At 68.2% G+C, this 56192-nt stretch carries 56 protein-coding genes and 1 pseudogene (1 of these 57 running past the window's edge); 20 read left to right on the plus strand and 37 right to left on the minus strand.

Annotated features, from left to right (window positions below):
- A partial coding sequence (locus AWB92_RS15415) for a hypothetical protein (RefSeq protein ID WP_142282116.1) occupies positions 1 to 801 on the plus strand: 801 nt, incomplete at its 5' end.
- On the opposite strand, the gene AWB92_RS15420 is transcribed toward AWB92_RS15415, so the two are convergent.
- The 5 genes from AWB92_RS15420 to glyA form a co-directional block, all read right to left on the minus strand.
- The gene (locus AWB92_RS15420) at positions 791 to 2263 is read right to left on the minus strand and encodes an adenylate/guanylate cyclase domain-containing protein (RefSeq protein WP_173817430.1); all 1473 of its coding nucleotides are present in this window, start codon (positions 2261 to 2263) and stop codon (positions 791 to 793) included. The two genes, AWB92_RS15415 and AWB92_RS15420, sit on opposite strands and share 11 nt — an antisense overlap.
- A gap of 95 nt (positions 2264 to 2358) precedes the next feature.
- Positions 2359 to 3234 (minus strand): polysaccharide deacetylase family protein, encoded by an 876-nt coding sequence (locus tag AWB92_RS15425; protein ID WP_085186808.1) that lies wholly within the window; start codon positions 3232 to 3234, stop codon positions 2359 to 2361.
- Between the two features lie 133 nt (positions 3235 to 3367).
- Positions 3368 to 4669, minus strand: coding sequence for a PhoH family protein (locus AWB92_RS15430; RefSeq protein ID WP_068101002.1), 1302 nt, complete (start codon positions 4667 to 4669; stop codon positions 3368 to 3370).
- Positions 4670 to 4930: 261 nt separating this feature from the next.
- Positions 4931 to 5758, minus strand: a complete 828-nt coding sequence (locus AWB92_RS15435; RefSeq protein WP_085186810.1) for an acyl-ACP desaturase — start codon at positions 5756 to 5758, stop codon at positions 4931 to 4933.
- Between the two features lie 85 nt (positions 5759 to 5843).
- Positions 5844 to 7124: a serine hydroxymethyltransferase gene (glyA, locus tag AWB92_RS15440; protein ID WP_085186812.1), complete on the minus strand. Its 1281-nt coding sequence runs from the start codon at positions 7122 to 7124 to the stop codon at positions 5844 to 5846.
- Between the two features lie 116 nt (positions 7125 to 7240).
- Between glyA and coaA the strand changes: the two genes are divergently transcribed.
- Positions 7241 to 8179, plus strand: a complete 939-nt coding sequence (coaA, locus tag AWB92_RS15445; protein ID WP_068127646.1) for a type I pantothenate kinase — start codon at positions 7241 to 7243, stop codon at positions 8177 to 8179.
- A gap of 29 nt (positions 8180 to 8208) precedes the next feature.
- On the opposite strand, the gene AWB92_RS15450 is transcribed toward coaA, so the two are convergent.
- The 5 genes and pseudogenes from AWB92_RS15450 to AWB92_RS15465 form a co-directional block, all read right to left on the minus strand.
- On the minus strand, positions 8209 to 8625 hold the full coding sequence (locus AWB92_RS15450; protein ID WP_085186814.1) for a hypothetical protein: 417 nt from the start codon (positions 8623 to 8625) through the stop codon (positions 8209 to 8211).
- A gap of 200 nt (positions 8626 to 8825) precedes the next feature.
- Complete coding sequence (locus AWB92_RS15455) at positions 8826 to 9917, minus strand: methyltransferase (protein WP_085186817.1); 1092 nt, start codon at positions 9915 to 9917, stop codon at positions 8826 to 8828.
- A gap of 47 nt (positions 9918 to 9964) precedes the next feature.
- Entirely contained in the window at positions 9965 to 11347 is a 1383-nt protein-coding gene (locus tag AWB92_RS15460; RefSeq protein WP_085186819.1) for a hypothetical protein, read from the minus strand.
- A gap of 7 nt (positions 11348 to 11354) precedes the next feature.
- Positions 11355 to 11444: pseudogene (locus AWB92_RS30575) on the minus strand (hypothetical protein); the annotation flags it as partial.
- Between the two features lie 2 nt (positions 11445 to 11446).
- Entirely contained in the window at positions 11447 to 12235 is a 789-nt protein-coding gene (locus tag AWB92_RS15465) for a (2Z,6E)-farnesyl diphosphate synthase (RefSeq protein WP_085186821.1), read from the minus strand.
- A 136-nt stretch (positions 12236 to 12371) separates the two neighbouring features.
- Here AWB92_RS15465 and AWB92_RS15470 point away from each other — a divergent pair, with 136 nt between their 5' ends.
- Positions 12372 to 13124: a hemolysin III family protein gene (locus AWB92_RS15470; protein ID WP_068180726.1), complete on the plus strand. Its 753-nt coding sequence runs from the start codon at positions 12372 to 12374 to the stop codon at positions 13122 to 13124.
- An 86-nt stretch (positions 13125 to 13210) separates the two neighbouring features.
- Here the strand turns inward: AWB92_RS15470 and AWB92_RS15475 are convergent, their stop codons facing one another.
- The 4 genes from AWB92_RS15475 to mca are packed head-to-tail and all read right to left on the minus strand — an operon-like array spanning position 13211 to position 16754.
- Entirely contained in the window at positions 13211 to 13594 is a 384-nt protein-coding gene (locus AWB92_RS15475) for a nuclear transport factor 2 family protein (protein ID WP_085186823.1), read from the minus strand.
- Between the two features lie 22 nt (positions 13595 to 13616).
- Positions 13617 to 15632: a thioredoxin domain-containing protein gene (locus AWB92_RS15480; RefSeq protein WP_085186825.1), complete on the minus strand. Its 2016-nt coding sequence runs from the start codon at positions 15630 to 15632 to the stop codon at positions 13617 to 13619.
- On the minus strand, positions 15619 to 15885 hold the full coding sequence (locus tag AWB92_RS15485) for a hypothetical protein (RefSeq protein ID WP_068105839.1): 267 nt from the start codon (positions 15883 to 15885) through the stop codon (positions 15619 to 15621). Before AWB92_RS15485 ends, AWB92_RS15480 begins: the two co-directional genes overlap by 14 nt.
- On the minus strand, positions 15882 to 16754 hold the full coding sequence (mca, locus tag AWB92_RS15490; RefSeq protein WP_085186828.1) for a mycothiol conjugate amidase Mca: 873 nt from the start codon (positions 16752 to 16754) through the stop codon (positions 15882 to 15884). The genes AWB92_RS15485 and mca overlap by 4 nt, the downstream gene beginning before the upstream one ends.
- Positions 16755 to 16891: 137 nt before the next feature.
- On the opposite strand from mca, the gene AWB92_RS15495 reads away from it, so the two are divergent.
- Complete coding sequence (locus tag AWB92_RS15495) at positions 16892 to 17326, plus strand: DUF4307 domain-containing protein (protein ID WP_085186830.1); 435 nt, start codon at positions 16892 to 16894, stop codon at positions 17324 to 17326.
- A 220-nt stretch (positions 17327 to 17546) separates the two neighbouring features.
- The gene (gene greA, locus AWB92_RS15500) at positions 17547 to 18041 is read left to right on the plus strand and encodes a transcription elongation factor GreA (RefSeq protein ID WP_066940885.1); all 495 of its coding nucleotides are present in this window, start codon (positions 17547 to 17549) and stop codon (positions 18039 to 18041) included.
- 72 nt (positions 18042 to 18113) lie between these two features.
- Here greA and AWB92_RS15505 read toward each other — a convergent pair whose 3' ends face one another.
- Complete coding sequence (locus AWB92_RS15505; protein WP_085186832.1) at positions 18114 to 19280, minus strand: cystathionine gamma-synthase; 1167 nt, start codon at positions 19278 to 19280, stop codon at positions 18114 to 18116.
- A gap of 98 nt (positions 19281 to 19378) precedes the next feature.
- On the opposite strand from AWB92_RS15505, the gene AWB92_RS15510 reads away from it, so the two are divergent.
- Positions 19379 to 19819: a low affinity iron permease family protein gene (locus AWB92_RS15510; protein ID WP_085186834.1), complete on the plus strand. Its 441-nt coding sequence runs from the start codon at positions 19379 to 19381 to the stop codon at positions 19817 to 19819.
- Here the strand turns inward: AWB92_RS15510 and AWB92_RS15515 are convergent.
- The 3 genes from AWB92_RS15515 to AWB92_RS15525 all read right to left on the minus strand — a co-directional run bounded on the left by AWB92_RS15515 (position 19782) and on the right by AWB92_RS15525 (position 23043).
- A complete protein-coding gene (locus AWB92_RS15515) occupies positions 19782 to 20435 on the minus strand; it encodes an RDD family protein (protein ID WP_068105824.1) in 654 nt (217 codons plus the stop codon). The genes AWB92_RS15510 and AWB92_RS15515 overlap by 38 nt on opposite strands.
- A gap of 81 nt (positions 20436 to 20516) precedes the next feature.
- Entirely contained in the window at positions 20517 to 21923 is a 1407-nt protein-coding gene (locus AWB92_RS15520) for a cystathionine beta-synthase (RefSeq protein WP_085186836.1), read from the minus strand.
- Between the two features lie 40 nt (positions 21924 to 21963).
- On the minus strand, positions 21964 to 23043 hold the full coding sequence (locus AWB92_RS15525) for an alpha/beta hydrolase (protein ID WP_085186838.1): 1080 nt from the start codon (positions 23041 to 23043) through the stop codon (positions 21964 to 21966).
- Positions 23044 to 23286: 243 nt separating this feature from the next.
- Here AWB92_RS15525 and AWB92_RS15530 point away from each other — a divergent pair, with 243 nt between their 5' ends.
- Positions 23287 to 24252 (plus strand): SGNH/GDSL hydrolase family protein, encoded by a 966-nt coding sequence (locus AWB92_RS15530; protein WP_142282123.1) that lies wholly within the window; start codon positions 23287 to 23289, stop codon positions 24250 to 24252.
- Between the two features lie 75 nt (positions 24253 to 24327).
- Positions 24328 to 25545, plus strand: a complete 1218-nt coding sequence (locus AWB92_RS15535; RefSeq protein ID WP_068133515.1) for an acetyl-CoA C-acetyltransferase — start codon at positions 24328 to 24330, stop codon at positions 25543 to 25545.
- 116 nt (positions 25546 to 25661) lie between these two features.
- Here the strand turns inward: AWB92_RS15535 and AWB92_RS15540 are convergent, their stop codons facing one another.
- The 3 genes from AWB92_RS15540 to AWB92_RS15550 form a co-directional block, all read right to left on the minus strand.
- Complete coding sequence (locus tag AWB92_RS15540; protein ID WP_142282117.1) at positions 25662 to 26555, minus strand: RNA polymerase sigma-70 factor; 894 nt, start codon at positions 26553 to 26555, stop codon at positions 25662 to 25664.
- Entirely contained in the window at positions 26552 to 27712 is a 1161-nt protein-coding gene (locus tag AWB92_RS15545; protein WP_085187022.1) for an FAD-dependent oxidoreductase, read from the minus strand. The genes AWB92_RS15540 and AWB92_RS15545 overlap by 4 nt, the downstream gene beginning before the upstream one ends.
- A gap of 133 nt (positions 27713 to 27845) precedes the next feature.
- A complete protein-coding gene (locus AWB92_RS15550; protein ID WP_085186844.1) occupies positions 27846 to 28682 on the minus strand; it encodes a Bax inhibitor-1/YccA family protein in 837 nt (278 codons plus the stop codon).
- A gap of 239 nt (positions 28683 to 28921) precedes the next feature.
- Here AWB92_RS15550 and AWB92_RS15555 point away from each other — a divergent pair, with 239 nt between their 5' ends.
- Genes AWB92_RS15555 through AWB92_RS15565 form a run of 3 tightly spaced genes read left to right on the plus strand, consistent with a single transcriptional unit; the run spans position 28922 to position 32501 of the window.
- A complete protein-coding gene (locus AWB92_RS15555; RefSeq protein WP_085187025.1) occupies positions 28922 to 29959 on the plus strand; it encodes an enoyl-CoA hydratase/isomerase family protein in 1038 nt (345 codons plus the stop codon).
- A gap of 13 nt (positions 29960 to 29972) precedes the next feature.
- A complete protein-coding gene (locus tag AWB92_RS15560) occupies positions 29973 to 30752 on the plus strand; it encodes an enoyl-CoA hydratase (protein ID WP_085186846.1) in 780 nt (259 codons plus the stop codon).
- Between the two features lie 9 nt (positions 30753 to 30761).
- A complete protein-coding gene (locus AWB92_RS15565; RefSeq protein ID WP_085186848.1) occupies positions 30762 to 32501 on the plus strand; it encodes an alpha/beta-hydrolase family protein in 1740 nt (579 codons plus the stop codon).
- 50 nt (positions 32502 to 32551) lie between these two features.
- On the opposite strand, the gene AWB92_RS15570 is transcribed toward AWB92_RS15565, so the two are convergent.
- Complete coding sequence (locus tag AWB92_RS15570) at positions 32552 to 32986, minus strand: rhodanese-like domain-containing protein (RefSeq protein ID WP_085186850.1); 435 nt, start codon at positions 32984 to 32986, stop codon at positions 32552 to 32554.
- The gene (locus AWB92_RS15575; protein WP_085186853.1) at positions 32986 to 33579 is read right to left on the minus strand and encodes a cysteine dioxygenase; all 594 of its coding nucleotides are present in this window, start codon (positions 33577 to 33579) and stop codon (positions 32986 to 32988) included. Before AWB92_RS15575 ends, AWB92_RS15570 begins: the two co-directional genes overlap by 1 nt.
- 112 nt (positions 33580 to 33691) lie before the next feature.
- On the opposite strand from AWB92_RS15575, the gene AWB92_RS15580 reads away from it, so the two are divergent.
- Positions 33692 to 34135: a lipoprotein LpqV gene (locus AWB92_RS15580; protein WP_241523468.1), complete on the plus strand. Its 444-nt coding sequence runs from the start codon at positions 33692 to 33694 to the stop codon at positions 34133 to 34135.
- Between the two features lie 89 nt (positions 34136 to 34224).
- A complete protein-coding gene (locus AWB92_RS15585; RefSeq protein ID WP_142282118.1) occupies positions 34225 to 35280 on the plus strand; it encodes a patatin-like phospholipase family protein in 1056 nt (351 codons plus the stop codon).
- Here AWB92_RS15585 and AWB92_RS15590 read toward each other — a convergent pair whose 3' ends face one another.
- The 6 genes from AWB92_RS15590 to AWB92_RS15615 form a co-directional block, all read right to left on the minus strand.
- Positions 35281 to 36150 (minus strand): patatin-like phospholipase family protein, encoded by an 870-nt coding sequence (locus tag AWB92_RS15590; protein ID WP_085186859.1) that lies wholly within the window; start codon positions 36148 to 36150, stop codon positions 35281 to 35283.
- A gap of 9 nt (positions 36151 to 36159) precedes the next feature.
- On the minus strand, positions 36160 to 37032 hold the full coding sequence (locus AWB92_RS15595; protein WP_085186861.1) for a class II glutamine amidotransferase: 873 nt from the start codon (positions 37030 to 37032) through the stop codon (positions 36160 to 36162).
- A 41-nt stretch (positions 37033 to 37073) separates the two neighbouring features.
- Positions 37074 to 37547, minus strand: a complete 474-nt coding sequence (locus AWB92_RS15600; RefSeq protein ID WP_142282119.1) for an SRPBCC family protein — start codon at positions 37545 to 37547, stop codon at positions 37074 to 37076.
- Between the two features lie 18 nt (positions 37548 to 37565).
- A complete protein-coding gene (locus AWB92_RS15605; protein ID WP_085186865.1) occupies positions 37566 to 38624 on the minus strand; it encodes a dihydrodipicolinate reductase in 1059 nt (352 codons plus the stop codon).
- Positions 38625 to 38637: 13 nt separating this feature from the next.
- Entirely contained in the window at positions 38638 to 40266 is a 1629-nt protein-coding gene (locus AWB92_RS15610; protein ID WP_085186867.1) for a long-chain fatty acid--CoA ligase, read from the minus strand.
- 118 nt (positions 40267 to 40384) lie between these two features.
- Positions 40385 to 41455 (minus strand): YncE family protein, encoded by a 1071-nt coding sequence (locus AWB92_RS15615; RefSeq protein ID WP_241523469.1) that lies wholly within the window; start codon positions 41453 to 41455, stop codon positions 40385 to 40387.
- Between the two features lie 554 nt (positions 41456 to 42009).
- On the opposite strand from AWB92_RS15615, the gene AWB92_RS15620 reads away from it, so the two are divergent.
- Positions 42010 to 43170 carry a methyltransferase gene (locus AWB92_RS15620; RefSeq protein WP_085186871.1) on the plus strand — a complete coding sequence of 387 codons (1161 nt, stop codon included), beginning with the start codon at positions 42010 to 42012 and terminating at the stop codon, positions 43168 to 43170.
- Between the two features lie 8 nt (positions 43171 to 43178).
- Here the strand turns inward: AWB92_RS15620 and AWB92_RS15625 are convergent, their stop codons facing one another.
- A complete protein-coding gene (locus AWB92_RS15625; protein WP_085186872.1) occupies positions 43179 to 43517 on the minus strand; it encodes a P-II family nitrogen regulator in 339 nt (112 codons plus the stop codon).
- Between the two features lie 16 nt (positions 43518 to 43533).
- Positions 43534 to 44940: an ammonium transporter gene (locus AWB92_RS15630; protein ID WP_085186873.1), complete on the minus strand. Its 1407-nt coding sequence runs from the start codon at positions 44938 to 44940 to the stop codon at positions 43534 to 43536.
- Between the two features lie 450 nt (positions 44941 to 45390).
- On the opposite strand from AWB92_RS15630, the gene AWB92_RS15635 reads away from it, so the two are divergent.
- Complete coding sequence (locus AWB92_RS15635) at positions 45391 to 46617, plus strand: NAD(P)/FAD-dependent oxidoreductase (protein ID WP_277622301.1); 1227 nt, start codon at positions 45391 to 45393, stop codon at positions 46615 to 46617.
- A gap of 33 nt (positions 46618 to 46650) precedes the next feature.
- Complete coding sequence (locus tag AWB92_RS15640) at positions 46651 to 48042, plus strand: cytochrome P450 (protein WP_085186876.1); 1392 nt, start codon at positions 46651 to 46653, stop codon at positions 48040 to 48042.
- Here AWB92_RS15640 and AWB92_RS15645 read toward each other — a convergent pair.
- Genes AWB92_RS15645 through AWB92_RS15655 form a run of 3 tightly spaced genes read right to left on the minus strand, consistent with a single transcriptional unit; the run spans position 47993 to position 49799 of the window.
- Positions 47993 to 48760, minus strand: a complete 768-nt coding sequence (locus tag AWB92_RS15645; RefSeq protein WP_085186878.1) for a DUF427 domain-containing protein — start codon at positions 48758 to 48760, stop codon at positions 47993 to 47995. The genes AWB92_RS15640 and AWB92_RS15645 overlap by 50 nt on opposite strands.
- Entirely contained in the window at positions 48757 to 49032 is a 276-nt protein-coding gene (locus AWB92_RS15650) for a DUF6295 family protein (protein WP_068104395.1), read from the minus strand. The genes AWB92_RS15645 and AWB92_RS15650 overlap by 4 nt, the downstream gene beginning before the upstream one ends.
- 11 nt (positions 49033 to 49043) lie before the next feature.
- Positions 49044 to 49799, minus strand: a complete 756-nt coding sequence (locus tag AWB92_RS15655) for a dienelactone hydrolase family protein (RefSeq protein WP_085186880.1) — start codon at positions 49797 to 49799, stop codon at positions 49044 to 49046.
- Between the two features lie 190 nt (positions 49800 to 49989).
- Between AWB92_RS15655 and AWB92_RS15660 the strand changes: the two genes are divergently transcribed.
- Positions 49990 to 50682 carry a response regulator transcription factor gene (locus AWB92_RS15660; protein WP_231985198.1) on the plus strand — a complete coding sequence of 231 codons (693 nt, stop codon included), beginning with the start codon at positions 49990 to 49992 and terminating at the stop codon, positions 50680 to 50682.
- Between the two features lie 2 nt (positions 50683 to 50684).
- Here the strand turns inward: AWB92_RS15660 and AWB92_RS15665 are convergent, their stop codons facing one another.
- The gene (locus AWB92_RS15665) at positions 50685 to 51293 is read right to left on the minus strand and encodes a sigma-70 family RNA polymerase sigma factor (protein ID WP_085186882.1); all 609 of its coding nucleotides are present in this window, start codon (positions 51291 to 51293) and stop codon (positions 50685 to 50687) included.
- Positions 51294 to 51542: 249 nt separating this feature from the next.
- On the opposite strand from AWB92_RS15665, the gene AWB92_RS15670 reads away from it, so the two are divergent.
- Complete coding sequence (locus AWB92_RS15670; RefSeq protein ID WP_142282120.1) at positions 51543 to 51923, plus strand: response regulator; 381 nt, start codon at positions 51543 to 51545, stop codon at positions 51921 to 51923.
- 157 nt (positions 51924 to 52080) lie between these two features.
- Entirely contained in the window at positions 52081 to 53262 is a 1182-nt protein-coding gene (locus tag AWB92_RS15675) for a trypsin-like peptidase domain-containing protein (RefSeq protein WP_085186887.1), read from the plus strand.
- Between the two features lie 38 nt (positions 53263 to 53300).
- Here the strand turns inward: AWB92_RS15675 and AWB92_RS15680 are convergent, their stop codons facing one another.
- Together AWB92_RS15680 and AWB92_RS15685 are read right to left on the minus strand one after the other, a co-directional pair.
- The gene (locus AWB92_RS15680) at positions 53301 to 54851 is read right to left on the minus strand and encodes a GAF domain-containing protein (RefSeq protein ID WP_085186889.1); all 1551 of its coding nucleotides are present in this window, start codon (positions 54849 to 54851) and stop codon (positions 53301 to 53303) included.
- Between the two features lie 293 nt (positions 54852 to 55144).
- Positions 55145 to 55738 (minus strand): carboxymuconolactone decarboxylase, encoded by a 594-nt coding sequence (locus tag AWB92_RS15685; protein WP_085186891.1) that lies wholly within the window; start codon positions 55736 to 55738, stop codon positions 55145 to 55147.
- Positions 55739 to 56070: 332 nt separating this feature from the next.
- Between AWB92_RS15685 and AWB92_RS15690 the strand changes: the two genes are divergently transcribed.
- Positions 56071 to 56192 carry the beginning of a PE family protein gene (locus AWB92_RS15690; RefSeq protein ID WP_085186893.1) on the plus strand. It continues 178 nt past the right edge of the window, so the window shows 122 of its 300 coding nt (coding positions 1-122); the start codon lies at positions 56071 to 56073; its stop codon lies off the right edge, out of view.

A 56192-nucleotide genomic window follows, 5' to 3' on the forward strand; every position in this document is an offset into this window, starting at 1 on the left:
CCCCAGCAGTTCCCCCCACCCGGCCAGCAGGTCCCGCCGGGCTGGCCCGGCGGGCCGTACCCACCCGGGCCGCCGCCCGGGCCACGCTCCAAGGCGCCGTGGCTGATCCTCGCCGGTGTCGCGGTGCTGGGCGTGATCATCATCGTGGTGCTCTTGGCGATCGGGCTCAACAGCGGAAGCAAGCCGAACAGGGCGGGCCCCTCGACCAACCCGTCGGTCCCCTCCTCGACGAGCGCGCCGTCGTCGCCCAACAGCGCCCAACAGACGGCGACCGGCTGCACGCCCAACGTGTCCGGCGGCGACAAGCCCTCGGGCGACACGATCAGCGCGGGCAAGCTGTCGTTCCCGGCCAACGCGGCACCGGGCTGGATGGGGTTCTCGGACGACCAGAGCCCGAACCTGATCGGCGCCGTCGGCGTCGGGCAGGAGGTGCCCGGCGCCAATCAGTGGATGATGCAGGCCGAGGTCGCCGTCACCAACTTCGTCAGCAGCATGGACGTCGCCGCGCAGGCGGCGAAGTTGATGGATTGTGTGGCCAACGGGCCGGGATACGCGAACGCGACGCCGACGCTCGGGCCGCTGAAGAAGTCGTCGATCACCGTCGACGGCGTCAAGGCCGCCCGGGTCGACGCGGACATCACGATCGCCGACCCCGCTCGCAACGTCAAGGGCGACTCGGTGGTCATCATCGCGGTGGACACCAAGCCGGTCACCGTCTTCATGGGCGCGACGCCGATCGGCGATGCGGGTTCGGCGGGCGTGATGAACGGGGTCATCGGAGCGCTGAAGGTCAAGAAGTAGCGGGGCCCGCCGGCGCGGACACGTGGGTGGCCTCCGAGCGGCCGCGTAGCACGGTGGAATAGCACTCGGCCCAGTGCGCGCACTCCGCGTCATCGGCTCGCTCGATGGCCGCCGCCGAACACAGGATTCGCCGTTCGGCGGTTTTGGCGAGGTCGGCCAGCCGCGCGGCCTCGTTGACCGCATCGCCGATTACCGTGTATTCGTAGCGGTTTTCGGCGCCGACGTTGCCGGCGAACACCCGGCCGGCCGAGATGCCGATGCCGAAGTCGACGACGGGCAGCCGGCGCAGCTGGGTGGCCAGCGCGCGCGCCGTCGCCAGCGCCGCCGACGCCGGTTGCGCCGTCCGCAACGGGGCACCGAAGACGGCCAACGCGGCGTCGCCGGCGAACTTGTTGATCAGCCCGTTGTGTTCGTCGACGGCGTCGACCACGATCCGGAAGAAGTCGTTGAGCACCGCGGCGACCTCTTGCGGGGGGCGGCTTTCCGCGAGTTGCGTCGAGCCGACCAGGTCTATGAAGAGGACCCCCGCCTCGACCACGTCGCCGGACAGCGAGGCGCCCTCTTGAATGGCGCGCTGCGCGACGTCGGTTCCGACGTGGCGCCCGAACAGGTCCCGCAGCCGGTCCCGCTCGGCGAGCCCGGCGACCATTCGGTTGAATCCCGTTTGCAGACGCCCGATTTGGGAACGTTCATAGGCGCCCACCTGAGTTCCGATGTGACCGTGTTCGACCTCGGCCATCGCGTCGACGACCTCGCCGACCGGATCGGAAATGGACCGCGACGTCAGGATCATCATCGGCAATCCGACCAGCAGCGCCGCGAGCGACACCACCAAGAGGGGCGCATCCAGCGACGCGGACCTTTCAATCAGCCAGCCGTGGGAGCGCAGCACGATCAGAGCCGCGATCACCCCGATGGGAATCGCGCTGCACAAAAACCACAGCATGACCAGCCGGGCGTACACCCCCGGCACCGCCAGCCGGGGCTCGCGACCCAGCGTGGCGGCGCCGATGATTGGGCGCAGGGTGCGTTGTGCGAGCAGCATCCCCATGCCGAAGGCGGCCGGCGCGCCAACGAGCACACCGAGCAGAATCGGCAGCAACAGCTGGGACCCGCCGGCGAGATTAAGCAGGGCGAAAATGGCCCCGGCCCCGCCCCAGCCGAGCAGCAGGATCGCCGACTGGCGGCCCGGCATCTTCATCGCCGCCTCGCGTTGCTCCTCGGTAGGTTCGTCCCCCGCGACATACCAGCGCAGGTTGGGCCCCAGGCTCAGGACTCCGGCTACCGCGACGCCGACGATGCCCAACACAACGATGCCCGCGACGACCGCCGTGTACTTCTGGACGAAATCCGCGTTCGTCGGGACCGACGTGTTCCCCCGAAGCGGGATCAGGATCGCGGCCGCGTCGACGACGGCCAGAAGGTAGGCCAGCGCGAGGGCGGCCGCATACTCAATCAACAACCTGCGGGCGGACTTTCGCTGCCCAGCCGCTGGAGCCCGAAGCCAGCTCGGCTTGATCACCCTATAAAGGTAGCCGCGGGTGCGCCCGAACCTTCCTAGGCGCCGTTGGTCGGCCCGCCCGAATTCTGGCCCGGGATGTCGGTGATCGGGAAGTTGGGCATCGGCTTGGGTGACGACGTGTTGGGCAAGGACGGGATCTCGCTGGGCGGAATGTCGTGCAGCTGGTTGGCCGGTGGCCCATTTTCGCGCCCGCCGTAGGTGCTGCCGGGTGCTCGCGGCCCCAGCAATTCGCTGACCGTCACCAAGCGGTAGCCGTTGGCCTTGAGCACCGGGACGAACTGGTACACCAGGTCGACGGTGCTCGAGTAGGTGTCATGGAACAGCACCACCGAGCCGGGCTTGATGTACGTCATCAACATGTACCGCGTCGCGGCCGTGTTGGAGTCGTTGATCCAGTCGAAAGGGATTACGTCCCAGAGGATTTCGGCTAGGCCGAACTTCCCCGCGGTTTGACGCACGACGTCGTTGGACAGCCCGCCCGCGGGACGCCACAGCGACGGGGCCCGGCCGGTCGCGGCGGTGATCGCGTCGTTGCTTCGGGAGAACTGGCCCGCGATGTCCTCCAGGGGGATCGTCGTCATGTTGGGGTGTTCCCAGGTGTGGTTGCCGAACTCCATGCCGGCGTCGGCGATGCGTTTGGCTCCCGCCGGATTGGCGGCGACCTTGTTGCCGATCAGGAAGAAAGTGGCCTTGGCGTCGGCGTCCTTCAGGATCTGCAGCAGCCGGTCGGTGTAAGGCCCCGGCCCGTCGTCGAAGGTGAACGCGACGCACTTGACGACCGAACAGCTGAGGTTGTCGGCCCGCGTCACGTGGCCGGTGAGGGCGCCGACCACCAGCACGGCGGCAGCCGCCACGACGCCCAACACGGTCCGCCAATAGCGCCAGGCCTGGCTGTCGGGTCGTTTCGGCACGTAGAAAGCCTACCGGGGGTTGGGTGTGCAGCAGCCGCGTTGACCGTGTAACCAGGGTTTTCAGTGTTGCATCAGGGCGACATTTACGCGGATTTCCCGCCCTGAAGTGACAGTGAAAGCCAGGGGTTCACGCTTACTGCGGCCCGGCGATCTCCTCGAGCATCTCGGTGACCAGCGCGGCGATCGGCGAGCGCTCGCTGCGCAGCAGCGTGATGTGGGCGAACAGCGGGTGGCCCTTGAGCTTCTCGATCACCGCCGCGACGCCGTCGTGGCGGCCGACGCGCAGGTTGTCGCGCTGGGCGATGTCGTGGGTCAGCACCACCCGCGATCCGGTGCCCAACCGCGAGAGCACGGTCAGCAGCACGTTGCGCTCCAGCGACTGCGCCTCGTCGACGATGACGAACGAGTCGTGCAGCGAGCGGCCCCGGATGTGAGTCAGCGGCAGCACCTCGAGCATGCCCCGGGACAGCACCTCCTCGAGCACCGCCGGGCTGGCAAGTCCCTCGAGCGTGTCGAACACGGCCTGCGCCCACGGGCCCATCTTTTCGCTCTCGCTGCCGGGCAGGTAGCCCAGTTCCTGGCCCCCGACCGCGTAGAGCGGACGGAAGACCACCACCTTGCGGTGGGTCCGCCGTTCGAGTACCGCCTCGAGGCCCGCGCACAGCGCCAGCGCCGACTTGCCGGTGCCGGCCTTGCCGCCCAGCGACACGATGCCCACCGACTCGTCCAGCAACAGGTCCAGCGCGACGCGCTGTTCGGCGGAACGGCCGCGCAGCCCGAACACCTCGCGGTCCCCGCGAACCAGTTGAACCCGTTTCGCCGCGGTGACCCGGCCCAGCGCATGCGAGCTTCCGCCCAGCAGCCGAATTCCGGTGTGGCAGGGCAGGTCTCGGGCCTCGACCAGGTCGATCTCGCCGTCGGCGAAAAGCGCGTCGATATCCTCGGTGGCGGTCTCGATCTCGTACATACCCGACCACCCGGACGCCACGACGTCCTGCGCGTGGTATTCATCGGCGGACAGGCCCACCGCCGCGGCCTTCACGCGCAGCGGAATGTCTTTGCTGACCAACGTAACTCGCTTGCCTTCGGCGGCGAGGTTGGCGGCGCAGCTCAGGATCCGGGAGTCGTTGCTGTCGGTGCGAAAGCCCGCCGGCAACACCGTGGGGTCGGTGTGATTCAGTTCGACGTGAAGTGTTCCGCCTTGTGTCCCAACGGGAATCGGCTGGTCCAGCCGTCCGTGCTCGAGCCGAAGATCATCGAACAGGCGCAGCGCCTGACGGGCGAACCAGCCCAGTTCGTGGTGGTGGCGTTTGGCCTCCAGCTCGCTGATCACCACCAGCGGCACCACCACCTCGTGTTCGGCGAACCGACTGCACGCCCACGGATCGGACAGCAGCACGGAGGTGTCGAGCACATAGGTCCGGAGATCGGTCACGAAGCGCTCCTCGAGCGGGTAAGCCCGCGCGGACCCGCACAGGCATGTCGGCGGGAGCCGCAGCACCAGGACCGGGGCCGGTCCTGCCTAGAACTACCGAAGTAGTGACGGAAGGTGCCGCCCTGGCAGCAGATCTTGTCGCTGGCCATCGGGAACGACGCTACTCTCGTGGCCGCTTCGGCGCCGGGCAGGCGCGCCGAGACCGACACGGAGACACCAAAAACCGGCCGCTGGCCGCGGCCGGTTCCGGTGAAGTGTGGCTTAACTAATGACGAATTGCGCCAGCGCGGGCTCGCCCGCCACACCCCATTCGGTGATGCGGTCGGAGATCGCCTGCCGCAAATCCTGCGGAGTGAAAATGCCGGCGTCGGCGACGGCCTGCACCTTGTCCGCGTAGGCGTCGATGTCGGCCCCCACCGTCTGCAGGTCCGCTGCCCGCGCGGCGATGGCGGCGATGGTCTCGTCGCGCGTGAACTCGAGGCAGTGCGCGACGAGGTTGGCGAACATCCCCTCGTGCCGCGTCTCGTCGCGGGCGATGCGGTCGATGAGGCCGGCGAGGACGGGCTCCTCGATGCGGGCCGCCAGGTTGCGGCAGAAGACCGCCTGCGTGCGCTCGGTGAGCGCCATGTAGACCAGCGTTTCGACCTGGGAGTAGGTGTCGGCGCGGTAGCCCTTCATCACGTACTCGACCCGGGCCTCCTCGTTGGCGGTCGGGTCGACCTCCCGCGTCACCACCAGGTACTCGCGCAGCGCGATGGCGTGCAGGTGCTCCTCGGCCGTCCACCGGCCCAACCAGCGGCCCCACCACTCCTCGAGGATGAAGTGCTCGACGAGCTCGCGGTGGTGCCCGGCGAGGTTGTCCTTGAGCAGCAGCAGGATCTCGCAGGCGTCGGTGATGTCCCTGGGCAGCGTGGTCTGCGACGGGTCCCAGTCGCGTCCGCCCAGGAAGGCGAAGTTCTCGCCCTGGTCGAAGGGCACGTAGTCGTGGGCGAACCACAGGTCCTCGGTGTTGAGGTGGTGGTCCATCAGCCGCTCGACCACGGGCTCGAGTTCGAGGGTCAGCGTGTTAGGAACAGGTTTCTGTGCCATGCGGTTACTGTAACTCGTAGGTACAGGTTCGGTGAAATTGTTGGGGCGTGTTGCCGCCGAATGGTGACTTTGGTCCCTAAAGCGCTCAGCGGTCGACGAGCGTCCAGTCCTCCAGGCCCTCGTAGAGCGGGAAGTCCCTGGCCAGCCGCGTCACCCGCTCCCGCAGCGCCGAGATATCGGCGGACGTACCGGCTGCCAGCGCGGTGGCGATGATGTCGGCGACCTCGGTGAATTCGGCGTCCCCGAAACCGCGGGTGGCCAGCGCAGGCGTGCCCACCCGCAGCCCGGACGTCACCATCGGCGGCCGGGGGTCGTTGGGGACCGCGTTGCGGTTGACGGTGATGCCGATCTCGTGCAGCAGGTCCTCGGCGGCCTTGCCGTCGAGCGGCGAGTCACGCAGGTCGACCAGCACCAGGTGCACGTCGGTGCCGCCGCTGACCACCGAGACGCCGGCCTTGGCGACGTCGGCCGCCAGCAAGCGGTCGGCGACGATGCGCGCCCCGGACAGCGTGCGCTGCTGGCGGTCGGCGAACTCGGGAGTGGTGGCGATCTTGAGCGCGACCGCCTTGCCCGCGATGACGTGCATCAGCGGCCCGCCCTGCTGGCCCGGGAACACCGCCGAGTTGATGGCCTTGGCGTATTCCTGCTTGCCCAGGATCATGCCGGAACGGGCGCCGCCGAGCGTCTTGTGCACGGTCGTGGACACCACGTCGGCGTGCGGCACCGGCGTCGGGTGCAGGCCCACCGCGACCAGGCCGGCGAAGTGCGCCATGTCCACCCACAGCTTGGCGTCGACCTCGTCGGCGATCGAGCGGAACGCGGCGAAGTCGAGGATGCGTGGGTAGGCCGACCAGCCGGCGATGATCACCTTGGGCCGGAACTCGAGCGCCCTGGCCCGCACGACGTCCATGTCGACCAGGTGCGTCTTCGGGTCGACGCCGTAGAAGCCGGCCTCGTACAGCTTTCCGGAGAAGTTGAGCTTCATCCCGTGGGTGAGGTGGCCGCCGTTGGCCAGGTCCAGGCCGAGCAGGTGCTCCCCCGGAGACATGAGGGCGTGCAGCACGGCGGCGTTGGCCTGCGCGCCGGAATGCGGCTGGACGTTGGCGAACTCGGCGCCGAACAACGCCTTGGCCCGGTCGCGGGCGATGTTCTCCACGACGTCGACGTGCTCGCATCCCCCGTAATAGCGCCGGCCGGGCAATCCCTCGGCGTACTTGTTGGTCAGCACGCTCCCCTGGGCCTGCAGCACCGCCCGGGGCACGAAGTTCTCGGAGGCGATCATTTCCAGCGTGTCGCGTTGCCGGTGCAGCTCCTTGTCCAGCAACTCGGCGATGTCGGGATCGACCTCGGCGAGCGAGGCCGACATCACGGTGGAGGAGGTACGGGCGTCGGGTGCGGCAGTCACGGGCGCCAGTCTATCCAGCGCGGTTTTCGCCAGCCCAGCCGTCGGGCGCGCGTCCGCCCCTGCCACACTTGTGCACTATGCCGCGGCCTAGCGAGCCGAGCCCTTATGTGGAGTTCGACCGAAAACAATGGCGTGCGCTTCGCATGTCCACGCCGCTGGCCCTCACCGAAGAGGAACTGGTCGGGTTGCGCGGTCTCGGCGAGCAGATCGACTTGCTGGAGGTCGAAGAGGTCTACCTGCCGCTGGCCCGATTGATCCACCTTCAGGTCGCCGCGCGCCAGCGGCTGTTCGCCGCGACGGCGGAATTCCTCGGGGAACCCCAGCAGAACCCGGACCGGCCGGTGCCCTTCATCATCGGCGTGGCAGGCAGCGTGGCCGTCGGCAAGTCGACGACGGCCCGCGTGCTGCAGGCGCTGCTGGCCCGCTGGGATCACCATCCCCGGGTGGACCTGGTGACCACCGACGGATTCCTGTACCCGAACGCCGAGCTGGACCGGCGAAACCTGATGCATCGCAAGGGTTTTCCGGAAAGCTACAACCGCCGGGCGCTGATGCGGTTCGTGACGTCGGTCAAATCCGGTTCCGACCACGCGTGCGCGCCGGTGTATTCGCACCTGAAGTACGACATCATCCCGGGGGCCAAGCACGTGGTCCGCCACCCCGACATCCTGATCCTGGAGGGCCTCAACGTCCTGCAGACCGGCCCCACCCTGATGGTGTCGGACCTGTTCGACTTCTCGCTATATGTGGACGCCCGAATCGAAGACATCGAGCAGTGGTACGTGTCGCGGTTCCTGTCGCTGCGCGGCACCGCGTTCGCCGATCCCGAGTCGCACTTTCACCACTATTCGGCGCTCAACGACACCAAGGCGGTCGCCGCCGCCCGCGAGATCTGGCGGTCGATCAACCGGCCCAACCTGGTCGAGAACATCCTGCCGACACGGCCCCGCGCCACCCTGGTGTTGCGCAAGGACGCCGACCATTCCATCAATCGGCTGCGGCTGCGCAAGCTGTAGCGCGGGACCGGGCCGGAGGCGCGGACAAGTTAGGTCGCGAGGCGACGCACTCCCAGATACTGCAGACCGGCGAACGCCGCGGTGTAGACGCCGGTGGCCAGCGTGGCGGCCACCCCGGTTGCGGTTAGCACGGGCACGGCTCCGGCGGCCACCACCGCCGCGAGCGTAAAGACGACGTTGGCCACGATGATGCCGATCCCGACGCGGCGCAGGTTCGGCGCCGCCGCGAGGCTGAACACGACGAGGCCGGCGAGCACGAAGAACGCGCCCATCGCGTATTCCTGGGCTGACGTGAGTCCCGTCATCGACGAGATCGGGTCGGCGAAAAATGCGACGGCCAAGCCGCACAGGCCCGTCAACGTGGCGTCGGCGCGCATGGCGAAACGCAGCAGCGAGTCGGTCGAGTCGTACAGGGGGCGGGTCGGAATCCCAGAAACGGCGGTCATGCGATTACTCCTAGCGGTGGCGAGGGGGTCGAACTGGTTTGAGCGTGCCGCTCAGTCACTGCCACATCGACCCATGGCGCTGCCAGTTGCTGCCATGCGCAGAATGACCAGGGATTTCGCCCGGCTATTCCCCACCGGACCAATTAATTCCACACGTGTCACAAATCGTGGGGTCGATGGCGCGATCGCTCGCCGGGAGACTAGACGGCGATCGCCTCCACGACGCTGAACGGCGAGACCGTTTCCACCACCCGATTCAACTGAAACCCGGAGCGCGCGAGTAGCCGACCGTATTCGTCCGCGGTGCGCTCCCGCGAGGTGGCACTGACGAACATTTCCAGGTCCAGCCACTTGCCCGCGAACTCACGCCGGTGCGCCGGAATCACGAGTTCGACCAGCAGCAGGTGCTTGCCGGCACCCGACGACGCGCGCACGTTGGACAGGATGCGCACGGCCTGCTCGTCGGGCCAATCGTGAATCACGTTCTTGAGCACATACGCATCGCCGCCCGCGGGTATGTCGTCGTCGAAGAACGATCCCTCGGCGATCCGAACCCGGTCCAACACCCGGTGTTTGCGAAGTTCGGCCGGCGCGTCGATCACGACATGGGGTTGGTCGAAGAGGACGCCACGCGCGCGCGGCGCGGCGGTCAGCATTGCGGCCAGCAACCGACCGCGGCCACCCCCGACGTCGACGATGGTGGCGTACGGAGTGAAGTCGTATGCCGCGACGAGCGGCGCGATCGAGATCTCGGAGACGCCGGTCATGGCCTGGTTGAAGACTTCCTGCAGTTCGGGCCGGCCGGCCAGGAATTCGAACAAAGATTGGCCCCGCGCCTGGCAGGCGACGCACTCGCCGAGACGAAGACTTTCGCTCAGGTGGCTCCAATGGTCACGGTTCTCGGGCGAACCCATCCACCTGGCCCACGCCGCCAGCGAAACGTCGGCGTCGCGACGAAGTGGCTGCGCCAGCCGAGTGAGCTCGTAGCGGCCGTCGCGGCGCTGGCGGAAGATCCCACGCGAGATCAGGGCCCGCAGCAGCCGGGCCAACGCGTCGGCGTCGGCGTCAACGGCGACCGCAAGCTCCTGGGCCGACAGCGGCCCGTCCGCCAAAGCGTCGGCGATGCCGAGGTCGGCCGCGGCCGTAATCGCCTGCGCGACCCAGGCGTTCATGACCATTTCCATCAGCACGGCTGGCGCGGGGAAGGTGCGGGCGTGGAGCCGACTCAGAAAATACCTGGCCGCCTCAATGACCCGGACAGCCTTTGCCGGCGGAATCCTGGATGAAGCCATGAACGCCCCTTGCGTCGCAATACCTTCCGCGAGGGTAACCTGCGGCGTTACGCCCGTCGCGCCAAGCTGACACGCTCACGCAGATCGGCCGCGATCAGCCGGGCGGCCGCGTTTTGCCAGTTGTGCAGCGAACGCTGGGGCACCTCGGTGACCAGCCACTGCCAGGCCTGCCGGGCGGTGGGGTCCAGGCCGGCCGCGGTGGCGTTCTGCGCGTACGCGCGCACCCCGACGACGTACGGGAAGTACAGCGAGTTGTAGTACCGCCACTCCTCGGTGGTTCCGAAGTCGCCCGCGTCGCGGGGTTTGAGCCGGGCGATGCCGTCGGCGAGAACGGCTTTCAGCTCGTTGGCCCGCTCCACCGGGTGATCGGGCGCGCCGCGCGCGGCCAGTCGCTCGTCGATCAGGGGCAACGCGGTCAGCGGGCTGGCGACGAGCTTGGTCAGGTCGGCGTAGTGACCCAGCGCGCGGCGGGTGAGCCGCGCGAAGGTGTCGTCGTCGATGCGCCGAAGATCCTTGCGGGGATCGGCCGAGCGCAGCGGCAGCGCCGCGCCGGTGTGCCGCAACGCGGCCCGGTCGGCGCGCAGCGTCGGCGACCTGGAGAACGCCAGCCGGTCCAGCACGCCGGCCAGCGGATCGGCCAGCACCTGCACCGCGATCGCGATCGCGAGCGTGCTGAACAGCAGCACCGTCAGCACGGTCTGCGCGGTGGGCTCGCGTCGGGTCACGGCCAGGCCGATGAGCGCCTGGCCGCCGAACAGCACAGCCACGACCATCGAACCGGCGAACGAGCGCAGCATGTCGGCGCGCAGCGCCTGGCCCTCGTCGAACGCGTCCCACAAAGCCACAGCCACGCCGAGCGTCAGGACGTCGCAACCCGTCGACGCCAGGGCCAGCCAGCTCGGCACGATGCCCAACGGGATGATCAGGATGGCGTTGGCCAGCGCGAAGAACAGGGTCGCGACGACGACCGTGCCGACGACCGGGGTCGGCTGGGCGCGCCGCCGAACGGCGACGACCATCGCCCCCAACGTGGACGTCGAGATCACCGCCATCATCAGCAGGTGACCCGGCCGCAGCGGTCCTTCGACGCTGCCGGCCAGCGCCGCGCCCAGCAGGATCAGCGCGCCGACACCGCCGATGAGCAGCAACTCACCGGTGCGCGCGCGCCAGCGGTCGCCCGGCCGGGACAGCTCGACGAGCACCGCGAACCACGCCACGCTGGGCACGGCGGCCAGATAGATCTCGAACCGGCTGAGCAGCGCGAGATGCGGGGCGCTCGCCGTGCGAATCGCGTCCAGCGCCACCACCAGCGCGAAGCCACACAGTCCGATCGCCGCGAGCGCGAGCACCGGCTTACGCGGATCGCGGGCCAGCAGATACAACCCCAGCCACCCGCTCAGCGTGAACGCCACCGCCGACAGCGCAGCCATGCATCCAGTTTGGCACGGGGTCTGATGCGTGCCGACCCGCTGCGCCCGGCTTCGCCGCGCTTGCGATCGGCACGGGGTCTGATGCGTGCCGACCCGCTGCTACTTCCCGTACCTCCGATGCCGCTGGCTGTAGTCACGCAGCGCGCGCAGGAAATCAACGCGGCGGAAGGCGGGCCAGTGCGCCTCGGTGAACCACATCTCCGAATAGGCGCTCTGCCACAGCAAAAACCCCGACAGCCGCTGTTCCCCCGACGTGCGGATCACCAGGTCGGGGTCGGGTTGCCCAGAGGTGTAAAGGTTTTCGGAGATGCCTTCCGTGGTCACCGCGTCGATCAGCTCCTCCGCGGTGGCACCGTTGGCGAGTTCCTTGTTCAGCAGCGCGCGCACCGCGTCGACGATCTCCCGGCGGCCGCCGTAGCCGACGGCGACGTTGACGTGGAACGGCGCGACGGCCGGCGTCGACTCCACCGCGTCGCGCAGCCGGCGGGCCTGGTCCTCGCCGATCAGCCCGAGGTCGCCGACCGTGCGCACGCTCCAGCGATTGGCCGGGGCGCAGATCTCCTCGACCACGTCGGTGATGATCTCGATCAGGCCGGCCAGCTCGTCGGGATCGCGTTGCAGGTTTTCGGTGGAGAGCAGGTACACCGTGGTCATCTCGATGCCGGCCTCTTGGCACCAGCGCAGCATCTCGGCGATCTTGGCGGCACCCATCCGGTAGCCGTAGCTGACGTCGTCGTAACCCGCGTTGCGCGCCCAGCGCCGGTTCCCGTCGCACAGCACCGCAATGTGCCGGGGAAGTTCGGACTTGGAGGCCGCCAGACCCTGCCTCAGCCGCAGCTCGTAGACGCGGTACAACGGCTCCTTGAGCCGCGGCGGGATGATCTCCACGAAGCTCTACCCTACTGTGAGCGACCACAAATTCCGTGGTGGATTTGCGCAAGCCCACCGCACGTCCAGCAGCGTGTCGTGATCATTCGCGGTTAGTGTTGGGTCTAATGGCCGCAATGCGAGGCAATAGGGAGACATGAGCAGCAAGACCAGCACGCCCACCAACCCGGAGCCCGAGGCGATCGCGCCGGGCAATCCCGTCGAACAGCTCGTCGACGGTGCCGCCGAGGCCATTTCCAAGCCCCGCATGCGTGGCTGGATCCACTTCTATTCGGCGTGGCTGGCGATCGTCTGCGGCGCCTGTCTGGTCTCGGTGTCGTGGGCGGTGGCATCCACCCGCGCCGGGCTGACGACGTTCGCCTACGCCCTGGCCACCGTGGCGATGTTCGCGGTCAGCGCCACCTACCACCGCGTCAACTGGAAATCCGACAAGAGCCGCAACCTGATGAAGCGGCTCGACCATTCGATGATCTTCCTGTTCATCGCCGGCAGCTACACGCCGTTCGCGATGCTGGCGATGCCGCCCGAGGACGGGCGAACCGTGCTGTGGATCGTGTGGGGCGGCGCGCTGGCCGGAGTCGTGCTGAAGGTGTGCTGGCCGACGGCGCCGCGCTGGGTGGGCGTCCCGCTGTACCTGCTGCTCGGTTGGGTGGCGGTCTGGTACGCGCCGACCATCATCCACGTCGCCGGGGTCGCCGCGATGGTGCTGCTCGCGGTCGGCGGCGCGTTCTACAGCATCGGTGGCCTGCTCTACGGGCTGCGCTGGCCGGACCCGTGGCCAAAGACGTTCGGCTATCACGAGTTCTTCCACGCCTTCACGGCGATCGCGGCGATCCTGCACTATATCGCGATGTGGTTCGCCGTTTTCTACGTCGGCAACCCGGCCTGACGGCCTTGATCGCCCGCGAGAGTGCAACTACCGACGCGGTTACTCGGGAAATGCGTCGCTAGTTGCACTCTCGCGATGATGCTGCGCTAGACCTGCGTGACGTCGGCCGCCGACCAGTAAGCCTTCATCGCGGTGACCTTGCCGCGGTCGTCGAAGACCATCACGTCGATCGGCTCGATCACCATGCGATGGTCCCCCGCGGTGACGGTCAGGCGGAACTGGAACGCCGCCTCGTTGCCGGCCACCCGCAGTGACACCAACTCGCATTCGCGCTGCACGTCGTTGACCGCGGAGTAGAAGCCGTGGATCGCCTGGCGACCGATGTGCACCTCGCCGCCGACCGGGTCCTCAACCGTCGCGTCGTCGGCGTACAAGTCCACCAGCTCGTCGGCGCTGCCCTTGGCGACCAGCTCGATGTAGCGGTTGACGGTGTCGGTGATCGCGTGGACCCGGTCCGGGGCGTTTGGCATGGAACGCAGGGTAGCCTCCCGGCTACTGTCCCGAAACATCCAGAGCCGCGGCCAGTTCGGCCGCTCCCGTCACCGGCAGGTCGCAAAGCCGGCCGCGGCACACGTAGGCGGCGTCGGCGCGGCCGACCCGGTCCCGCCCCGCCAGCAGCGCCGACGAATCCGGTGCGCCGCCCACGACGATCGCCCCGCCAGGCGCCAGCCGGCGCGCTTCGGCCAGGAGCGCGGACCGAGACGGGTCGCAGGCGACCGCGATCTGCAGCGGCCCGCGCACCGCGGCTTCGGCGACGGCCAGCCAATGCCCGGCCGACCGCGGCGCGCGCTCTAGCAACAGCGAGTGCGCCGCCAAGGCCTCACCCGCCGCTCGCAGGTACCGCTCCGCGCGTTCCTCGTCGACGAGGTGCGCCGCGGTGAGCAACGCTTCGGTGATGGACGACGTGCCCGACGGCGTGGCACCGTCCAGCGGGTCGGCGGGCCGCAGCACCAACTGCTCGGCGTCGTCGGCGGTGTCGAACCAGCGGCCGGGCCGCTCCGGGTCGGCGAAGTGGCGCAGCGCCGTGTCCAGCAAGCTGGTCGCCGACGTCAGCCACGACGCCTCGGCGGTCAGCTGGTACACCGCGAGCAGGCCGGTGGCCAGCATCGCGTAGTCCTCGAGGATGCCCGGACTGTCCCCGACCGTCCCGCCCAGGCTGGCGCGCCGCAACCGTCCGTCGACGACGTGCAGCCCCAGCAGCGAAAGGGCGCAACGCCTTGCCGCAGCGGCCAACTCGGTTTGGTCCAACGCCACGCTGGCCTCCGCCAGCGCGGTGATGGCCAGGCCGTTCCACGACGTGACGACCTTGTCGTCACGCCCGGGCTGCGCGCGGGTGAGCCGCGCGGCCAGCAGCGCGGCGCGGACCCGTTCGGCCCGTTGCGGGTCGTCGGGGTCGGCGGGCAATTGCAGCACCGAGCTGCCGTGTTCGAAGGTGCCAGACGGGGTGACCGTGAAAAGCTCTGCGGCCCAACGGCCGTCGTCGGCGCCGAGCACCTCGGTCAGCTGCGCCGGCGTCCAGACGTAGGTCGAACCCTCGCGGCCGTCGGCGTCGGCGTCCAGCGACGAGGTGAACATGTCGCCGTCGGCCAGCTCGTCCAGCAGGAACCTCGCGGTCTGGCTGGCGACCCGGCGGGCCAACGGATCTGCGGTGCGCCGCGCCCAATGGGCGTAGGCGCGCAGCAGCAACGCGTTGTCGTACAGCATCTTCTCGAAATGCGGTACCACCCAAGCGTTGTCGACGCTGTAGCGGGCGAAGCCGCCGGCGAGTTGGTCGTAGATGCCGCCGCGGGCCATCGCGTTGGCCGTGCGGGTGACCGCGTCCAGCGCCGCCACCGACCCGGTGCGCTCGTGGTTGCGCAGCAGTGCCTCCAGAATCGCCGAGGGCGGGAATTTGGGGGCGCCGCCGAACCCGCCGTGCGCGGTGTCCTGGTCGCCGAGCACGGAGGCGACGGCGTGGTCACACAGCTGCGGTGCCACGTCCGGCCCGCCGGCGGCCAGTCCACCCGCCATCCTGCGCAACTCACCGGCGATGTGGTCGGAGGCCTCCTCGACCTCGCCGCGGCGGTCCCGCCAGGTCGCAGACACGGCCGAAAGAAGCTGCAGGAATCCGTCTTTCGGGTAATACGTGCCGCAGAAGAACGGTCGGCCGTCGGGTGTCAGGAAACACGTCATCGGCCAGCCGCCGTGCCCGGTGAGCGCGACGGTCGCGTTCATGTACACCGCGTCGATGTCGGGCCGCTCCTCGCGGTCGACCTTGATGCAGACGAACCCCGCGTTCATCGCCGCGGCCACTTCGTCGTCCTCGAACGATTCGTGGGCCATGACGTGACACCAGTGACACGCGGCGTAGCCGATGGACAGCAGGATCGGCACGTCGCGCGCCGCCGCATCTGCCAGCGCTTGCGGCGTCCACTGCTGCCAATGCACCGGGTTATCGGCGTGCTGGCGCAGATACGGGCTGGTGGCCAGGCCGAGGGTGTTCGTTGCGCCCGATTCAGCCGGGCTCATCGCGGTGTCCCGGTTGGTCGGGGTTCTCGCCAACCGTGTCGGTGCCCTCGTCGGCGGCCTGATCGGGCTCGGGGTGCTCCGGATCGAACGTCTTGGGGACCTTTTTCAGCTGCCGGTTCATCGACCGCAACAGGAACAGAGTCGCGATCAGCAGCAGCACGACGACGAGCAGCCCGACCGGGCTCGCCTTGCCGAAGTCGGGCCCGTGGTTGTGCGGGGCGTCGGCAATCACCCGGAGGAGATGGTGCGTCACCCGTCGTCCTCGATCCCGGCGAACAGGTCGTCCTCGGGCAGCTTGACCGGGACGCGGGAGCGGGCCAGCTCGAATTCCTCGGTCGGCCAGAGCCGCTGCTGCCACTCGATGGGAGCGGCGAAGAATTCGGCGTTCGGGTCGATCTGGGTGGCGTGTGCCCGCAGGGCGTCGTCGCGCTGGCTGAAATACGCCGAGCACTCGACCCGCGTCGTCACCCGGGACTCGAACGGGTCATGCTCAGGATCCCAGTGCTTGAGCCACTTTTTGAATGGCCCCTCCTGGCCGCGCTTGACGAACTCGTCGTGCAGCAGCTGCATCCGCGCCCGCAGGAAGCCGTGGTTGTAGTACAACTTGGACACCGTCCACGGCTCGCCCCCGTCCGGGAAACGGGCGTAGTCGCCGGCGGCCTCGAACGCGCCGACGGAAACCTGGTGGCAGCGAATGTGGTCGGGGTGGGGGTAGCCGCCGTTCTCGTCATAGGTGGTCATCACGTGCGGCCGGAACTCGCGGACCACGCGCACCAGCGCCTCGACGGATTCCTCCAGCGGCACCAGCGCGAAGCAGCCCTCGGGCAGCGGCGGCGGCGGATCGCCCTGGGGCAGGCCGGAGTCGACGAAGCCGAGCCAGGTGTGCTCCACACCGAGGATCTCCGCCGCCTTCGCCATCTCGTCGCGGCGGATTTCGGCCATGTGTTCCAGCACATCCGGCAGGTCCATCGCCGGGTTGAGAATCTCGCCGCGCTCGCCGCCGGTCAGCGTCACCACCAAAACCCGGTGTCCCTCGTCGGCGTAGCGGGCCAGGGTGGCCGCGCCCTTGCTCGACTCATCGTCGGGGTGGGCGTGCACCGCCATCAACCGCAGTTCGCTCACGTGCCCCCTTGTCCGAGTCGGTTCGCCGGTCGCCCCCGAAGGGCTAGAAGTGCTAGAAGCGACCTTATAATTCCAGTTCCGATCGTTGCATCCCGTCGGCCGGCGGCCGGCGACCACCACTGCAGGCATACCCAGGCATGACCGAAACTTCCCCTCCGCGCCCCGAGGCCCGCTACGGGCGATCGCGGCTGTCGCGCGTTTCCCGGCGCCGGGTGGCCATCGGGTTGGCCGTGCTGGTCGTGGCCGCCGGCGTAGTCGTCGCCGTCGTCGGCTACCAGCGGCTCGGGAACAGTGACGTCACCGGCTCGCTGGCCGGCTACCAGTTGATCGACAACGAGACGGCGTCGGTAACGATCAGCGTGACGCGATCCGACCCGTCGCGCCCGGTCGACTGCATCGTGCGGGTCCGGGCCAAGGACGGCGGCGAGACCGGCAGGCGCGAAGTGCTGGTGGGCCCGTCCGACCAGGCCACCGTGCAGGTGACGACGACGGTGAAATCCGTCCGACCCCCGGTGATGGCCGACATCTACGGTTGCGGCACCGATGTGCCCGCCTACATGCGTCCGGCCTGACCGCGCGATAAGACGAACAGCGAATATTGAGTCATCATCTGTTTGCGCGGTGGTAACATGGATGAATGCACGGTTCCCCTAGGGACCGTGTATTGCTGCATTAAAGGCCGTCGGAAGGACGGAGCGGCGGTAGCCGGGGCGGGGACCCGAATACCCCGGCAGCGGGGTGCAAAAGCTTGCGCGAATACGCGAAACGAGAAAGAAATACGAGGACGACGAGATGACGGATACTCAGGTGACCTGGCTAACCCAGGAGTCGCATGACCGACTCAAGGCCGAGCTCGACCAGTTGATCGCGAATCGTCCGATTATCGCCGCGGAAATCAACGACCGCCGCGAAGAGGGCGACCTGCGCGAGAACGGCGGTTACCACGCGGCCCGCGAAGAGCAGGGCCAGCAGGAGGCCCGCATCCGCCAACTGCAGGACCTGCTCAACAACGCCAAGGTCGGCGAGGCGCCCAAGCAGTCCGGCGTCGCGCTGCCCGGCTCGGTGGTCAAGGTCTACTACAACGGCGACAAATCCGACAGCGAGACGTTCCTGATCGCCACCCGCCAGGAGGGCGTCAACGACGGCAAGCTCGAGGTGTACTCGCCCAACTCACCGCTGGGCGGCGCCCTGATCGACGCCAAGGTCGGCGAGACCCGCAGCTACCAGGTGCCCAACGGCAACACCGTCGAGGTCACGCTGGTCAGCGCGGAGCCGTACCACTCCTAGCGTTTCGCGCGAGCAGACGCAAAAGCCCCTCACACGCGGCGTGTCGGGGGCCTTTTGCGTCTGGTCGCCGTACTAGGCAAGCGCTTGTTCGAGGTCGGCCAACAGGTCGGCCTCGTCCTCGATGCCGACCGAAAGCCGCACCAGGTCGTCGGGGACTTCGAGTTGCGAGCCGGCCGTCGACGCGTGCGTCATGGCGCTGGGCAGCTCGATCAGCGACTCGACGCCGCCCAGCGACTCGGCCAGGATGAACACCTCGGTTCGGGCGCATAGCTGCTCGGCGGCCTGCCGGCCCCCGCGCATGCGAACCGAGACCATGCCGCCGAAGTCGCGCATCTGGCGCGCGGCGACTTCGTGGCCGGGATGCCCTGGCAGACCGGGATACAGCACCGCGCTCACCGAGGGATGCCCGGCGAGGAATTCGGCTACCGCGCAAGCGTTTTCGCTATGCCGCTGCATTCGCAGCGCCAGGGTCTTCAGACCGCGCATGGTCAGGTAGGCGTCGAACGGGCCCGGTACCGCGCCCGCCCCGTTCTGCAGGAAGGCGAACGCGTCGTCCAACTCCTGGTCGTTGGTGATCAGCGCGCCACCCACCACGTCAGAGTGGCCACCGATGTATTTGGTGGTCGAGTGCAGCACCACGTCGGCGCCCAGCGTCAGCGGCTGCTGCAGCGCCGGCGAAGCAAAAGTGTTGTCCACCAACAGCTTCGCGGAGTTTTGTTTGCCCAGCTCCGCGATCGCGGCGATGTCGGCGATGGTCAGCAACGGGTTCGTCGGTGTTTCCACCCAGATCAGCCGGGTGTGCGGGGTGATCGCGCCCGCGACGGCGTCCAGGTCGGACAGCGCAACCGGCGTGTACGAGACGTCCCACTTGGTGAACACCTTGTCGATCAACCGGAAGGTGCCGCCGTAGGCGTCGTTGGGGATGACGAGGTGGTCGCCGGGCCGCAACATCGCCCGCAGGGCGCAGTCGCCGGCCGCCATCCCGGACCCGAACGCGCGCGCAAAGGCGCCCTCCTCGACGGCCGCCAGCGAGGCCTCCAGCGCGGCCCGGGTCGGGTTGCCGGTGCGCGCGTAGTCGAATCCGCCGCGCAGGCCACCGACGCCGTCCTGGGCGAACGTGCTGCTGGCGTAGATCGGGGCGTTCACCGCCCCGGTCGCCGGATCCGGCCGGTACCCGGCGTGGATGGCCTTGGTGGCCAATCCCTTGAACTTGTGGTCTGCGCTACGGTCCTCGCTCATCGACGCTCAGCCTAGTGACAGGCCCGATCGGGCATGAAAATCGGTGACGGGGGTACTCGTCGTCGTCCCCATGCGATGACCAGCCAGGGAGAACCACCATGCCCGACGACAGCGCCACCCGGACCGAACTGTCCCTTTTCGATCGCTGCGCGACCTATACGGGCGAATGGGTTTCCAGGCCTTCGTTTTTCGCGATCTGCGTGCTGGTGGTGGTCGCGTGGATACCCACCATTTGGGCGCTGCCCACGGTCGATACCTGGCAACTGGTCATCAACACCGTCACCAACATCATCACGTTCCTGCTCGTCGCGTTGCTGCAGAACACCCAGTCGCGCAGCAATCGCGCGATGCAGCACAAGCTCAACGCGATCGCCGACGCGCTGCAATTCCTGACGGGTGAACTGGACGGGCAGCCGCCACGCCTTCAGCGGCACCGCGCCGCGTTGGGCGAGGCGGTCGGCTCGGAAATATGGATGGGTTCCCGGTCTGACCTGGGGCGGCTCAGCCCTCTTCGATCGGCAGGCACACGGTCGTCATGATCTTGTCCGCCAAGGTTTGCCGCTTGGCGTCCCACAGCGGGAACAGGTAGCCGAGGCCACAGATGAGCGAGTCAACGAAGTGCGCGATCTGGCGCACCACCGACATCCCGAAACCGATCGGCTGGCCGGTGACCTCGCTGACCACTTTGAACTTCATCACCGACTTGCCGATGCTCGAGCCGGTAACGCCCTGGCGGTAGCCGTAGTCCCAGACCAGGTAGGCCACCGCGGCCAGCCACGTCAACCAGAACGCCATGGTGCCGATGCCGCTGGGCTGGTTGACGCAGTACTGGTTGACGCTGTACTGGGTGATGTCGCTGACGCACGACTGTTGCGTCGTAAGGGCCTGAATGAGCGCGCCGATGCCGACCAGGATGCCGGCCGGGATGTTGTCGATGAGATACGCCAGCACCCGGGTGACCCACGGGGTGTAGGACTCCGTCGGCAGGGCGCGGATCGCCGGTCCGGGCGGGGGCGGCGCGTATCCGCCCGACGACGGGGGCGGCGGCGGGTAGGAACCGCCGGCCGGGGGCGGCGGAGGGGGCGGAGAGGCTTGTTGGCCACCGGCCCCAGGGGGCGGCGGGTAGGACTCGCCGGGCGACGGTTGATCGGACATGGGCAACCCTCCACTGCATTAGCTGAACCAGGCCGAATTACAGTACCTCGGGCCGGCCTGGCTAAGCGGTTTTAAGCGGCGTTAACGCCGGCCCGTGGATCCGCGGGGCCCCTCCGACAGGAATCCCAACAGGTCGTACCGGGTGATCACCCCGACCGGTTTGCCCTTCTCCACCACCATCAGCGCGTCCCAGTCGCGCAGTGCCTTGCCCGCCGCGCTGACCAGCTCACCGGCGCCGATCATCGGCAGCGGCGGGCTCATGTGCTGCGCGACGGCGTCGGCCAGCTTGGCCCGCCCCTCGAAGACGGCGGACAGCAGTTCGCGTTCGGAAACGCTGCCCGCGACCTCGCCGGCCATCACCGGCGGCTCGGCGCCGACCACGGGCATCTGCGACACCCCGTACTCGCGCAGGATGCCGATGGCGTCGCGCACCGTCTCGGACGGATGGGTATGCACCAGGTCGGGCAGCTCACCGGACTTGCGGCGCAGCACGTCGCCGACGCTGAACTCCTCGGTCGACCCGTCGAGGCGCGCGCGCAAGAACCCGTACGACGACATCCACGCGTCGTTGAAGATCTTCGCCATGTAGCCTCGCCCGCCGTCGGGCAGTAGGACGACGACCAGCGCGTCGGGTCCGGCCTCCTCGGCCACCTTGAGCGCGGCGACCACCGCCATCCCGCACGACCCGCCGACCAGCATCGCCTCCTCGCGGGCCAGCCGCCGGGTCATGTTGAACGAGTCGGAGTCCGACACCGCGATGATCTGGTCGGGAACGGTGCGGTCGTAGGCGTCCGGCCAGAAGTCCTCGCCGACGCCCTCGACCAGGTAGGGCCGACCGCTGCCACCCGAGTACACCGAGCCTTCCGGATCGGCTCCGATGATTTTGACGCGGCCGCCGGACACCTCCTTCAGGTAGCGGCCGGCGCCGGTGATCGTCCCGCCGGTGCCGATGCCGGCGACGAAATGGGTGATCTTGCCATCCGTGTCGGCCCAGATCTCCGGGCCGGTGGTGGCGTAGTGGCTGGCCGGTCCCTCCGGGTTGGCGTACTGGTCGGGCTTCCAGGCCCCCTCGATTTCCCGGGTCAGCCTGTCCGAGACGCTGTAGTAGCTGTCCGGGTGGTCGGGCGGCACCGCCGTCGGGCACACGACCACCTCGGCGCCGTAGGCGAGCAGCACGTTGCGCTTGTCCTCGCCGACCTTGTCGGGGCAGACGAACACGCACTTGTACCCGCGCCGCTGGGCCACCAAAGCCAGGCCGACGCCGGTGTTGCCCGACGTGGGTTCGACGATGGTGCCCCCGGGCCTGAGCTGCCCGCTGGCCTCGGCGGCGTCGATCATCTTCACCGCGATCCGGTCCTTCGAGCTGCCGCCGGGATTGAGGTATTCGACCTTGGCCGCCACGGTGCCGGCGCCGTCGGGAATGACGGAGTTCAGCCGCACCAGCGGCGTTCCCCCGATCAGGTCACTGATGTGCTGCGCGATCCGCATGCGTTCATCGTCTCAGGCGCTTTCGCGCGGCGCACACTCGCTAGCCGGTGGCCTCGCGAATGTAGTCGCCGATCTGGCGCAGCGAACGGACAGCCTCCGGAACCAGCGGCGCGGCCAGCTGGAAGTCGTGGACTTGGCCGGGCCACACCCGCACCTCGGCCGGCACCCCGACCGCCGCCAACCGCGACGCCGCCAGCTGCGCGTCGTGCAGCAACACCTCGGATCCGGAAACGTGGATGAGCGTCCGCGGCAGGCCGGGCTTGATGTGCTCCAGGGGCTCGTAGATTTCTTCGGGTTTGCCGTCGACCATGTTCTTTTCGGCCGCGCTAGCAACCAATGCGACGAGCGCGTCAAACGCGTTCGCGGAAAACATCGCGTCGCTCTTGATGTTGGGGTGCGCCTGCTTGCATTCCTTTGCTAGCTGCAGCAGTGGCGAGATCGCCACGATCGCCGCGGGCATCTCGGACTCGCCGTGCCCTTCCTCCTGCAGGCGTTGCGCCAGGGCCAGCGCGAGGTACCCGCCCGCCGAGTCGCCGGCGAGCACGATCTGGTCCGGCTCGTAGCCACGCTCGCGCAACCATTGGTACGCGTCGCGGCAATCATTGAGGGCCATGCCGACCGAGTGCTTGGGCAACAGCCGGTAGTTGACGACCAGCACCGGAGAGTCAGCAAACTTCGACAGTGTCTCGACGAGCCGGCCGTGCGAGTTTGCTCCACAAGTCAGAAACGCGCCGCCGTGCAGGTAGACGATCACCCGGCGGGTGCCGTCCGCGGGCAGCACTCCGGGGGCCCGCACCAGCTGCGCGGAAGCATTGGGCAAGTTCACCGTCTCGCGGACGGTGGCGGAGACCGGGAGCAGGACCCGGGCCGCGACGTCGATGAGACCCCACGGCCACGGCAGGTTGGGAACGTGGCTGCCGACGGACAGGACCGGCCGGATGGTGAGTCGGGATGCGAGGTTAGCTACCCGCGCAGCAACGCTGGGACCGGACTCGAGTACCTCGACCGGCGCGCCGTCGCTGATGGCAAATCTGCGTGCCTCAACTCTACGTCGCTTGAGAACCTCATGTGGCCGAACGGTATTCCGGGGGGAACCGGATACCTTGCTAGGTGCGGTCATGCTCAACACTTCCTACGCCCTTGTAGTCCGATACAGCATGTGACGAGGCAGCCAAGCGTCCGGTTCAGCCCACTCTCCAGGGCGTTCAGCCAACCCTTGAAACTTAGCTTGACAGCCTTTGCTGAGTAGAACGTTTGAAGAATCTGATTCGATACCACATTTGATTCACAACGTGACCACATTGTTCATAAGCCGCCCGCGCAAACCCTTGAGCCGAACTAAACTGGCCCTGTGACCATCCGGGTGCCGCGTCGTTCGACGATCGCCCTGGCCACAGCCGGCGCGCTCGCCTCGACGGGGACTGCCTATCTCGGCGCACGCAACCTGCTGGTTGGCCAGGCGGCGCACACGCGCACCGTCATTCCGAAGGCCTGGGACATCCCGCCGCGCGCCGACGGCGTGTACAACCCCGGCGGCGGGCCGGTGCAGCGGTGGCAGCGCGGCATGACCGCCGATCTGCACCTGATGATCTTCGGCGACTCGACGGCCACCGGATACGGCTGCATGAGCGCTGAGGAAGTCCCCGGCGTGCTGATCGCTCGCGGGCTGGCCGAGCGGGCGGGCAAGGTCGTCCGGCTGAGCACCAAGGCCATCGTCGGCGCCACGTCGAAGGGTGTCGCCGGCCAGGTCGACGCGATGTTCGTGGCCGGCCCGCCGCCGGACGTGGCGGTGATGATGCTGGGGGCCAACGACGTCACGGCCCTCAACGGCATCAGCCAGTCGGCGCAACGGCTGGCCATGACCGTGCGCAAGCTGCGCTCCCGCGGCGCGGTGGTGATCGTCGGCACCTGCCCCGATCTCGGTGTCATCAGCGCGATCCCGCAGCCGCTTCGCTCGCTGGCGCACGCGCGGACTTCGCAGCTCGCCCGCGCCCAGACCGCCGCGGTCCGGGGGGCGGGCGGCGTGCCGGTCCCGATGGCGCAGCTGTTGGCACCCCAATTCCGGACCGCGCCCGAGCAGATGTTCTCCGCCGACGGCTTCCACCCCTCGCCGACCGCGTACGCGCTGGCCGCCGAGGCGCTGCTGGAGGCGGTGTGCGACGCGCTGGGCATCGAGGTTGAAAGCCCGACGCCGGAGGTTTCGGTCCCCGCTCCCGCACCGAGGCTCGACGATTCTCCCGCACGGTTGACCCTCGTGACGCGGCTGTGGCGGCGCCCTACCGCCGCGTCCCCCGCCCCGTCTGATTCCCAGCCGGTCGGCACCGACTAGATTTGTTCTAGCCCGTCGGGGTGACAAAACACCCGTTTGGGAAGCGCGCCCGCGTCCGCTGGAAGGGAACAAACCATGCCTGAAGCCGTCATCGTCTCAGCCGTCCGCTCGCCGATCGGCCGCGCCATGAAGGGATCGCTGGTGTCCATGCGGCCCGACGACCTGGCCGCCCAGATGGTGCGCGCCGCGCTGGACAAGGTGCCCGCGCTCAACCCGCACCAGATCGACGACCTCATCCTGGGCTGCGGCCTGCCGGGCGGCGAATCCGGCTTCAACATGGCGCGCGTCGTCGCGGTCGAGCTGGGCTACGACTTCCTGCCGGGCACCACGGTCAACCGGTACTGCTCGTCGTCGCTGCAGACCACCCGGATGGCGTTCCACGCGATCAAGGCGGGCGAGGGCGACGCGTTCATCTCCGCGGGTGTGGAGACCGTGTCCAGATTCGGCAAGGGCAACTCCGACTCATGGCCCGACACCAAGAACCCGCTGTTCGACGAGGCCCAGGAGCGTTCGGCCGCCGCGGCTCAGGGCGCCGACGAGTGGCACGACCCCCGCGCCGACGGGAACCTGCCCGACGTCTACATCGCGATGGGCCAGACCGCCGAAAACGTCGCCATCCTCACCGGCATCAGCCGCGAGGAGCAGGACCGCTGGGGGGTGCGCAGCCAGAACCGCGCCGAGGAGGCCATCAAGAGCGGCTTCTTCGAGCGCGAGATCACCCCGGTGACCCTGCCCGACGGCACCACCGTCACCACCGACGACGGCCCGCGCCCGGGCACCACCTACGAGAAGGTCAGCGAGCTCAAGCCGGTGTTCCGGCCCAACGGCACGGTGACCGCCGGCAACGCGTGTCCCCTGAACGATGGCGCGGCCGCGCTGGTGATCACCAGCGACACGAAGGCCAAGGAATTGGGCCTGACGCCGCTCGCGCGCATCGTGTCCACCGGGGTCAGCGGCCTGTCGCCGGAGATCATGGGCCTGGGCCCGATCGAGGCGTGCAAGAAGGCGTTGGCCAGGGCGGGCATGTCGATCGGCGACATCGACCTGTACGAGATCAACGAGGCCTTCGCGGTGCAGGTGCTGGGTTCGGCGCGCGAGCTGGGCATGGACGAGGACAAGCTGAACGTGTCCGGTGGGGCGATCGCCCTGGGCCACCCGTTCGGCATGACCGGCGCACGCATCGCCACCACGCTGCTCAACAACCTGCAGACGCACGACAAGACACTGGGCCTGGAAACCATGTGCGTCGGCGGCGGCCAGGGCATGGCGATGGTGATCGAGCGGCTCAGCTAGCCGCGCCGCACGACTGCGTGTGAACACTGGGCTTCGCGTGTGAGTCGTGGGCGGCGACACGCCGAGCGGCTGCGCCGTCAGTGCACATCGAAACCGTGAGCGCACAACCAAATTCGTTAGCCGCGCCGAACCCCGTCCGCGACGGCGCGCAGCTTGTCCGGGTTGGCCACGTTGTGAATGGTGACGATGCGCCCGTCCGCGTCGAGTTCGACTGTGAGCGTGGCGATCACGCGGCCTGAGGCCGAGAAGACGATGCCCGGTCCGCCGTTGATGTCCACGACTTCGGCTGCCATATCGGCGATTTCGACGCCTTCGTACGGGCGCTTGGTAACACCGGCGAGCCATGCCGCGACCTTGGCCATGCCCTCGACGGGGCGCAGCGCCTGGCGCACCTTTCCGCCGCCGTCCGTCCAAAGCGTGACGTCGGGGGCGAGCAGCTGCATGAGGTCGTTGATGTCCCCGCCGGTCGCCGCGGAAAAGAAGCGTTCGGTGACCGCGCGCTTCTTGCCGCGGTCGGCCTCGAACCGGGGCCGGCGCGCCTGCACGTGGTTGCGAGCGCGGTGGCCCGCCTGGCGCACCGCGGCCTCCGAACGCTCGACGGCCGAGGCGATTTCGGCGTAGCTGAAGTCGAACACCTCCTTGAGGACGAACACCGCGCGCTCCAGGGGGCTCAGCGTCTCGAGTACGACCAGCATCGCCATCGACACCGATTCGGCGGCCGCGACGTCCTCGGCCGTGTCTTCGCTCGTGAGGATAGGCTCGGGCAGCCACGGCCCCACGTAGGTCTCCCGCTGGCGCCGCGTCGAGCGCAGTCGTTCCATCGACAGATTCGACACGATGCGCGAGAGGTAGGCCTTGGGGTCGGCGACCTGACCCCGATCGGCCGCCGACCACTTCAGCCACGCATCCTGGACCACGTCTTCGGCGTCGGCCGCCGAGCTCAGGATCCGATAGGCGATGGCGAACAACAGTTTCCGGTGTTCGACGAACGCGTGCTCGTCGGCGCTCATCGGGTGAAGCCCCCACCGCGCCGCCATGTCACGGCCCCCAGCGCTGGCAGCAACTTGAGCAATCGGTAGGTCGTCCACGGGCTGGCGCTCACCGTTTCCTTGTAGGCGACGGCCCACCGACCGGCCAGATAGAAACGCGACGGGCTGTCGTCGGGATGGGTGAACTGGATGACGGCGTCGTGTCGCCCCAGGCTCACCGGCTGGTGGACATAGCCGAAGCGAAATCGCTTGGTCTGCTTGCCCTTCAGCTCCCGCACGATGTTGGCCGCAGCGTGCACACCGGTCGGGATGCCGCTCTGGCAGGTGCCGTGCACGAGGCCATAGCCTTGCCGGACCGCCGCGGCGTCGCCGACGACGTACACGTCCGGGTGCGATATCGAGCGCAGCGCAGCATCGGTGATGATTCGGCCGCGGTCGTCGACGCGCAGGCCCGCGGCGGCCGCCAGCGGCGACACCCGCACGCCCGTGGCCCACAGCACCGCGCGCGCCGCGACGACCTCGCCGTCGGCCAGGGCGACCCCGTCGGGCATCACCTTGACAATCTCGACGCCGGAACGCACCCGCACGCCCAACCGGTCCAACCCGGCATGCAGGCGGGCACGCGCCTTGGGGCCCATCGTCGATCCGGGTGTCTGCCGGCTCAGCAGGACGACGTCGAGTTCGGGATGCCGCTCGGCGATCTCGGCCGCCGATTCGATGCCGGTCAGGCCGCCGCCGGCAACTACGACCGTCCCGGCGTCGAGCCGATCCAGCTGCTGGGCCAGCAACGCGGCGTCGTGGGCGCTGTTGAGCGTGTAGGCGAATTCGTCGACGCCGGGCACGACCTCGGTATCGGCGACGGCGCCGAGCGCGTAGACCAGGGTGTCGTAGCCGATCGTGCGCTCGTCGTCGAGACGGACGGTCCGCGCGTCGGCGTCGAGGCCGGTGACCCAGCCCTGGACGAACTCGACGTCGGTGCCGGCGAGCATGTCCGGGATCTCAAGGTCGGCCAGCCGCTGGCCCGACGCCGCCTGATGCAGGCGCAGCCGCTCGGTGAAACGAGCCTGCGGATTGACCAGGGTGACGCGCACGTCGTCGCGGCCCTTGACCCGGCGCGCCAAGCGGGTGGTGGCCGCCATGCCGGCATAGCCGGCGCCGATGATCACGATGTGCTTCATGATGCTGCCTTTCGCGAGCGAATGTGTGCTGACAACCAGCAGACGCATCCAGCGGTCGCGGATGTGACATCGCGCGGGCGCACAAAAAAACCGGCACGCCTGCGGGCGTGCCGGTTTTCCGTCGGAGCCGGGGCTAGTCGTTTTGCAGATAGCTGAGCAGGCGCAGGATCTCGAGGTACAGCCAGACCAGGGTCACTGTCAGGCCCAGCGCGATGCCCCACGCCGCCTTCTCCGGCGCGCCCGCCCGGATCATCTGGTCGGCCGCGTCGAAGTCGATCAGGAAGCTGAAGGCCGCGATGCCGATCATCACCAGCGAGAAGATGATGGCGATCGGTCCGCCGCTGCGCAGGCCGAGGCCCGTGCCGCCGCCGACGTGGAACATCGCCAGGATGAAGTTGCCGAGCATCAGGAACAGCGCTCCGAACAGCGCGGCGACCACCATCCGGGTGAACTTGGGCGTGACCCTGATGGCGCCCGTCTTGTAGACGACGAGCATCCCGAAGAAAACACCGACGGTGCCCAGAACGGCCTCCCCGATCAGCGCGCCGGCGTTGGCGTTGGAGACCTGGAAGTTGGCGAAGACGAACGAGACGGCGCCGAGGAAAAGCCCCTCGAGAACCGCGTAGCTGAGCACGATCGCCGGGCTGTCCTGCTTGCGCCCGAAGGTGGCGATCAGCACCAACCCGAGGCCACCGAGCGCGCCGATCAGGGTCAGCGGCATCGCTAAGGCTAGGTTCGTGGCCACCATGAAGTAGGACACGATCGCGGCGCCGATCAGCACGGCCAGCGTGATGCCGGTCTTGGTGACGACATCGTCGATGGTCAGCGGCCGAGACGCCCTGGTGTCCTGGTAGGGAGCCACGTAGGGGTCGGCCTGGTAATAGCCCTGGGCCGCGCCAGTGCCGAATTGCGCGTATCCCCCGCTCTGCCTGGGCAGCGAACGAAATACCGGGTTACTTGTCTCCCGCACCGTCGGATCCTCTCTTAATGGCTATGGGTTCGAGCTGTGCGAACACCTGCTCAACGACCAGCGGGTCGCCCTAGTTCCCAACGGACCTGCTGTTTTCTCGGTGTTTTGAGGCTATTTAACGGGCTCTGCTGTTGTCGTCCGGTCAAACATAAACCTTACCCGCGGGGATCGCTGCGGTCGTGACGATCTAGATTGCTGGTCGAGACCGGGCGGCGATTGGGAGGACGAGAGCGTTGACCGTGGCAGCTGTCGAATCCGACGAGGTCCTGACCCGGGTTGAAGGCGGCGTCGGGTTGATCACGCTCAACCGGCCCAAGGCGATCAACTCGCTGAATCAGACGATGGTGGACGCGTTGACCGCGGTGCTCACCCATTGGAAAAACGACGACGCGGTGCGGGCGGTCGTGCTGTCCGGGGCGGGTGAACGCGGATTGTGCGCCGGCGGCGACGTCGTGGCCGTCTACGAAAGCGCCCGCAAGGATGGCGTCGAGGTCCGGAAGTTCTGGCGCGACGAGTATCTGCTCGACGGTCAGATCGGGCGCCTCGCCAAGCCGTACGTGTCGTTGATGGACGGCATCGTGATGGGCGGCGGCGTGGGGGTCAGCGCGCATGGCAGCGTGCGCGTGGTGACCGAAACCTCAAAGGTGGCAATGCCGGAGGTGGGCATCGGGTTCGTTCCCGACGTCGGCGGGGCGTTTCTGTTGTCCCGCGCGCCGGGTGCGCTGGGACTGCACGCCGCGCTGACCGGGGCGCCGTTCTCCGGGGCCGACGCCATCGCCATGGGATTCGCCGACCACTACGTCCCGCACGACGAACTGGACGCGTTCGCCAAGGCGATCGTCGAGGACGGCGTCGAGGGTGCGCTGGCCGCGCATGCCATCGAACCACCACCGAGCGACCTTGTCGCCCAACGTGATTGGATCGACCCGTGCTTCGCGGGCGACACGGTGGAAGAAATCGTTGCGGCCCTGCGCAGCCATGGCGGCCCGGCGACCGATGCGGCCGACCTGATCGCCACCCGCTCCCCCATCGCCGTTTCCGTGGCGCTGGAGGCGGTGCGTCGCGCCGCCAAGATGGACACCCTGGAAGAGGTTCTGGTCCAGGACTATCGGGTGTCGAGCGCCGCGGCCCGCTCCCACGACCTGGTGGAGGGCATCCGTGCGCAGATCATCGACAAGGATCGCAATCCCAAATGGTCCCCGGCGACGCTTGCCGAGATCACCGCGGCCGACGTGGAGGGGTATTTCGCGCCGGTCGACGACGACTTGAAATTCTAGAAAGGCGGTTGGCGTGACAGAGAACTACGAGACCATCCTCGTCGAGCGCGATCAGCGGGTCGGGATCATCACGCTGAACCGGCCGCAGGCGCTCAACGCCCTCAACAGCCAGGTGATGGCCGAAGTCACCAGCGCGGCAACCGAATTGGACGAAGATCCCGGAATCGGTGCGATCATCATCACCGGTTCGGCCAAGGCGTTCGCGGCCGGCGCCGACATCAAGGAAATGTCCGCCCTGACCTTCGCCGACGCGTTCGGCGCCGACTTCTTCGCCGGCTGGGGCAAACTCGCCGCGGTCCGCACCCCGACCATCGCCGCGGTGGCCGGACACGCGCTGGGCGGCGGCTGCGAGCTCGCGATGATGTGCGACCTGCTGATCGCCGCCGACACGGCGAAGTTCGGCCAGCCGGAGATCAAACTCGGAGTGCTGCCGGGCATGGGCGGTTCGCAGCGGCTGACGCGTGCCATCGGCAAGGCCAAGGCCATGGACCTCATCCTGACCGGGCGCACCATCGACGCCGCCGAAGCCGAACGGAGCGGCCTGGTTTCGCGGGTGGTGCCGGCCGACGACCTGCTGACCGAGGCCAAGGCCGTCGCCACCACCATTTCGCAGATGTCGCGCTCGGCGGCGCGAATGGCCAAGGAGGCCGTCAACCGGGCCTTCGAATCCACCCTGTCCGAGGGGCTTCTCTACGAGCGCAGGCTGTTTCATTCGACGTTCGCGACCGAGGACCAGTCGGAGGGGATGGCGGCATTCATCGAGAAGCGGCCCCCCAACTTCACCCACCGATAGGACGCTTCGATGAGCGACCCGGGTCCCGCGACGACCGCTCCCGACGACGAAGCGGTGCGCGAAGCCGCGCCGGAAGCCGCTGAGGCACCCCACAAGCACGAGGCGCATCCGCATGAAAAGCCTTGGTGGGTGCGCCACTACACCTTCATGGGCACCGCGGTCGGCCTGGTTTTCATCTGGTTCTCGATGACGCCGTCGCTGCTGCCGCGAGGCGCGGTGTTTCAGGGCCTCGTGAGCGGGTTCTCCGGGGCCATCGGCTACGGGCTGGGGGTCTTCGCCGTCTGGCTGGTCCGTTACATGCGCACCCGGAACTACAGCCCGCCGCCGCCGCGCTGGGCGTGGAAGGTGCTGATCCCGGTCGGGCTGGTCGGCATGGTCGTGATGGCCATCCGGTTCCACGTCTGGCAGGACCGTGTGCGCGACCTGATGGGCGTCGCGCACCTGAAGTGGTACGACTACCCCATCGCCGCGGTGCTGTCGATCGTGGTGCTGTTCACGCTCGTCGAAATCGGCCAATTCATCCGGTGGCTGATCAGTTTCCTGGTCGGGCTGCTGGACCGGATTGCACCGTTTCGCCTCTCGGTGACCATCGTCGTGGTCGCGCTGGTGGTGCTGAGCATCACCTTGATGAACGGCGTCGTGCTGAAGTTCGCCATGCGGACCATGAATAACACCTTCGCGTCGGCCAACGACGAGGAGAGCCCCGACACGGCACCACCCAAAACGCCGCTGCGGTCCGGTGGCCCGCAGTCGCTGGTGTCGTGGGAGTCGCTCGGCCGGGAGGGTCGCGTCTTCATCGAGGGTGGCCCGCGGGTCGACGAGCTGACCACGTTCAACGGATCCCCGGCCATGCAGCCGATTCGCGCCTACGCCGGGCTGAACTCCGCGGACGGCATCACCGCGACCGCCGAACTCGCGGCACGCGAGCTGCTGCGCACTGGCGGGCTGCAGCGCGCCGTCGTCGCGGTCGCGACGACCACCGGCACCGGCTGGATCAACGAGGCGGAGGCTTCGACGCTGGAGTACATGTACAACGGCAACACCGCGATCGTCAGCATGCAGTACTCGTTCCTGCCGAGCTGGCTTTCGTTCCTGGTGGACAAGGAAAACGCCCGCCACGCCGGCCAGGCGCTGTTCGAGGCCGTCGACCGGCTGATCCGCCAGATGCCGGAAGGGCAGCGACCCAAACTCGTCGTGTTCGGCGAAAGCCTGGGATCGTTCGGGGGCGAGGCGCCGTTCATGAGCCTGAACAACGTGCTGGCCCGCACCGACGGCGCGCTGTTCAGCGGGCCGACGTTCAACAACACCATCTGGACCGACCTGACCTCGACGCGCGACGCCGGCTCCCCGGAGTGGCTGCCGATCTACAACGACGGCAAGAACGTCCGATTCGTTGCTCGCGCAAGCGATCTCGGCCGTCCGGACGCCGCATGGGATCACCCGCGGGTGGTCTATCTGCAGCACGCCTCCGACCCGATCGCCTGGTGGACTCCGGATCTACTGTTCGCCAAGCCGGACTGGCTGCGCGAGAAACGCGGCTACGACGTGCTGCCCGAGACCTACTGGATCCCGGTGGTCACGTTCCTGCAGGTCTCGGCCGACATGGCGGTCGCGGTCGACGTGCCGGACGGGCATGGGCACCACTACGTCGCCGACGTGGCCAACGGCTGGGCCGCGGTGTTATCGCCGCCCGGCTGGACGCCGGAGAAGACGGACAAACTCCGGCCGCTGCTGCACTCCAACGGCTAGCGGCGATCGCAAGCGCGGCATAGCCGGGCGCGGCGGGTCGCCGCCATCTGCTAGAGCCAGCGTCGAACGGCGTTCGCCAGCCCCGGGCTTGCGCCGCCCGAATCACCGAGCAGCTGGTCCAGCACACCGGAACCGGCCAGCGCGTGGTAGCCGCCGATGACGTCGGTGGCCCGGAGCAGGCCGATATCCAGCAGCGCGGCCGCCGCCAGGCTGGACGTGTAGCCCTCGGAGCACACGATCACCCACTCGACGTCGTCGTCGACGGCCTCCGGCAGCCGGGCATCGCTGGTCGGGTCGCAGCGCCACTCCAGGACGTTGCGCTCGATCACCAGCGCGCCCGGTATCTCCCCCTCGCGGAATCGCTGGGCCTGCGGCCGGATGTCGACCAGCACGGCCCCGCGCCGCAGCGCCTCGGGCACCTCGACGGCGCGAAGGCGGCGAAACCGGCGCCGGGCCGATCTCAGGACGACGTCGATGCGGCTCATCAGGGTCCCTCCGGTTGGTCGGTCAGTTCGGTGCGCTGGCGGCGCAGCCGGTTGCGCTCGGAGACTTCGTAATACGACATCGCCGTCAGCGGCGGCGAGTAGGCGTGCACGCTCAGCGTCGGCTGCACCTTGAAGGTGGCCACCGGCTCCGGGACTGGCCTGGGCGCCCACACCACGTCGTGCACCCAGCCGAGCGGGAAGCCGGCCTGATCACCCGCGTCGAGCCGGCGTCTGCGCAAACCCCGCCCGTCCCAACGGAATTCGTTGAGCGATCCGGACACCACGGTCAGCGCGCCCAGCGACCCGCCGTGGTCGTGCAGCTCGGTGGGATGACCGGGGACCCAGCTGATCAGCCAGACGTCCAGCTCGTCGTCGCCGTGGATGCGGGTGAACCAGCGATTGGACTCCGGTATCCCGCCCTTGGGCAGCAGGTGGTCGCAGCGCCCGCTGAGAACCTGATCGGCGGCCTGGTCGGTGGCATGTAGCAGGTCGGGCACCCGCAGCCGGGTGGGTCCCGAGGACGGCGGCGAGGCGGTCAGGGGGCGAAGCGCACCGGAGGCGACGGGACGCGTCGTCGCAACGGGAACAGACATTGGGGAGCTCCAGGGTGAACGGATCGGGCAAGCGGCGGCGGGTCAGGGCCGACAACACTCGCAAAATCCGAAGCGCTCCATCACGGCAGCCAGTGTTGCATAGATTGGGATGGTGCGTTGGTGCGGTCGTTCCCCCGGGCAACGGGGTGGGGTGCTCGTCGCGGCGTTGTTGGTGGCGGTCACGGGCTGCTCGCAGGGCGCACCCAACGGCGGGGTCGCCGTGCCGTCGGCACGACCGTCGGGCATCCCGGGCGGCCCCGCGTCGCCGCCGCCCGGCGCGGTCGGCCTCTCGCCGGACGGGGTGACGACCAGGGTCGATGTGCCCGCGGATTCGACCGAGGAGGAGTATTTCCAGGCCTGCCACGCCGCAAAGGTCTGGATGGAGGCCCAGCCCAAGGCGGATGGGTCGCTGTTCGAGCCGTACCTGCGGATGGTCCAGGCGTCGCAATCGGGCACGGCCGGCACCTGGAACGCCCGGTGGGCAGACCTGACACCGGCCCGACAGGCGGCCGTGATCACCGCCGCCCGCGCGGCCGCCAACGACGAATGCGGGTAGCGTTCCGCGCCCCGCGCCAATTGTGATCATGGGTACAAAAACTGCCTCCCCCGCCGCCGAGGGGGGCTTCGGCCGAGCAAAATGAACGCATGCCCGGCGGACGTGGCGGAACGGTGGCGCGTCGATCTTCGCCGACCCGGGTGGCGCTGGCGCTGGGCAGCGGCGGGGCCCGCGGTTACGCCCACATCGGGGTCATCGAGTCGCTGTCAGCGCGTGGCTACGAGATCGTCGGCATCACCGGTTCGTCGATGGGTGCGATCATCGGCGGTCTGCAAGCGGCGGGACGCCTCGACGAGTTCGCCGAGTGGGCGAAGTCGTTGACGCAGCGCACCATCCTGCGGCTGCTGGACCCGTCCATCAGCGCGGCGGGGGTGTTGCGGGCCGAGAAGATTCTGGACGCGGTGCGCGACATCCTCGGCCCGGTCACCATCGAGCAACTGCCGATTCCCTACACGGCGGTGGCTACGGACCTGCTGGCCGGCAAGTCGGTGTGGTTTCAGCGCGGCCCGCTCGACGAGGCGATCCGGGCGTCCATCGCGATTCCCGGCGTGATCGCCCCGCACGAAGTGGGCGGACGCCTGCTCGCCGACGGCGGCATCCTGGACCCGCTGCCGATGGCCCCGCTGGCCGCGGTCAACGCCGACCTGACGATCGCCGTGGGCGTCAGCGGCAGCGAGGTGATCCCCAAACGAGAGCCGGAGCCGGGCGCCACCTCCGAATGGTTGAACCGCATGGTGCGCAGCACTTCTGCGCTGCTCGACACGACGGCAGTCCGGTCACTGCTCGACCGGCCGACAGCGCGCGCCGTGTTGAGCCGATTCGGCGCGGACGCCTGGTCGGATGAATGGGAGGCGGAATCGCCCTCGGGCGCGGGCGAACTCGACGAGACCAGCGTCGTTCCGAAACTGGGCAGCTTTGAGGTGGTGTACCGCGCGTTCGACATCGCGCAGTCGGCGCTGACCCGCCATACGCTGTCGGCCTATCCGCCCGACCTGCTGATCGAGGTGCCGCGTTCGACCTGCCGCAGCCTGGATTTTCACCGTGCGGTGGAGGTGATCGCGGCGGGACGCGCCGAGGCCGATCGGGCACTGGACGCCTTCGAAACCGACCCGGAACAGACGAGCCCGCCCGCGCTCGAGGGTTGATCAGGCGCCCAGAAAGCGCGCCACGGCCCGCGCCTCGCGGCGGCCCTGTTCGCGCCCGGCCACCGCGGAGTCGATGCGGCAGCGCGGGTCCAGCGGGTTGGGCCCGAAAGCGGCCAGCGAGTCGTCGTCGGCGAACACCGGGTGGGTGGCGCCGGCGAACGCGGCGATCTCGGCGGCGGGCCCGGCGCCGAACGGCGCCGGCGCGTCGGGCCCCGACGGGACCAGCACCACGGCCGCGTCGCAATCGCCGGCCACGTCGAGGTTGACCGAGCTGCCGACGCCGCCGTCCATGTAGCGCCGGTCGCCGATCGTCACCGGCGGCCAGGCCCCCGGCACCGCGCAACTGGCCGCCACCGCGTCCACCAGCCCGACGCCGGAGCCGCGGTCGAAGACCACCAGTTCGCCGGTGGCGACGTCGATTGCGGTGATCCGCAGCGCCCGGTCTGGCCAGTCGTGTGACGGCAGGCGCTGGGCGATTACCTGGCGCCGGACGGCCTCTGGGACGGTCTGGGTTGCCAGCGCCACGGCCCCGATCCGCCGCATCTGCTGTTCGGTCCTGTCCAGCGCGTCGTCGTAGGGCTGGCCCAAGGCTGTCAAAAAGACCTCGGTGATGTCGTCGATGTCGACGCCGGAATCGATCTCGGCCGACGACTCGGCGACCTGCCGGTCGAACAGCGCCTCGATCGGGCAGCCGCTGCCGATCTGGGCGGCGACCGCGGAACCCGCCGAGGTCCCCACCAGCACCTCCGAATCCAGCAGGAGCCGGGCCGCCGCCGGGGATTCGTCGGCAATGCCGCGCAGAACCCCTGTCTCCCAAGCGATTCCGGCTATCCCGCCGCCGGCCAGCACGAGCGCGCGTCTGGTTGCCACCGCGGCGCCCTATGCCGACGTGTGTTGCGCCGCCTGGGCGGGCGCGCTCAGGTCAGACTGGCGAAGCGGGTATGCGGGCGGGTCGGGCAGCACCACGCGGCTGGTGATCCGCAGCCCGGTGTCAACGTGGACCAACTCGCCGGGTTCCAGCAGGCGCCAGCGCGGGTCGTCGTCCATCGGTTCGCTGGCGAACACCACCGAGGAGCGGGCGCACAGGTGCTCGGACCGCGCGCGAATTCGGTGCGTGCGCAAGTCGAATTCGGGCGCGCCTGCCGTGTGCTCGTGGCGGCGGTCCAGGACATACAGCTCATGGGTTTCGGGGTAGCGCAGCGCCCACATGTCGGTGGCCGTGCTCAGCAGTACGTTGACCGCGTAGATCGGCGCATTCCCGGCGAGCCACCGCATGGCGTCGACGAGGCCCGCCGTCTCGTCGCCGTCGCGGGCGCGGATCGAGCCGGTGATCAGGGCGAAAACCCGCTCGGAATCGGTCTCGCCCAGCACCAGGCCGTCGGTGCCGAGCTCGCACAGCCGTTCGTCGATGCCGTCGAGCCCCTCGACCACGCCGTTGTGCGCGAAGATCCGGCCGTCCTGCAGAAACGGGTGGGTGTTGCGGACGTCGAGCGCACCGGTCGTCGCGTAACGAACGTGGGCGACGAAGGTGGTGCCGGTCAATTCGTGCGCCTCGGTGGCGAATTGGGTGTCCTGCCAGGCCGCGATCGGCTCCTTGTGCAGCTGTGCCCGACCGTGCGCGTCAAACACACCGACGCCGGTGCCGTCCGGGTTCTTGCGGCTCTGCGCGGACAGGCTGTCCGGGGCGTTCAGCAACCAGAAGGTCGCGGTGCAAACGTCCGTCCCGGCGTGCAAGCCAAAAAGTCGGCACATGGTGTCGACCGTACCGAAAGGCCCGCGACGGCCCCGCGGGGTCAGCCCGTCAGCATCGCCGAGAGGTCCCGCAAGGCTTGTCGCGCGTAGCCCTTCCAGATACGGCCGAACAGCGGCAGGCCCCAGGATGTCAGCGGCGACCTGGGGTAGATGTCCCAGCGCCAGGTGATCTCGGTCCCGCCCGCCGCCGGGGCGAAAATCCATTCGCCCACAACATGATCGACCAGCATCGCCATGGGACCCCGGATCTTGGTCAACCGGTAGCCGAACGACCGGGGCGGGTCGACGCTGGTTAGCTCCTCGCGCATGCTGGCGCCGCCGGCCAGGTGCACGACGCGGGTCTGGCCCGCGGCGTCCCATGCGCCGGTCTGCTCGCGCACCTCCCGGATGGGCGGAATCGGGCCGTGCCGGCGCTTGAAAAGCTCTGGAAGCGGTGCGGGCAGCGTGCGCTGGAAGGCCTCCTCGGCAGGGACAGGTACGACGAGGGATTCGCCGACGACGAGCGATCGTGGCACTGGCATAGCGCCTTTCAGTCAGCGCGCCAACCCTGGCGCGGCCCGGCCGGTGATCAGCGGCAGGTCGAAAAAGCATTGAATGCCCGCCGGGGCAGCACAGGTGGCGGGGACCGCGTTGACGCAGTGCGCGGCCGTCGCGACGATCCCCGGATTGCTCGCCAACCCCGCCTGCACGCTTTCCGGCTGCCAGCCCTTGACCGTCACGAAGGTGTCCGGGTTGCCCCGCACCTCGATCTCGTAGCGTTCCCCGCCGGTCCCGAAAGACCAAGGCGGGTCGAGGTTTTCCGATCCCATCAGCCAGTTCACGGTGATCCGCACCACCACGGTGTCACCCACCAGCGCCTCCCAGTGGAAGCGGCGCCCGGCGACCTGGCCGGGCTCGATCGCCCCGATCGGCGAGTCGATCGGCGCGGTCGCCACGGCCACCTCCTGCGACGACCTGATCTGCGGATCGGCGGCGAAGCCCAACTGGTCGACGCACAGCCGGACCGACTGGAAAAAGCCACCGTCGAGCAGCTTTTGCATGGGCCCGGTCAACGCGCTGTCCGGCGTCCCGCCGAAGCCCATCACGTGGCGCAGCACGTCCGGCGCGCCGTAGGTGCGAAGGTCGGAAAACTCCTCGGCGCGAACGAAGGTCACGCCCGTGGACATCGCCGAGAGCAGCAGCGGGAACAGTTCGGTGGCCGCACCGGGCCCGATGCCGGCGCCGTGCAGCGTCGCGTTGCCGGCCTGCGCCGCGACTTCCAGTGGGGCGCATTCCTTTTCGGTTGGGTAGAACCATCCCAGGGGCGTGACCACGTTCTTCCCGGAGCGCAGCAGCGCGGCGACTTCCTCGACACTGGGCAGCAGCGGCGCGTAGATGACCGCGTCGGCGGGCTGCGCGAGCACCTCGTCGACGCTGTTGGTCGCCGTCACGCCCAGCGGCGAGGTGCCGATGATGTCGCCGACGTCCCTGCCGACCTTGGACTGCGAATGTACCCAGCAGCCAACGAGTTCGAGGTCGGGATGTTCCAGTACGCCCTTCATCGCCGCCGTTCCGACCGACCCGGTCGCCCACTGAATGACCCGCAGGCTCATGCCCTTCGCCCCTTCAGTCGCGCGACTCGACCACCCAGTAGCCATGCTCGGCGTATCGCGCCCGGATGGCCTTCTTGTCGTACTTGCCGACGCTGGTGCGCGGAATCTCCTCGACGAACGTCCACCGCTCGGGCAGCCACCACCGGGCGACCTTGTCCGCAAGGAACTTTCGCAGCTCCTCGGCGCTCACCGACGAGTGCTTGGCCACCACGACCGCCAGCGGCCGTTCCTGCCATCGCTCGTCGGGAACCCCGACGACAGCGGCCTCGAGCACCTGAGGGTGCGCGATCAGGCAGTTCTCCAGCTCGACCGACGAGATCCATTCGCCGCCGGACTTGATGACGTCTTTAGCCCGGTCGGTCAGCGTGACGAAGCCGCGCTCGTCGATGCGGCCCACGTCGCCGGTGCGCAACCAGCCGGAGTCGAACTTGGAGTCGTCGTGGCCCAGGTAGTAGGAGCCGGTGATCCACGGGCCGCGGACCTCCACCTCGCCGACGGCGGTGCCGTCGTTGGGCAGCACCGCGCCGTCGTCGTCGACGATGCGCATCTCCACCCCGCACACCGGTTGGCCCTGCGTCGCGCGGAACGCCCAGTGCTGGTCCTCGGGGGTTCCCGGCGGCGGCCAGGCCATGGTGGCCATCGGCGACGTTTCGGTCATGCCCCACAGCTGACGGATCTGGACGCCGTGCTTCTCCTCGAACGTGCGCATCAGCGACACCGGAACGGCCGAGCCACCGCAGACCACCAGGCGCAGCGAGGACATGTCGTGTTCGGGTTCGTCCTCCAGGCGGTGCAGGACGTCGTTCCAGATGGTCGGCACGGCGCCGGCGACGGTGGGCCGTTGGGTTTCCACCATGCCAATCAGCGAGCGGGCATCGAGGTGGCAATCGGGCAGCACCAGGTCGGCGCCCGCCATCAGCGCCGAGTAGGGCAGCCCCCAGGCGTTCGCGTGAAACATCGGCACGATCGGCAGCACGCTGTCGACGGCCCCGACACCGATGCCGTTGGTGGTACACCCGCCCATCGCGTGCAGGAAGCTCGAACGATGGCTGTAGACAACGCCTTTCGGGTTTCCGGTGGTGCCGCTGGTGTAGCACATGGCGGCCGCGGACCGCTCGTCGATCTCGGGCCAGTCGAATTCGGGGGATTCCGCGTCGATCAATTCGTCGTAGGACAGCACGGTCTTGCCGGATGCCTCCAGCGGCGCCGTGTCGCCGTCGCCGACCACGATCACCGCCTGCACGGTTTTGAGTTCGGGGAGAACCGGCGCGAGCAGTTTGACCAGGGACGCGTCGACCAGGACGACGTGGTCCTCGGCCTCGTTGGCGACGTAGGCGATCTGCTCCGGGAATAGGCGGATGTTGAGGGTGTGCAGGACGGCGCCCATCGAGGGCACCGCGAGGTAGGTCGCCAGGTGCTCGGCGTTGTTCCACATGAACGTCGCGACGCGCTGGTCCCGGGTGACGCCGAGGCGGCGCAGCGCGTGCGCCAGGCGGCCGGCCTGGTGGCCCAGCTCGCGGTAGGTGGTTCGCCGGTAGCCGTCCCCCGTTGCGGTGGTGACCGTGCGTTGTCCGTGGATGCCGCAGCCGTGCCGCATGATCGCGGCGATCGTCAGCGGATAGTCCTGCATCGTGCTGTCCATCGCTGTACCGCCTTACCCTCGACGCGGCACCGCCTCGTGTGCGGTCGGGCGAATGTTATCGCCGCACACCGCTAGGAGAAAACGGGTTCCCCCGACAACACTCGTTTGCGGGGCGCTACTACGCGAGGGCCGGTTCGGCCGGCAGCAGCTCGGGCACTGCCCACCCGGCCGCCGTTTCGCTGTCGGACCCGGAGCCTGCCGCGGTCCCGACCACGGTGACCGCGCCGGAGTAGTCGGCGATGTAGAGGAACCTGGCGTCGGCGCTTTCGACCACGCACGACGGCTCGTCGGCCACCCGGATGGTGCCGACGACGTCGTGCGTGTGGGTGGAGAGCACGGCGACGCCGTCGTCGCTGACCAGGTAGGCGCGATCGCCGTCGCGGCTGAGCGTCAGGCGGGTGAGGATGCCGGAGATCTCGCTGATCTTGCTGGTGCCGATGATCTTGGCGGTGCGGGTGTCGACGGCGTCGATCACCGCCCCCAATTCAGGGGCGCAACTGGCCACGTAGGCGGTTGCACCGTCGGGGCTGAGGGCGAGGTCGCGGATCGGCAGGCCGATCTCGACGGTGTTCAGCACGCGGGAGGAGGCCGCCGCGTGCGCGTCGATGACGACGAGCTGTCCCCCGCCGGGGCCGTTCGTCGCCACGTAGAGGCGGCTCCCGTCCGCGCTTGATCGCACGCATTCCGTGGTGGTCCCGGGGCGGCCCGGCAAGACGATCTCCTCCGCGACGCCGGTCCGGGTATCCAGGACTACGACGTCGGGACCGGCGACGCCGTTGCGGCTGGCGTAGACGTAGTCGCCGTCCGGGCTGGCCGCCAGGTCGCTGACGCTGAACGCCAGCGGATGCGTCGCAATGACCGTGCTGGACGGCAGGTCGATGACGTCGATCGCGTCATACGCCGGTGTCGCGGTGCTGACGTAAGCGCGGTTGGTGTCGCGGCGGGCGACGGCGAGCGCGAAGGGCTCCGGCAGGCCGGCCACGGTCTGCACGACGCGGCAGGCGTGGGCGTCGATGACCGAGACGCTGTCGTAGCCGTAGTTGGCCACCATCAGTCGGCCGCCCTCCGGGCTGGCGACAATCCCACTGATCGGACCCTGGCCCAGGGCGATCCGCGTGACAATCGGAAATCCCGGTGCCGTGGCCAATTCGATGGACTGGTCCTCGCCGTTGTGCTTCCGGTGGTTCATGCCGCGCATACTGGCACCGCCTTCGCTGTCGTACGTCCGCGGGCATCCACAGCTATCAAGCCTTGCCGTGTCGCGCCTGCGGCCCTGGATACGCCGCGTTACAGCACCCAGAGATGATTGCGTTTAACAAATTTTACTGACGAATTCCGACGTAAAAATATTTCTCCACGAGCGCTGTGATCCACGTCACTTAAATAGCACGATTGCGCCACGGCGCGAGCCCAAACAATTAAGCATGGGGAATCCGACGGCGAAGCGAACCCTCCTTGATACACAGGCACTTTCAGCCGGGTAGTTAACCGTAGAGCCAAGTAGACAGCCGTCCATAAATAAGGGAATTCTTAAAATTGATGAACCAACGAGGTGAATGTCACACTTTTCTCACTTGAGCGCGTCACTGGCTCAAAGCAATTCATCTACGGCGCCTTGTGTTAACCAATGGATCCCGGCCCTTCCGGCGCTGCGGCGGTGGTCTGTGCTGCGCCGACTGAACCACCGAGCCGCCGGCAACGTCTACCGCAAAGACCCGGAATCAACCGGAAGGGCTTGCCACGATGACGCTCGACGTAGGTTTCACGCCGTCAGTACGCAATCGCCCGCAGGACATCCGCCGCGAACGCCGGTTGATGCGCGCCTTCCAGAGCCCCATCCTTGGCCCGCTGTTGCGCCGCTTCGGCGGCCCGGAGGACATCGTTCGGATGGGCATGTCCTTCTGGTCCTCACGACTGATCCTCTCGGCGGTCGAATCGGGCGTTTTCACCGAGTTGGGCAACGGACCGGCCTCCGAGCAGGAACTGGCCGACGCCCTCGGCTGGCACCCGCGCGCCGCGGTCACGGCGCTAGATGCCCTGGTCGCAGCCGGATTGTTGCGACGCGATCGAGCGGGCCGGTACGCCAACACGCTTCGCAGCGCGATGTTCCTCGACCGGACCAAGCCGAGCTATGTCGGTGGGCTGATGGAGTTGTCGAGCAAGCGTCTCTACGGCCTTTGGTCGAGCCTGGACGATCTCCTGCGCACCGGCCGTCCCGGCGCCGAGGAGGAACGCGGCGATAACGAGTTCTTCTCCATGCTCTATCGTGATCCGTTGGCACTCAAGGGGTTTCTGGCCGGGATGACGGGCATCTCGACCGGGGAGGCGACGCTGCTGGCGGCTCGGTTTCCATGGCAGCGCTTTCGCACGTTTTGTGATATCGGTTGCGCCCAAGGCGCGTTCCCGGTGCGGGTCGCGCTGACCCACCGTCACCTGCGCGGCACGGGTTTCGACTTTCCCGCGGTGCGACCGATATTCGAAGAGTACGTCCAGTCGTTCGGCCTGGACCGCCGATTGGGCTTCGTCGAAGGCGACTTCCTCGAAAGTCAGCTGCCGCGCGCCGACGTGATTTCGTTCGGTCACCTGTTCCACGGGCGAAACCGCGAGATCCGCCAGGAACTGGTGGCGAAGGCCTACGCGGCCACTCCCCCCGGCGGCGCAATCATCGTGTACGACGCGATGATTCAGTCCGGGCGGCGCAAGAACCGCGGCAACAATTACCTGAGCCTGCTGTCCAGCCTCAACATCATGATGGAGTCACGGGAGGGCTACGAAGCCTCCACCGCCGCCTGTGGGGAGATGCTTCGCGCCGGCGGCTTCACCCGGATCAAGGTGCGACACCTGGTGGGTCCTACCTCGGCGGTGTTCGGTTACAAGCCGGGCCGGTTGCAGACATCGGCCTGACGCACCGCTCAGAGCGCGTCGTGGTCACGCTCGCCGGTCCGGATGCGGATCACCTTCTCGACCGGTGAAACCCACACCTTGCCGTCGCCGATCTTGCCGGTGCGCGCGGCGCCGATGATCGCGTCGACGACGCGGTCGGCGAACGCCTCGTCGACCAGGACCTCGACCCGGACCTTGGGCACGAACTCGACCGCGTACTCGGCCCCGCGGTACACCTCCGTGTGCCCGCGCTGCCTGCCGTACCCCTGGACCTCGGTGACGGTCAGGCCCAGCACCCCGACGGTTTCCACGGCGTGCCTGACGTCATCGAGCGTGAACGGTTTGACGATCGCGGTGACCAGCTTCATGGCGTTATCACCACCTTCATTCGTCGGCGGTTGCGGCTGGCGTCGACGCAGCCCGCGTAGCCGCCACCGGCTCGACCCGCCGGCCCGTCACCAGCCCCTCGTCGGGGTAGGCCTCCTCGTCGTGCACGCCGACGTCGCCGGTCTCCAGGACCTCGTCGGGCATGCGCAACTTCATGAAGAGGCCAAGGACCCGCAGGATGACGAACGTCACGAGCGCGTCCCAGACGATGATCGTGGCCGCGGCGCCCAACTGGATCAGGATCTGTTTGGGATGGTGGCCATACAGCCAACCGGCGAAGGTCACGTCCGTCCCGGTGCTGCCGCCCAGGTACACAACGACCTTCGGGTCGGCCAGGACCCCGACAAGCAGCCCGCCCGCCAAGCCCGCCATGCCGTGGGTGTGAACCACACCGAGGGCGTCGTCGACCTTCTTGAACGGCCTGGTCCGGCCGAGCCAGTTCCACGACATCCAGACCAGGGAAGAGGCGACGACGCCGATGATCATCGCGCCGAAGCTGTTGACATAGCCGGCCGCCGGGGTGATCGCGACCAGCCCGGTGATCATGCCGTTGACCGCGCCCAGGAAGGTCGGCTTGCGCGCCTTGCTGGCGAAGATGTCCCAGATCACCCAGGTGAGCAGCGCGACGGCGGTGGTGAGGTTGGTGTTGATCACCGCCAGGGAGGCGTCGGCACCGGCGAAATACGGGTCACCGCCGTTGAACCCGTTCCAGCCCAGCCACAGGATGCCGGCGCCGACCGCGGCCATCGGAAGGTTGTTGGGCACCGCGCGTTCCCGGTCCCGCGCGAGCCGGGGGCCGATCACAGCTGCGGCGACGAACCCGCTGGTTCCGGCGGCCAGGTGGATCACGTACCCACCGCTGAAGTCCAACGCGCCCGCCTGTCCCCACCAGCCGCCACCCCACACCAGGAACGCGTTGACCGAGTAGGCGAACGTCGACCACAGCGGCACGAAGATCAGCCACACCTTGAAGTTCATCCGGCCGACCACGCTGCCGAGGAACAACAGCGGAGTGATGGCGGCGAACACGAACTGGAAGTACGCCAGCGTGGTCTCCGAGAAGCGGAACTTGGGCATGGTGCCGTCCAACAGCGGGATGACGGCCTGTCCCTGGTTGTCCGTGCCCAGGATGGTGTGCGGAATCCCGACCGCGGCCCTCAGGATGCCGGGGCCGAGCTTGAGCGGCTCACCGAACCCCATCTTGAAGCCCCAGAGCACCCACACGACCAGCACCAGCGAGAAGCCGGTGAAGGCCATCAGCATGGTGTTGACGGCCCACTTCTTCTGCACGATGCCGCCGTAGAGCACGGCGATGCCTGGGATGCTCATCAGGCCGACCAGAGTCGCGGCCACCAATTGCCAGGCGTTGTCTCCGGGATTCAGCCAGTCGGGATAAGGCAACATGGTTCAGACACACCTCAATTCGAGCCAGCGGGCTATAAAGCAGCTGCGGTGCGAAGTGACGCCGTAGACGGGTGAAGCCTTTGCCCGGAATGTTTCGGGCGTGTGTTCAATTGTTTAAATCCTGATTTCAAGTGCCCTTGCCATGGCGGCCCCTTCGGTCGCCGGCCGCGCGGGATGTTAGCTGGCCGTTGCACTACGACCGATACAGCGGGGCAACTGTCGCACGCGGGAATCTCCCTGAGCACCAAGCAATTTCACATGAGTGGAATAGGCCGCCAAGTGACGCCTTGCTGAACCAATTGTGCCGCAACATCGTCGGAGTCATATAGACCGGTTCGTTCAGGCCCACCAGGGGCCGGATGCTGGACGCCGGTGGACAGGAAAGCTATGCAACGGGATTCGCGGCGCAGCGGTGCGGCGGGCGCGCTGAAGCTTGTCAGGACCGAAACATTGGAGCGCGGCGTCGCGGTCATCGGCGCAGGCGCCGCGGGGGTGTCGATGGCGCTCAGCCTGCGCGACCGTGGCGTGCGTCCGCTGCTGATCGACCGCGCCGACGCGGTGGCCTCGTCCTGGCGGGGGCGCTACGACAGGCTGAAACTCAATACCTGCAAGCAGTTTTCGCATCTGCCCGGCCGGCCGTATCCGAAGGGCACGCCGGTCTTTCCGACCCGCGATCAAGTTGTCGCCCACCTCGAAAGGCACGCCCGCGACGACGGGATCGAGTTGCGGCTGGGCACGGAGGTCTGCCGGATCGACCGCGACAGTGACGGCTGGTTGTTGCGGAGCACATCCGGCGACATCGCCTGCCGCCAGGTGGTCATGGCGACCGGATACGAGCACACGCCACTGACACCCGCCTGGCCCGGCCTCGACGGCTTCGAGGGCCGCGTGCTGCATTCGTCGGCATACCGCAACCCCGTCCCCTACCGCGACGAGCGCGTTCTCGTGGTCGGAGCGGGTTCATCGGCGCTGGAGATCGTCCATGACGTGGCTACCGGTGGGGCGCGGAAGGCGTGGCTGGCGGTGCGTACGGCACCGAACATCATGCTTCGCTCGTTGCCGGGCGGGCTGCCCTCGGACCTGATCGCGACGCCGCTTTTCCGCGCGCCCGTTCGGCTCGCCGATGCGGTGGCGACGCTGGGACGTCGGTTGAGCATTCCAGATCTCGCCGCTTACGGACTGCCGAAACCCACCGAGGGCGTGTTCGCCCGGGGGATCAGGCTGGGCCGCGCGCCCGCGATCGTCGACAGGGACGTGATCGACGCGATCCGCGACGGTTCGTTCGAGGTGGTCCCGACCATCGAGCGATTCGACGGCCGCGGTGTCCGGTTGGTCGACGGGCGCCGCCTGGAGCCGGACACGGTCATCTGCGCGACCGGCTACCGGCGCGGGCTGGAACCCGTCGTAGGTCACCTCGGGGTGCTCGACGAGCGCGGCCTGCCTGTGGCCACCGGCGAAACACCGGCCGCGGCGGGCCTGCGGTTCATCGGTTTCCAATCTCGCCCGGGGCTGCTCGGCTACGTCGCCAGGCAGTCCAGAGGCGTCGCCCGACGCATCGCCGCGGAACTCGAGACCGCCGCGCCGTCGCCTCATCCGCGAGAACTTTGGCTAACATGTAATATTCGTATTACGGCTATTTCCAGCACTATTCAATATATGAGCAAAATGCTTCGTTGAACTAATCAATAGTCCGGCTCGTGTCAAGTAGGTATGACGCAATTACAGACGGCGGCCGGGCCGCCCGCGCGAACGGATTTGCCCGAGGCGCGCATACACCGGTTGCGCGACTGGGCGCGGTCGCTGCGCGTCGGGCTAGACCCCGAGCGTTACTTTCGTCGCTGCGCCGATCGCCGCGACCCGTTTGTGGTGGTGTTCCCGGGCCTCGGTCCCGTGCACTTCGTCGCTACCGCGCAGGGCGCTCGGCGGCTTTTGACCACGCCACGCGAGACCCTGTGCGCGCCGACGCCCAACCCGATCGAGCCGATCGTGGGGCCGGATTCGGTGATCTTGACCTCCGGTGAGCACCACCGCAGGCAGCGCCGCCTGTTGTCGCCGGCGTTTCACGGCGCCCAGTTGCGCCGGCGTGCGGACGCGATCGCCGGGGCGGTGCTTGCCGAGGTGGAGTCGTGGCGCCCCGGTGACCGGGTGGCGCTGCACCGCACCACCCAGGCGATCACACTGCGCATCATCGTCGAGACGGTGTTGGGCGTGGACCACGAGCGCATCGATGAGTACACCGGCGTGGTGTCCGCGCTGATGAACGCGAACACCGCGGCGCTGCTGTTGGTGCCGGCCCTGCGCAGAAGCTTCGCCGGCCTGGGCCCGTGGGCCCGGCTGGCGCGCCTGCGCGCGGAATTCCAGAGCATGCTCACCGGCCAGATGAACCATGGCCGCAGCTGCCCCGGCGATGATGCGGTGTTGGGCAACCTGTTGCGCGAAAACGACCACTCGCGACTGGCTCTCGACGACGACGATCTCCAACAACAGCTGCGGACCATGGTGATCGCCGGCCACGACACCACGGCCGCGGCGCTGGCGTGGGCGCTGTACCACATTCACCGCGACACCGGCGTCCGCGCGCGACTCGTCGAGGAGCTCGCGGCCGATCCGGCGCCGCACGAGATGCCTGAACTGCCCTATCTGTCCGCGGTCATCAAGGAGACGCTGCGGATGCACCCCGCGGTGCCGATCGTGTTGCGCAAGCTCATCGAGCCGCAATCCATCGGCTCGGTGCGTTATCGCGCTGGTGACATCGTCGGGATCGCGCTGCCGGCCATACATTTCAGCGCCGACCTCTGGGACGACCCCTACCGATTCGATCCCGATCGATTTCTCGTCGACAACCCGACACCGTTCGAGTACCTGCCCTTCGGCGGCGGGCACCGGCGTTGCCTGGGGGCGGCCTTCGCCAGCCATGAGATGGCCGTCGCGGTGGGCACCATCATGGGCTCGGCGGAGCTGACGATGCCGCGGCGAGAACGCCACAGGCATCCGCCGCGTTCGGTGCCGCGCGGCATCGCCGTCGTCCCGCGGCGCGACGTCAAGCTCGTGGTCAGCCGAACTGCGTCTGGGGCCGGGGCAACGCGACGCCATCGACGGTGATGTCGACCTTCTCGTTGTAGAAAGACACCAGCCCGGCGATCTGGTAGACCGCCGGCAGCGGGTAGTGATACGTCCATGCCAGATCCGGATGCGCGGTATCGCCCACTCGCACCGACCAATAGCGCGAGGTCACGCCCTTGTACGGGCAGAGCGTCTGCGTCGGGCTGGGTTCAAGGTGCTCGAACGCGACGTCGGTCGGGTCGATGTAATACCTTGTGGGCAAGCCGGTTTCGAACAGCAGCACCGGGGATCCGGTGTCGGCGAGGGTGATTCCGTCCAGCTCGACGCGGACATGCCGGTGCGAGCGCAGCGCGTCGACCCGCGAATACGGATTGCGCGGGTGGCCGTAGATCGGCTCGTCTTCCTCGAACCACCGCAACGGATCCCACTCGAATCGCACGGTGCCCGCCACCGGGCCGTCGCCGTCGTCGAACACCCGCGCCGCCGACGGGTGGGTCTGGTCCTTGCCGACCAGCGAGTACAGCCGAGACGGACCGAGCTGCACCTTCTGCGGGTGGTCCTCGTCGCGCAGGAACTCCGTACGGACATCCACCAGCGGCACGTAATACGCTGGGTAGTAAGGCAATTCCCACACATAGCGGGCCGCGGTGGTGTCGAAGACCAGGTCGTGGCCGAGATAGCCGCGGACCCGGCGCGGCGCGGGCTCGATGCGCCCACGGGTGGCGGCCGTCTGCGGGTAGTCCCGCTCCGGGTTCACGGCTGGTCCTTCGAGGCCAGCCCGGCCGGCGCATTCGCGATCGCTTTGTGGATGGCGTCGGCCAGCGCGAGGGCGCTCTCCTCGGTGAGTTCGAGCGCGACGCGCGCCGCCGGGCCCAGTTCCGGGTTGATCACGTCGATGTTGACCGTGTGGCCGTAGGGCGCGTGGACGGGATGGTCGACGTACACCGTGGCGCGGCTGGCGCCGAACCAGCCGCTCTTTCCCTTGCCGCTGCCGTCGATTCGCACGTGTTCGGTGAGGTATGTGCACATCTGCTGGACGCCTAGCCTTTCAGGTGGGTGGCGAAGAATTCGTCGATGCGCCGCCAGCCGTCGACGGCCGCCTCCGGCCGGTACGCCGGCCGGTCGACGGAGAAGAATGAATGGCCCGCGCCCTCGTAGGAGTGGAACTCGTGCGGCCTGTCGAACTTGGTCAGCTCGGCGTCCAGGGTGGCCACGGCGGGCGGCGCCGGGAACCTGTCGTCGGCCCCGAACAGCCCAAGCAGCGGGCAGCTCAGCTTCGGCGCCAGGTGCAGGATCGGCTGCATGGCCTTGGGCATGCCCTCCGGTAAGTCCTCCACGATGAACGCGCCGTAGCAGTCCACCGCCGCGTCGAACGGCAGCGAGCACGCCGCCAGGTACGCGTGCCGCCCACCCGAGCAGTGCCCGATGACGCCGAACTTCCCGTTGGCGCCCGGCAAGGAGCGCAGGTGCTCGACCGCGCCGGCGACGTCGCCGACCAGACGCTCGTCGGGCACCCCGCCGGCGGCCCGCACCGTCGCGGCGGCGTCGTCGGGCGCGGCGCCCGGCGCCTCGCGCGAATACAGATTGGGGGCGACGGCGTGATAGCCGCTGACCGCGAGCCGCCGCACGAACTCCTTGGTTTCCCGGTCGTAGCCGGGCATGTGGTGGATCCACACGATGCCGCCACGCGACCCTTCGGCGAGTGGCGACGCGCGGTAGGCCTCGATCTCGTCGCCGCCGTGGCCGGTGATGGTGATGGTTTCCGCACGGATCGCGTCCGGGCTGGGTGCGTTCATCGCAACTCCTCGAGGGGCTGGCTCCGACGGAACCCAACGTAGCCGAGTCGCGCCCTGGCAGGGCCGACGCCGTCCTGACGACGAGAATGTCAGGCGTCGCCACCCGCCTCCGGGGCCCGCGTAATTGCTGGAAAACGGACAAAGCAAGGGGCAAGATGGTTCCTCAGCGGCGATGCGGAAGGACACGGCATTGACAACGGAAACAAGCGCCGCCGAGGCGGGCAGCGAGCCGGCCCCGCTGCGCGCGGTGGTGGCCGACGACGAAACCCTGCTGCGGGAGGGACTGGCCAGCCTGCTGGACCGCTCCGGATTCAGTGTCGTCGGTCAGGTGGGCAACGCGGTCGAGCTGCTGGCGCTGGTGCGCAACACCACTCCTGACGTGGTGGTGGTGGACATCCGGATGCCGCCCACGCACACGACGGAAGGTCTCGAGGCCGCACGGGTGATCCACGAGGAACTCCCCGACACCGGGATTCTGGTGCTGTCGGCGCATGTGGATGTGGAGCACGCGATGGAGTTGCTCGCCAGCGGTCGCGGCATCGGCTATCTGCTCAAGAGCCGCGTCACCGATGTCGCCGACTTTGTCGACACCTTGCAGCGGATCGCCAAAGGCGCTTCGGTGGTCGACCCCGCGGTGGTGCAGGAGCTGGTGTCCGGGCGGCGCCGAGACGATCCGCTGTCGGCGTTGTCCCCGCGCGAGTTGGAGGTGCTGGAGCTGATGGCGGAGGGCCGCTCCAACGCCGGCATTGCCCGACGGCTCTGGGTGACGGAGGGCACGGTGGAAAAGCACGTCCGCAGCATCCTCACCAAACTCGGGCTGCCGGAAACCGACGACGACCACCGTCGCGTCCGCGCGGTCATCACATTTCTCGACTCACGCTGACGTTACGCCGTTTGCACCAGTTCCCTTGACGCGTCGCGGACTTGGCCGTGGCGCGACTGACCGAGCATCCCGCGCAGCCGCCGCCGTCCCCGATGCAGCCGGGACACAACGGTGCCGACCGGTGCGTTCATCATCTCGGCAATCTCCTTGCATGGCATGCCCTGCACATCCGCGTAGTACACCGTGGCGCGGAACTGCTCGGGCAGGGCACGCATCGCAGCGATGACGTCCTGATCGCCGAAGCGCTTGAGGGCCTGATCTTCCGCCGAGGGCAGTCCCGTGCCTGAGTGTGCGGCGCTCGTCAGGTAGTGGATATCCGTAATTCCCTCGGGCAGATGCTGCACCGGCCGGCGTTGCGCCTTGCGGCAGTTGCTGATGTGGGTGTTGGCCAGGATGCGATACAGCCAGGCCGAGATGTTGCTCTCCGGCCGGAAGGAGTCAAAGGCCGCGAAGGCCTTCGCCATCGTGTCCTGGACGAGATCCTCCGCGTCGGCGTGGTGCCGGGTCATCCGCAGCGCATGCCGGTGCAGGTCGCCGAGCAGGGGCGTGACTTGGCTTTCGAACCCGGCCCCGGGCTCCGCATGGGCAGTGAATTCCGCTGGCAGGGTCATGGTGCGCCTTTCGTGTCGCGGGCTGAACGGCGCCTTATCGGCTCCACGCCTTACGATTGCCGTTGTGCTGACCCGCGTCTGCACCGCTGGCAACCGTAGGGGGTTGCCGTCAGCCGCAGTCCAGGCATTACCGGTAGCCGGTAGCAACCGGCCGATTCACGACGCCGTCCCGGCGAAACCTTCCCGAACCGCCATAGATTTCCTGCTAGCCTCCATGCGATCTGGTCGCGGCTATCCCACACTGGACTGGTGACTGCTGGTGTGCGAACGCGTTGCGTGATTGTCGATGACAATCGCGACTTCCTCGATGCCGCGACGCGGTTGCTCGAGCACCAGGGAATCGACGTGGTCGCGGTGGCAAACTCCTCCGCGGAAGGGCTCAAATGTGTCGAGGACCTTCGGCCCGATGTGACGCTCGTCGATATAGATCTGGGCGAGGAGAGCGGTTTCGAGGTCGTCGAGCTGCTGCACAGCAATGGGTTTGGCTTCGAGGTGCCGACCATCCTGATCTCCACACACGCCGAAGAGGATTTCTCTGAGTTGGTCGCGGCCAGCCCGGCCTTGGCTTTCATTCCCAAGGCGGCCCTGTCAGGTGCCGCGATCCGCGACGCCCTGGGGCTTGCCGGCTAGTTACCCGCTAGCGCGGTAGCCGAATGGACGGTGGCGGTAACGACAGCGGCGCTCTCGGCCGCGATCCTGGACATGAGCGGTTCCAGCGCGCACAGCGCCGAACCGATGTCGTTGCGCCCCATGGCCTTCGACGTATTCGAGATGAGGAAAACGACTCATGTCTGTTGGTGACGGCTGCTACTGCCTGATGCCGCCGTCCGGCCGACACTCGTCGCACCGGGTGCCCCAGCGCCGGAAGCGGTTGGTGCGCGGCGGGTTGTTGCTGCTGCGTGGAGCGGAGGTCGCGCTGTTTGTCGCGACGGTCTTCGCCGCCGTAGCGTTGCTTGCCCACTCGCCCGCGGTCGGCAGGTCGTCAGTAGATTCCAGTTTCGCGTTGACTTTGCCTAATTCCGGCGCGTTCTCTGTCCAGGAAGTGGCCGCGAAGGTGTTGCCCAGCGTGGTGACGCTGAAATTCAATGACGGCAACCGCTCTCAGCTCGGTTCAGGCGTGATCCTCACCGCCGACGGGCTGATCATTACCAATGACCACGTCGTGGCGCCGATGAGCGGTGGCCGTCGGCCGCCGGCGGACACCGAGGTGACCCTCAGTGACGGCCGCACCGCGGCGTTCGACCTGATCGCCACCGACCCGAGGAGCGACATTGCGGTCGGGCGGGCTCGGGACGTGTCCGGCCTCACCCCGATCTCGGTCGGCTCGTCGGCGGAGCTGCGTGTCGGTCAGCCCGTCGCGGCGGTGGGGTCTCCACTCGGGCTGCGCGGCACCGTCACCGCGGGCATCGTCAGCGCGCTGAATCGGTTGGTAAGTCCCGCGATTGACCCGGGCGGGCCGCTGAGCGCGTATTACGCCATCCAAACCGACGCGGCGATCAATCCGGGCAATTCCGGTGGTGCACTCGTCGACATGAATGGCGCGCTGGTCGGCATCAACGCCGCCGAGGCGGTGCTGCCCGGCGCGGAGGGTGCGGGCAGCACAGCACACGGTTCGATCGGTCTCAACTATGCGATTCCCGTCGACCACGCCGCACGCATCGCCGCCGAACTGGCCACGACCGGCCAAGCATCGCATGGCTGGCTGGGCGTGCAAGCCACCGGCGACGCCGGGGTCCTCGGCGCCAGGATCATCGGGGTGGACGCCGGAAGCCCCGGTGCGGCAGCCGGATTGGCGGTCGGCGCGGTCATCACCAAGGTCGATGACCAGATCATCGACAGCGCAGCCACCTTGGTGGCCGCCGTGCAATCCAGGGAACCCGGGGCCTCGGTCACACTCGCGTTCGTGCACAGTTCGGGTCTGCCGATGACCGCCCGGGTCACCCTCGGCACCGACCAGGGTCGGCAGTAGCGAGCTACATCGCAACCGCGAACTGACGCGCTGGCCGTTCAGACCGGCACGCAAGGGATTTCGGCCGCGAGCGTAGTGCCCTCGCCGTGGCCGCTGGTGACATCCAATCGACCGCCCAGCGCCTCCGCCCGGTCCCTGAGCCCGATCAGCCCGGATCCCCGCGGATCGGCGCCACCGATGCCGTCGTCAGATATCCACAGGCGCACCCGCGCGTCATCGGCCTCCACGGCGACAGTGACACGGGACGCGTGCGCATGTTTGGCGGCGTTCGCGAGCGCCTCCGCGACGACGTAATACACCGCCACCTCGACGGTTTTGGGCAATCGCCGCGGGACGTCGACGCGCAGCTCGACGGGCATGGCGAAACGGCGGCACAGGGCACGCAGCGCGGGGCCCAGGCCGGCATTGGACAGCACGGCCGGATGGATGCCGCGGGAGAGCTGACGTAGTTCCTCGCTCGCCGCCGCGACTTCGTCGGCGAGCTCAGCGATCTCGTGTTGCAGCCGGCCGTCGGTGGGCAGGGAGGCCTGCAGGGCCTGGAGGCGCAGCCGCAACGTGACGAGGCGCTGCTGCGCACCGTCGTGCAGGTTGCGTTCGATGCGACGCCTGGCCTCGTCACCGGCGGCGACGATGCGGGCCCGTGAGGCCATCAGCTCATCGCGCGCCTGTGCATTGGCGATCGCGGTCGCGACCAGCTCGGCGAAATCCGCCAGCTGCTCCTCGGTATGGGGCGGGTGCGGGTCGGGTCCCGAGGAGGCGATGACTGCCGCGCCCCAGAGCCGGCCGTCCACCTCGATGGGGGCACCCACCGCCGAGCGAATGCCCACTCCGCGGACCACGGCGGCGATCGGGCCGGCCGCATGCTCGTGGCTGTCCATCCGGGCGGTCGTGCCGCTCTGAAACACCATCGCCGCGACGTTGTCACCGTCCAGCGGGAACACCCCGCCGACCGGGATCTTGGCCAAATGGGCCTTGTCGTGCGCGGCGACCAGCTCACACGAGCCGTTCCCCAAGTAGCGGACCAACACGCAGTTCTGCACCCGCAACGCTCGGGCGACCTCTTCGGCGACCGCGGTGAAGACCTCGGCCGGCGAAACACCGCGGGCGACGAGCGTCGCCACCCGGCGCAGGGACGTCTGGCGTTGCGCCAATTGGCTGACCTGATTCGCCGCCCGTCGGGTTTCCGCCGTGCGTAGCCGGGCCCGGCCCGCCAGCACATTCGTCAGGAGGCCAAGGGGCAGAAAAACCGCGAGCGGCAGAAGCTGCGCCGGGTGCGACGGCAGCGTGCCGAGGCCGGCGTCGAGGTGGATCTGCAGGTATACCACCGCGCTGACCAGCGTCGTCAACACCGCCAGGCCGATGTTCCAGAACGACGAGATGACCAGGACACCAAAGAGATACAGCGCGCCCAAGGTGCTGTGGGGTGCAACCGCGGAAAGCAGCCGGACCAGGATGGTTTCGGCGACGATCAAGGTGGCGGCAACGATTATCCCGAGCCATGGTGGACTACTCGGCGCCGCCGACGACCGCCCGTCGCGGCGGCTGGGTCCGGGCCGGAAGGGAATCGTCGACCACTCGTTGGTTGTCATCGCACACACGGCTCGATCGGTAACGCGTCCAGCCGACGGCGCCGGCGCACAGGCGATCACTGCTTCTCTGGCTTACGCGTGAACTGGGCGACGGTGCTGCCGTGTTGCGGTGACTGGCGCGACTCCACAGCGAAACTCCATCCCGCCGACTTCGGCAGTGGCGGCGCTTGATTGCTTCGGGGGCGCCTCAATCCAGTGTCGCTAAGGGTCAGCCGCTTCACATCGCTGCTGGCTTCAACCGCCCATACCGGCTAGCCGGTAGGGCGTCCGCACCACCGCCGCACGCCGAGCGCTTAGCCGGGCGCGGGTATCTCGAAGGCGTTGAGGATCGCGCACACGGTGTGGTAGATGCCGGTCAGGACGGCGGCCTCCAACACTCCTGCCGGGCCGAGCGTCGCCTCCGCCTCACGATATAGCGTGTCGTCGAGGCGGTGCTCGACCGACAGTGCGCGGGCGACAAGGTGGGCAACGGCCTCGTCCTTGGTCAGATCGTCCGGAAGTCTGCCGTCGGCCAGTGTGCGCACCGCCTTATCGGGGAGCCCGGCCTGCCCGGCGACCGCGCAATGCGCGTACAGCTCATAGGGGGCCCGCCACACCGCGCCGACCGACAGGATGATGACCTCCCTGCAGCGTTTGCTCAGCGAGGTGTTCGTCTGCTCGGTCACCGCGAGTTGCACGAATGCTGACGAGATGGCCGGGGTCAGCAGGGCCGGGTTGAAGGGACCGATCAGCCGGCCCGCATCGGTGCGCGCCCGGAACTGTGCGGCCTCCGCCCATGGCACCGCCACATTCGTGAGCCAGTCGAAGAGCTCCCGCTGGGCCGGATCGAGCGCCGCACGCTCGTACAGCCGAAGACGCCCGCCCAGCCCGCCGCCATCAACCGCCATGAGTCCTCCTACGTTCGGGCCGGGCCTGTCACGATCCACCGGCCTTAAGCATGCCGCCATCAAGCCCTGATGTCGTTACCGGTAGCCGGAATCGACCCGCCATGACAGCCCATACCGCACTGAAACACGTTGCGCCTCAGTGATGGTCGCAAGAAGGTGGCTGGCGAGCCGGTCAAAGTAATTACAGCTAGCCAGAAGTCAAAGGGGACGCTAGCGCGGACGACAGCTGCGCCGGCCTCGGCAATGCTACGAGTTGAGCTTGGCTGCCGAGATGCTCGCGTGTCCTGTGCCAGTGAACCAAGTCACCAAATCCGAACCGGGAGAACTAAAAAATGTCGTTCGTCACCACACGGCCCGAAGCGTCGACCGCCGCCGCAGGACAGCTGGCGGCAATCGGATCGGCGATGACTGCCTCGAATTCTGCGGTGGCGCAACCCACAACCGGCGTGGTTCC

Origin of the sequence: Mycobacterium sp. IEC1808, from assembly GCF_002101935.1 — a bacterium.
Classification (GTDB): Bacteria; Actinomycetota; Actinomycetes; order Mycobacteriales; family Mycobacteriaceae; genus Mycobacterium.

Bases quoted from the DNA above. Each gene is read 5' to 3' on its own strand.
- AWB92_RS15435 (WP_085186810.1), bottom strand. From the start codon at position 5,758: ATGGCACAGAAACCTGTTCCTAACACGCTGACCCTCGAACTCGAGCCC.
- glyA (WP_085186812.1), bottom strand. From the start codon at position 7,124: ATGTCGGCCTCGCTCGCCGAGGTCGATCCCGACATCGCCGAGTTGCTG.
- coaA (WP_068127646.1), top strand. From the start codon at position 7,241: ATGCCGCGGCCTAGCGAGCCGAGCCCTTATGTGGAGTTCGACCGAAAA.
- AWB92_RS15450 (WP_085186814.1), bottom strand. From the start codon at position 8,625: ATGACCGCCGTTTCTGGGATTCCGACCCGCCCCCTGTACGACTCGACC.
- AWB92_RS15455 (WP_085186817.1), bottom strand. From the start codon at position 9,917: ATGGCTTCATCCAGGATTCCGCCGGCAAAGGCTGTCCGGGTCATTGAG.
- AWB92_RS15460 (WP_085186819.1), bottom strand. From the start codon at position 11,347: ATGGCTGCGCTGTCGGCGGTGGCGTTCACGCTGAGCGGGTGGCTGGGG.
- AWB92_RS15470 (WP_068180726.1), top strand. From the start codon at position 12,372: ATGAGCAGCAAGACCAGCACGCCCACCAACCCGGAGCCCGAGGCGATC.
- AWB92_RS15475 (WP_085186823.1), bottom strand. From the start codon at position 13,594: ATGCCAAACGCCCCGGACCGGGTCCACGCGATCACCGACACCGTCAAC.
- AWB92_RS15480 (WP_085186825.1), bottom strand. From the start codon at position 15,632: ATGAGCCCGGCTGAATCGGGCGCAACGAACACCCTCGGCCTGGCCACC.
- AWB92_RS15495 (WP_085186830.1), top strand. From the start codon at position 16,892: ATGACCGAAACTTCCCCTCCGCGCCCCGAGGCCCGCTACGGGCGATCG.
- greA (WP_066940885.1), top strand. From the start codon at position 17,547: ATGACGGATACTCAGGTGACCTGGCTAACCCAGGAGTCGCATGACCGA.
- AWB92_RS15505 (WP_085186832.1), bottom strand. From the start codon at position 19,280: ATGAGCGAGGACCGTAGCGCAGACCACAAGTTCAAGGGATTGGCCACC.
- AWB92_RS15510 (WP_085186834.1), top strand. From the start codon at position 19,379: ATGCCCGACGACAGCGCCACCCGGACCGAACTGTCCCTTTTCGATCGC.
- AWB92_RS15515 (WP_068105824.1), bottom strand. From the start codon at position 20,435: ATGTCCGATCAACCGTCGCCCGGCGAGTCCTACCCGCCGCCCCCTGGG.
- AWB92_RS15520 (WP_085186836.1), bottom strand. From the start codon at position 21,923: ATGCGGATCGCGCAGCACATCAGTGACCTGATCGGGGGAACGCCGCTG.
- AWB92_RS15525 (WP_085186838.1), bottom strand. From the start codon at position 23,043: ATGACCGCACCTAGCAAGGTATCCGGTTCCCCCCGGAATACCGTTCGG.
- AWB92_RS15535 (WP_068133515.1), top strand. From the start codon at position 24,328: ATGCCTGAAGCCGTCATCGTCTCAGCCGTCCGCTCGCCGATCGGCCGC.
- AWB92_RS15540 (WP_142282117.1), bottom strand. From the start codon at position 26,555: ATGAGCGCCGACGAGCACGCGTTCGTCGAACACCGGAAACTGTTGTTC.
- AWB92_RS15545 (WP_085187022.1), bottom strand. From the start codon at position 27,712: ATGAAGCACATCGTGATCATCGGCGCCGGCTATGCCGGCATGGCGGCC.
- AWB92_RS15565 (WP_085186848.1), top strand. From the start codon at position 30,762: ATGAGCGACCCGGGTCCCGCGACGACCGCTCCCGACGACGAAGCGGTG.
- AWB92_RS15570 (WP_085186850.1), bottom strand. From the start codon at position 32,986: ATGAGCCGCATCGACGTCGTCCTGAGATCGGCCCGGCGCCGGTTTCGC.
- AWB92_RS15575 (WP_085186853.1), bottom strand. From the start codon at position 33,579: ATGTCTGTTCCCGTTGCGACGACGCGTCCCGTCGCCTCCGGTGCGCTT.
- AWB92_RS15585 (WP_142282118.1), top strand. From the start codon at position 34,225: ATGCCCGGCGGACGTGGCGGAACGGTGGCGCGTCGATCTTCGCCGACC.
- AWB92_RS15595 (WP_085186861.1), bottom strand. From the start codon at position 37,032: ATGTGCCGACTTTTTGGCTTGCACGCCGGGACGGACGTTTGCACCGCG.
- AWB92_RS15605 (WP_085186865.1), bottom strand. From the start codon at position 38,624: ATGAGCCTGCGGGTCATTCAGTGGGCGACCGGGTCGGTCGGAACGGCG.
- AWB92_RS15610 (WP_085186867.1), bottom strand. From the start codon at position 40,266: ATGGACAGCACGATGCAGGACTATCCGCTGACGATCGCCGCGATCATG.
- AWB92_RS15615 (WP_241523469.1), bottom strand. From the start codon at position 41,455: ATGAACCACCGGAAGCACAACGGCGAGGACCAGTCCATCGAATTGGCC.
- AWB92_RS15620 (WP_085186871.1), top strand. From the start codon at position 42,010: ATGACGCTCGACGTAGGTTTCACGCCGTCAGTACGCAATCGCCCGCAG.
- AWB92_RS15625 (WP_085186872.1), bottom strand. From the start codon at position 43,517: ATGAAGCTGGTCACCGCGATCGTCAAACCGTTCACGCTCGATGACGTC.
- AWB92_RS15630 (WP_085186873.1), bottom strand. From the start codon at position 44,940: ATGTTGCCTTATCCCGACTGGCTGAATCCCGGAGACAACGCCTGGCAA.
- AWB92_RS15640 (WP_085186876.1), top strand. From the start codon at position 46,651: ATGACGCAATTACAGACGGCGGCCGGGCCGCCCGCGCGAACGGATTTG.
- AWB92_RS15650 (WP_068104395.1), bottom strand. From the start codon at position 49,032: ATGTGCACATACCTCACCGAACACGTGCGAATCGACGGCAGCGGCAAG.
- AWB92_RS15655 (WP_085186880.1), bottom strand. From the start codon at position 49,799: ATGAACGCACCCAGCCCGGACGCGATCCGTGCGGAAACCATCACCATC.
- AWB92_RS15665 (WP_085186882.1), bottom strand. From the start codon at position 51,293: ATGACCCTGCCAGCGGAATTCACTGCCCATGCGGAGCCCGGGGCCGGG.
- AWB92_RS15675 (WP_085186887.1), top strand. From the start codon at position 52,081: ATGTCTGTTGGTGACGGCTGCTACTGCCTGATGCCGCCGTCCGGCCGA.
- AWB92_RS15680 (WP_085186889.1), bottom strand. From the start codon at position 54,851: ATGACAACCAACGAGTGGTCGACGATTCCCTTCCGGCCCGGACCCAGC.
- AWB92_RS15685 (WP_085186891.1), bottom strand. From the start codon at position 55,738: ATGGCGGTTGATGGCGGCGGGCTGGGCGGGCGTCTTCGGCTGTACGAG.